At 38.1% G+C, this 57,671-nt stretch carries 55 protein-coding genes and 1 riboswitch (2 of these 56 cut by a window edge); of the genes, 43 read left to right on the top strand and 12 right to left on the bottom strand.

Translation table 11 applies throughout. The features are described from left to right. The 5 genes from MHI10_RS17035 to MHI10_RS17015 form a co-directional block, all read left to right on the top strand. Nucleotides 1-914 carry the 3' portion of a carboxylate--amine ligase gene (locus MHI10_RS17035; protein ID WP_340787472.1) on the top strand. 301 nt of this gene lie to the left of the window's left edge, so 914 of the gene's 1,215 nt are visible here — the last part of the coding sequence; its start codon lies off the left edge, out of view; it ends in the stop codon at nucleotides 912-914. Nucleotides 915-993: 79 nt separating this feature from the next. Next, complete coding sequence (locus tag MHI10_RS17030; RefSeq protein ID WP_340787470.1) at nucleotides 994-1,428, top strand: SACOL1771 family peroxiredoxin; 435 nt, start codon at nucleotides 994-996, stop codon at nucleotides 1,426-1,428. A 13-nt stretch (nucleotides 1,429-1,441) separates the two neighbouring features. Next, nucleotides 1,442-3,439, top strand: coding sequence for an ABC1 kinase family protein (locus tag MHI10_RS17025; RefSeq protein WP_340787468.1), 1,998 nt, complete (start codon nucleotides 1,442-1,444; stop codon nucleotides 3,437-3,439). Nucleotides 3,440-3,729: 290 nt separating this feature from the next. After that, entirely contained in the window at nucleotides 3,730-5,208 is a 1,479-nt protein-coding gene (gene hutH, locus MHI10_RS17020; RefSeq protein WP_340787466.1) for a histidine ammonia-lyase, read from the top strand. Between the two features lie 73 nt (nucleotides 5,209-5,281). Beyond that, the gene (locus MHI10_RS17015; protein WP_340787464.1) at nucleotides 5,282-6,157 is read left to right on the top strand and encodes a 5'-3' exonuclease; all 876 of its coding nucleotides are present in this window, start codon (nucleotides 5,282-5,284) and stop codon (nucleotides 6,155-6,157) included. Between the two features lie 37 nt (nucleotides 6,158-6,194). Here MHI10_RS17015 and MHI10_RS17010 read toward each other — a convergent pair whose 3' ends face one another. The 6 genes from MHI10_RS17010 to MHI10_RS16985 all read right to left on the bottom strand — a co-directional run bounded on the left by MHI10_RS17010 (nucleotide 6,195) and on the right by MHI10_RS16985 (nucleotide 12,593). Then, entirely contained in the window at nucleotides 6,195-7,337 is a 1,143-nt protein-coding gene (locus tag MHI10_RS17010) for a Ger(x)C family spore germination protein (RefSeq protein WP_340787461.1), read from the bottom strand. Then, nucleotides 7,334-8,770 (bottom strand): spore germination protein, encoded by a 1,437-nt coding sequence (locus tag MHI10_RS17005; protein ID WP_340787459.1) that lies wholly within the window; start codon nucleotides 8,768-8,770, stop codon nucleotides 7,334-7,336. The genes MHI10_RS17010 and MHI10_RS17005 overlap by 4 nt, the downstream gene beginning before the upstream one ends. Continuing rightward, the gene (locus MHI10_RS17000; protein WP_340787456.1) at nucleotides 8,763-9,854 is read right to left on the bottom strand and encodes an endospore germination permease; all 1,092 of its coding nucleotides are present in this window, start codon (nucleotides 9,852-9,854) and stop codon (nucleotides 8,763-8,765) included. Before MHI10_RS17000 ends, MHI10_RS17005 begins: the two co-directional genes overlap by 8 nt. A gap of 113 nt (nucleotides 9,855-9,967) precedes the next feature. After that, nucleotides 9,968-10,942: a papain-like cysteine protease family protein gene (locus tag MHI10_RS16995; RefSeq protein ID WP_340787454.1), complete on the bottom strand. Its 975-nt coding sequence runs from the start codon at nucleotides 10,940-10,942 to the stop codon at nucleotides 9,968-9,970. 193 nt (nucleotides 10,943-11,135) lie between these two features. Continuing rightward, nucleotides 11,136-11,813, bottom strand: a complete 678-nt coding sequence (locus MHI10_RS16990) for a TraR/DksA C4-type zinc finger protein (RefSeq protein WP_340787452.1) — start codon at nucleotides 11,811-11,813, stop codon at nucleotides 11,136-11,138. Between the two features lie 246 nt (nucleotides 11,814-12,059). Further along, the gene (locus tag MHI10_RS16985) at nucleotides 12,060-12,593 is read right to left on the bottom strand and encodes a C39 family peptidase (protein WP_340787450.1); all 534 of its coding nucleotides are present in this window, start codon (nucleotides 12,591-12,593) and stop codon (nucleotides 12,060-12,062) included. Between the two features lie 116 nt (nucleotides 12,594-12,709). Here MHI10_RS16985 and MHI10_RS16980 point away from each other — a divergent pair, with 116 nt between their 5' ends. Both MHI10_RS16980 and MHI10_RS16975 read left to right on the top strand, forming a co-directional pair. Further along, nucleotides 12,710-13,234, top strand: coding sequence for a sigma-70 family RNA polymerase sigma factor (locus MHI10_RS16980; RefSeq protein WP_340787447.1), 525 nt, complete (start codon nucleotides 12,710-12,712; stop codon nucleotides 13,232-13,234). Further along, a complete protein-coding gene (locus MHI10_RS16975) occupies nucleotides 13,203-14,642 on the top strand; it encodes a hypothetical protein (protein ID WP_340787444.1) in 1,440 nt (479 codons plus the stop codon). The genes MHI10_RS16980 and MHI10_RS16975 overlap by 32 nt, the downstream gene beginning before the upstream one ends. Nucleotides 14,643-14,702: 60 nt before the next feature. Here MHI10_RS16975 and MHI10_RS16970 read toward each other — a convergent pair whose 3' ends face one another. Both MHI10_RS16970 and MHI10_RS16965 read right to left on the bottom strand, forming a co-directional pair. After that, entirely contained in the window at nucleotides 14,703-15,872 is a 1,170-nt protein-coding gene (locus MHI10_RS16970) for an MFS transporter (RefSeq protein ID WP_340787441.1), read from the bottom strand. A 172-nt stretch (nucleotides 15,873-16,044) separates the two neighbouring features. Beyond that, the gene (locus MHI10_RS16965; protein WP_340787438.1) at nucleotides 16,045-16,362 is read right to left on the bottom strand and encodes a thioredoxin family protein; all 318 of its coding nucleotides are present in this window, start codon (nucleotides 16,360-16,362) and stop codon (nucleotides 16,045-16,047) included. 252 nt (nucleotides 16,363-16,614) lie between these two features. Here MHI10_RS16965 and MHI10_RS16960 point away from each other — a divergent pair, with 252 nt between their 5' ends. The 10 genes from MHI10_RS16960 to MHI10_RS16915 all read left to right on the top strand — a co-directional run bounded on the left by MHI10_RS16960 (nucleotide 16,615) and on the right by MHI10_RS16915 (nucleotide 27,104). Continuing rightward, nucleotides 16,615-18,999 carry a 3-hydroxyacyl-CoA dehydrogenase/enoyl-CoA hydratase family protein gene (locus MHI10_RS16960; protein WP_340787436.1) on the top strand — a complete coding sequence of 795 codons (2,385 nt, stop codon included), beginning with the start codon at nucleotides 16,615-16,617 and terminating at the stop codon, nucleotides 18,997-18,999. A 58-nt stretch (nucleotides 19,000-19,057) separates the two neighbouring features. Continuing rightward, a complete protein-coding gene (locus MHI10_RS16955) occupies nucleotides 19,058-20,230 on the top strand; it encodes an acetyl-CoA C-acetyltransferase (RefSeq protein WP_340787434.1) in 1,173 nt (390 codons plus the stop codon). 333 nt (nucleotides 20,231-20,563) lie between these two features. After that, entirely contained in the window at nucleotides 20,564-22,345 is a 1,782-nt protein-coding gene (locus MHI10_RS16950; RefSeq protein WP_340787431.1) for an acyl-CoA dehydrogenase family protein, read from the top strand. A 132-nt stretch (nucleotides 22,346-22,477) separates the two neighbouring features. Beyond that, complete coding sequence (locus MHI10_RS16945) at nucleotides 22,478-22,834, top strand: arsenate reductase family protein (protein WP_340787430.1); 357 nt, start codon at nucleotides 22,478-22,480, stop codon at nucleotides 22,832-22,834. A gap of 80 nt (nucleotides 22,835-22,914) precedes the next feature. Continuing rightward, nucleotides 22,915-23,295 carry a glycine cleavage system protein GcvH gene (gene gcvH / locus MHI10_RS16940; protein ID WP_340787429.1) on the top strand — a complete coding sequence of 127 codons (381 nt, stop codon included), beginning with the start codon at nucleotides 22,915-22,917 and terminating at the stop codon, nucleotides 23,293-23,295. A gap of 68 nt (nucleotides 23,296-23,363) precedes the next feature. Next, nucleotides 23,364-23,690 (top strand): toprim domain-containing protein, encoded by a 327-nt coding sequence (locus MHI10_RS16935; RefSeq protein WP_340787427.1) that lies wholly within the window; start codon nucleotides 23,364-23,366, stop codon nucleotides 23,688-23,690. Between the two features lie 7 nt (nucleotides 23,691-23,697). Beyond that, nucleotides 23,698-24,000: a thioredoxin family protein gene (locus MHI10_RS16930; RefSeq protein WP_340787425.1), complete on the top strand. Its 303-nt coding sequence runs from the start codon at nucleotides 23,698-23,700 to the stop codon at nucleotides 23,998-24,000. A gap of 60 nt (nucleotides 24,001-24,060) precedes the next feature. Continuing rightward, nucleotides 24,061-24,166: riboswitch (SAM riboswitch) on the top strand. A gap of 148 nt (nucleotides 24,167-24,314) precedes the next feature. After that, the gene (locus tag MHI10_RS16925) at nucleotides 24,315-25,343 is read left to right on the top strand and encodes a methionine ABC transporter ATP-binding protein (protein WP_340787424.1); all 1,029 of its coding nucleotides are present in this window, start codon (nucleotides 24,315-24,317) and stop codon (nucleotides 25,341-25,343) included. Further along, nucleotides 25,336-26,004, top strand: coding sequence for a methionine ABC transporter permease (locus MHI10_RS16920; protein ID WP_340787422.1), 669 nt, complete (start codon nucleotides 25,336-25,338; stop codon nucleotides 26,002-26,004). The genes MHI10_RS16925 and MHI10_RS16920 overlap by 8 nt, the downstream gene beginning before the upstream one ends. A gap of 293 nt (nucleotides 26,005-26,297) precedes the next feature. Beyond that, nucleotides 26,298-27,104 (top strand): MetQ/NlpA family ABC transporter substrate-binding protein, encoded by an 807-nt coding sequence (locus MHI10_RS16915; protein ID WP_340787420.1) that lies wholly within the window; start codon nucleotides 26,298-26,300, stop codon nucleotides 27,102-27,104. Between the two features lie 47 nt (nucleotides 27,105-27,151). On the opposite strand, the gene MHI10_RS16910 is transcribed toward MHI10_RS16915, so the two are convergent. After that, a complete protein-coding gene (locus tag MHI10_RS16910; RefSeq protein WP_340787419.1) occupies nucleotides 27,152-28,054 on the bottom strand; it encodes a LysR family transcriptional regulator in 903 nt (300 codons plus the stop codon). Nucleotides 28,055-28,411: 357 nt separating this feature from the next. On the opposite strand from MHI10_RS16910, the gene sufC reads away from it, so the two are divergent. From sufC to cysC, 12 genes are all read left to right on the top strand, one after another. Beyond that, nucleotides 28,412-29,194 carry a Fe-S cluster assembly ATPase SufC gene (sufC, locus tag MHI10_RS16905; RefSeq protein ID WP_340787418.1) on the top strand — a complete coding sequence of 261 codons (783 nt, stop codon included), beginning with the start codon at nucleotides 28,412-28,414 and terminating at the stop codon, nucleotides 29,192-29,194. Between the two features lie 18 nt (nucleotides 29,195-29,212). Next, a complete protein-coding gene (sufD, locus tag MHI10_RS16900) occupies nucleotides 29,213-30,520 on the top strand; it encodes a Fe-S cluster assembly protein SufD (RefSeq protein ID WP_340787416.1) in 1,308 nt (435 codons plus the stop codon). Further along, nucleotides 30,520-31,749: a cysteine desulfurase gene (locus tag MHI10_RS16895; RefSeq protein ID WP_340787415.1), complete on the top strand. Its 1,230-nt coding sequence runs from the start codon at nucleotides 30,520-30,522 to the stop codon at nucleotides 31,747-31,749. The genes sufD and MHI10_RS16895 overlap by 1 nt, the downstream gene beginning before the upstream one ends. Further along, complete coding sequence (gene sufU, locus MHI10_RS16890; protein ID WP_340787413.1) at nucleotides 31,739-32,179, top strand: Fe-S cluster assembly sulfur transfer protein SufU; 441 nt, start codon at nucleotides 31,739-31,741, stop codon at nucleotides 32,177-32,179. The genes MHI10_RS16895 and sufU overlap by 11 nt, the downstream gene beginning before the upstream one ends. 87 nt (nucleotides 32,180-32,266) lie before the next feature. Then, nucleotides 32,267-33,664 carry a Fe-S cluster assembly protein SufB gene (sufB, locus tag MHI10_RS16885; protein WP_340787411.1) on the top strand — a complete coding sequence of 466 codons (1,398 nt, stop codon included), beginning with the start codon at nucleotides 32,267-32,269 and terminating at the stop codon, nucleotides 33,662-33,664. Between the two features lie 313 nt (nucleotides 33,665-33,977). Beyond that, nucleotides 33,978-35,012 carry a sulfate ABC transporter substrate-binding protein gene (locus MHI10_RS16880; protein WP_340787410.1) on the top strand — a complete coding sequence of 345 codons (1,035 nt, stop codon included), beginning with the start codon at nucleotides 33,978-33,980 and terminating at the stop codon, nucleotides 35,010-35,012. A 26-nt stretch (nucleotides 35,013-35,038) separates the two neighbouring features. Next, nucleotides 35,039-35,878: a sulfate ABC transporter permease subunit CysT gene (cysT, locus tag MHI10_RS16875; protein ID WP_340787409.1), complete on the top strand. Its 840-nt coding sequence runs from the start codon at nucleotides 35,039-35,041 to the stop codon at nucleotides 35,876-35,878. 63 nt (nucleotides 35,879-35,941) lie between these two features. After that, a complete protein-coding gene (gene cysW, locus MHI10_RS16870) occupies nucleotides 35,942-36,760 on the top strand; it encodes a sulfate ABC transporter permease subunit CysW (protein WP_340789277.1) in 819 nt (272 codons plus the stop codon). A 16-nt stretch (nucleotides 36,761-36,776) separates the two neighbouring features. Then, the gene (locus tag MHI10_RS16865) at nucleotides 36,777-37,850 is read left to right on the top strand and encodes a sulfate/molybdate ABC transporter ATP-binding protein (RefSeq protein ID WP_340787408.1); all 1,074 of its coding nucleotides are present in this window, start codon (nucleotides 36,777-36,779) and stop codon (nucleotides 37,848-37,850) included. A 13-nt stretch (nucleotides 37,851-37,863) separates the two neighbouring features. Further along, nucleotides 37,864-38,565 (top strand): phosphoadenylyl-sulfate reductase, encoded by a 702-nt coding sequence (locus MHI10_RS16860; RefSeq protein WP_340787405.1) that lies wholly within the window; start codon nucleotides 37,864-37,866, stop codon nucleotides 38,563-38,565. A gap of 39 nt (nucleotides 38,566-38,604) precedes the next feature. Then, entirely contained in the window at nucleotides 38,605-39,504 is a 900-nt protein-coding gene (gene cysD, locus MHI10_RS16855) for a sulfate adenylyltransferase subunit CysD (protein WP_340787403.1), read from the top strand. 1 nt (nucleotide 39,505) lies between these two features. Further along, nucleotides 39,506-41,332, top strand: a complete 1,827-nt coding sequence (gene cysC, locus MHI10_RS16850) for an adenylyl-sulfate kinase (protein ID WP_340787401.1) — start codon at nucleotides 39,506-39,508, stop codon at nucleotides 41,330-41,332. Between the two features lie 81 nt (nucleotides 41,333-41,413). On the opposite strand, the gene cysQ is transcribed toward cysC, so the two are convergent. Next, entirely contained in the window at nucleotides 41,414-42,274 is an 861-nt protein-coding gene (gene cysQ, locus MHI10_RS16845; RefSeq protein ID WP_340787400.1) for a 3'(2'),5'-bisphosphate nucleotidase CysQ, read from the bottom strand. Between the two features lie 441 nt (nucleotides 42,275-42,715). Here cysQ and cobA point away from each other — a divergent pair, with 441 nt between their 5' ends. From cobA to MHI10_RS16790, 11 genes are all read left to right on the top strand, one after another. Beyond that, entirely contained in the window at nucleotides 42,716-43,504 is a 789-nt protein-coding gene (gene cobA / locus MHI10_RS16840) for a uroporphyrinogen-III C-methyltransferase (RefSeq protein WP_340787399.1), read from the top strand. 4 nt (nucleotides 43,505-43,508) lie between these two features. Next, the gene (locus MHI10_RS16835) at nucleotides 43,509-44,255 is read left to right on the top strand and encodes a sirohydrochlorin chelatase (protein WP_340787398.1); all 747 of its coding nucleotides are present in this window, start codon (nucleotides 43,509-43,511) and stop codon (nucleotides 44,253-44,255) included. After that, nucleotides 44,252-44,398, top strand: a complete 147-nt coding sequence (locus tag MHI10_RS16830) for a YezD family protein (protein ID WP_340787396.1) — start codon at nucleotides 44,252-44,254, stop codon at nucleotides 44,396-44,398. Before MHI10_RS16835 ends, MHI10_RS16830 begins: the two co-directional genes overlap by 4 nt. A gap of 23 nt (nucleotides 44,399-44,421) precedes the next feature. Further along, on the top strand, nucleotides 44,422-46,233 hold the full coding sequence (locus tag MHI10_RS16825) for an assimilatory sulfite reductase (NADPH) flavoprotein subunit (RefSeq protein WP_340787394.1): 1,812 nt from the start codon (nucleotides 44,422-44,424) through the stop codon (nucleotides 46,231-46,233). A 226-nt stretch (nucleotides 46,234-46,459) separates the two neighbouring features. Beyond that, nucleotides 46,460-48,178, top strand: coding sequence for an assimilatory sulfite reductase (NADPH) hemoprotein subunit (cysI, locus tag MHI10_RS16820; protein WP_340787392.1), 1,719 nt, complete (start codon nucleotides 46,460-46,462; stop codon nucleotides 48,176-48,178). A gap of 181 nt (nucleotides 48,179-48,359) precedes the next feature. Then, complete coding sequence (locus MHI10_RS16815; protein ID WP_340787390.1) at nucleotides 48,360-49,208, top strand: DUF72 domain-containing protein; 849 nt, start codon at nucleotides 48,360-48,362, stop codon at nucleotides 49,206-49,208. A 254-nt stretch (nucleotides 49,209-49,462) separates the two neighbouring features. After that, nucleotides 49,463-50,827, top strand: coding sequence for a bifunctional metallophosphatase/5'-nucleotidase (locus MHI10_RS16810; protein ID WP_340787389.1), 1,365 nt, complete (start codon nucleotides 49,463-49,465; stop codon nucleotides 50,825-50,827). 91 nt (nucleotides 50,828-50,918) lie between these two features. Then, nucleotides 50,919-52,022: an HD-GYP domain-containing protein gene (locus tag MHI10_RS16805; RefSeq protein WP_340787388.1), complete on the top strand. Its 1,104-nt coding sequence runs from the start codon at nucleotides 50,919-50,921 to the stop codon at nucleotides 52,020-52,022. Nucleotides 52,023-52,063: 41 nt separating this feature from the next. Next, a complete protein-coding gene (gene yunB / locus MHI10_RS16800; RefSeq protein WP_340787386.1) occupies nucleotides 52,064-52,834 on the top strand; it encodes a sporulation protein YunB in 771 nt (256 codons plus the stop codon). Nucleotides 52,835-52,965: 131 nt separating this feature from the next. After that, a complete protein-coding gene (gene lipA / locus MHI10_RS16795) occupies nucleotides 52,966-53,877 on the top strand; it encodes a lipoyl synthase (protein ID WP_340787384.1) in 912 nt (303 codons plus the stop codon). Nucleotides 53,878-53,982: 105 nt separating this feature from the next. Further along, the gene (locus MHI10_RS16790) at nucleotides 53,983-54,327 is read left to right on the top strand and encodes a YutD family protein (RefSeq protein ID WP_340787383.1); all 345 of its coding nucleotides are present in this window, start codon (nucleotides 53,983-53,985) and stop codon (nucleotides 54,325-54,327) included. A 63-nt stretch (nucleotides 54,328-54,390) separates the two neighbouring features. Here MHI10_RS16790 and MHI10_RS16785 read toward each other — a convergent pair whose 3' ends face one another. Next, complete coding sequence (locus tag MHI10_RS16785) at nucleotides 54,391-54,657, bottom strand: DUF3055 domain-containing protein (protein WP_340787381.1); 267 nt, start codon at nucleotides 54,655-54,657, stop codon at nucleotides 54,391-54,393. A 91-nt stretch (nucleotides 54,658-54,748) separates the two neighbouring features. Here MHI10_RS16785 and MHI10_RS16780 point away from each other — a divergent pair, with 91 nt between their 5' ends. Together MHI10_RS16780 and MHI10_RS16775 are read left to right on the top strand one after the other, a co-directional pair. Continuing rightward, entirely contained in the window at nucleotides 54,749-55,201 is a 453-nt protein-coding gene (locus MHI10_RS16780; protein ID WP_340787379.1) for a DUF86 domain-containing protein, read from the top strand. Then, nucleotides 55,198-55,965: a TIGR01457 family HAD-type hydrolase gene (locus MHI10_RS16775; protein ID WP_340787378.1), complete on the top strand. Its 768-nt coding sequence runs from the start codon at nucleotides 55,198-55,200 to the stop codon at nucleotides 55,963-55,965. The genes MHI10_RS16780 and MHI10_RS16775 overlap by 4 nt, the downstream gene beginning before the upstream one ends. Before the next feature lie 648 nt (nucleotides 55,966-56,613). Here the strand turns inward: MHI10_RS16775 and MHI10_RS16770 are convergent. Next, the gene (locus MHI10_RS16770; protein ID WP_340787376.1) at nucleotides 56,614-56,850 is read right to left on the bottom strand and encodes a YuzB family protein; all 237 of its coding nucleotides are present in this window, start codon (nucleotides 56,848-56,850) and stop codon (nucleotides 56,614-56,616) included. 180 nt (nucleotides 56,851-57,030) lie between these two features. Between MHI10_RS16770 and MHI10_RS16765 the strand changes: the two genes are divergently transcribed. Beyond that, on the top strand, nucleotides 57,031-57,671 hold the 5' portion of the coding sequence (locus tag MHI10_RS16765) for an NAD(P)/FAD-dependent oxidoreductase (RefSeq protein ID WP_340787375.1). Its footprint extends 427 nt past the window's final position; only the first 641 of its 1,068 coding nucleotides appear in the window; it begins with the start codon at nucleotides 57,031-57,033; its stop codon lies beyond the right edge, outside the window.

The following is a 57,671-nucleotide window of genomic DNA, read 5'->3' as shown; positions in this document are numbered from 1 at the left end:
TTTTGCAAGATTATTTTGTGTTTAACAATATTGATGAAGAACTAATGGAGCATTTACAACTTAAATCTAATTTTTATAAACTTTGTGAGCAGCACGGCATAGATATTCCGACGACATATTTTTATGATTGTCGCATTGACGGCGATTTTACGGGCGAGATGATGTACCCGGTCATTATTAAGCCGAGCAATGGGATTGAGTATAGTCGCCATCCTTTTGAAGGACAAGCAAAAGTATTTAAAGTAGACAGTAGCGAAGAAGTGCAAAAAGTAATTGATATGGTGAAGGCAAGTGGCTATCAAGATGAGCTCATTATACAAGATTTCATTCCTGGTGAGGATACAGCGATGTGGGACTCTGTTATTTATGTAAGCTCAAAAGGTGAAACACAGCTCGTAACATTTGCACAAGTTGCCTTGCAAGAACATACGAAAACAGCAATCGGAAACTATACTGCAGTTCTATCACGTTACAATGAAGAAGTAATGACGAAGTTACGTGGCTTTTTAGAAGCGGTTGGTTACCGAGGTTTTGCGAATTTCGACTTGAAATTTGATGAGCGAGATGGCAAGTTTAAAGTGTTTGAAGTGAATATTCGTCAAGGCCGTTCAAGCTATTATGTGACGGCAATGGGGCATAATATGGCACGCTATTTTGTAGACGATTTAATTTTCGATATACCAGCGCCATGTACTTATTTAAAAGGAGATTTATTATTTTCCGTTGTTCCAAAAATTGTCTTAAGGAAATTTGTTGAGGACCCAACTGTTCAAGCGGATATTCAACGATTGATTCGCGAGGGCAAATTGGTAAACCCATTATTTTATAAGCAGGACAAGCATTTTAAGCGTAAATTTTATTTATTTATGCGCCAAATCAATTACTATAAAAAGTATAAAGAAAACGTTTGGTAATTAGTGGCGGTTAGAACAAAATGTTCTAGCTGCTTCTTTTAAATCGAAAAAATCAAGAACAATCGATGGAGGATAAAAAATGACATTACATACATTTAGTTTAACGATTGATTGGCCCGGTGGACGCAATGAAGTGGGCAATTTAACAGCACATCGTTTAGAAACAAAAATCTCAATACCACCTGAAATGGATGGTCCGGGTATCGGCACGAATCCAGATGAAATGCTACTAGGTGCCGCTGCAACTTGTTACATAATCACACTAGCCGCGATGATGGAAAGGGGTCAAATTGATGTAAAACCTACCCTGAAGTCTGAAGGAATTGTTGAAGTGACGAATGGGGTTTTTACTTACCGTGAAATTCACCATTATATCGAGTTGCATATGGCAGAGCAGGACGAAAAGAAGCGACGCATGGCAGAACGCTATGCTTATAAAGCAGAGGAAGTTTGTATGATTAGCAAAGCGTTAAGGGGAAATGTGAAAATTGAGGTACATGTAGTAATGAAATAGGGGGGGCGAATGGATGCATGCTCTAATAATTATTTTACAATTAGTGATTGCTTCAATACTCGTATTTTTTATTAGTGGGCGTTTAATTGGCTCTCAAGTGAATTTAGGGAAGCGCATTTTTTCTGTTGCAATTAGTGTGGTTTTTACGAGCTTTATCTTTTGGTATACCTATTTACGCGGGACAAGTTTTTTTGAAGAAGGCATTATTTCTAACTTAATGAATGTTGTAACGCTTCTTTGGTTTGGCGGTATGCTGCTTATCTCAATGCTACTTTACTTGTTTTTTGAACTGTTTGACCCGATTGAAATTAATGATAATGGTGCACCAGTAGGACGCCGCTCTAGTGTGAAAACACTATTTATTTATTGGCGTCGTCAAAAACGATTAAGTGAAGTTGTCAGTATTGCGATGAAAAACGGTGTGACGCGTACAGTGAAATATGCTCGTTCGCGTGAAGATGAACGAGAATTAGCAATTGCTTTGCGCGATACACTGGAGCAATGTGGGGGGATTTTCGTCAAGTTTGGTCAAGTACTTTCAACGCGAAAAGAGCTACTGTCTCCGGTATTCATTGAGGAACTCGAAAAATTGCAGCAACATGTGCGTCCACTTTCAAAAGAGCAAGTAGACGAAATTTTGAAGAAGAATCTAAAGGACGATGTGAATCAAATCTTTTCCTATTTTAGTGAAGAACCGTTAGCATCCGCATCCATAGGTCAGGTGCATAAAGCGATTTTGCGCGCTACAAATGAACCCGTTGCAGTAAAATTATTGCGCCCAGATGTGAAAAATATTATGAATGAAGATTTAGGTATTTTAATGGAATTTGCTAGTTGGATTTCAAGTAAATCACAGTGGGCGGAGAGCTTAGGGTTTCTGGAGTTGGCAAAAGGTTTTAGCGTAGCTTTAAGTGAAGAAATCGATTTTACGATTGAAGCGCGGAATATGGAACAAATGACGACGATTGTTCAAAATGAAAAAAATGATGTGAAAATACCGAAAGTATATCATCGTTATAGCAATACGAACATTTTAGTTATGGAATATATAAAAGGCAAGTCTATAGCCATGGCTCAGGATATTTATGAAGCGAAGCATGTGGATTCCCGCCAATTTGCGCAAACATTATTATTTTCTTTTTTAGAGCAAGCACTCGTTTCAGGCATTTTCCATGCAGATCCACATCCAGGGAATATATATATTGAACAGGATACAGGCAAGCTAACGATGCTTGATTTTGGAGCAGTTGGTCGCCTTGCAGAACCACAGCAAGAAGGGTTGAAATACTTCTTAGTCGGCATTTATCAAAATGATGCACCACTTGTTGTAGACGGCGTAAGATTGCTCGTTGAAAATACAGAAGATATTAATCGTATTGAGATGGAACAGGCAATTAGTCAAATTTTACTGAAAATAAATTACGTATCACAAATATCTACAGATGTATTAATTTATTCTATTTTTTCGGTTGTCCGAGAATTTGGACTGCATTTTTATCCAGCGGTAAATGTTGCTTTACGTGCGGTTGTAACGTTAGATGGTACATTATCAATCATTGATCCCGATTTTGAAATATTTACAGAGGCAAAGGAATTTTCAAATGATTATTTAAAAACAAGCTTTACAAAACCATTTAAGGAACCCCGTGCTACAATGGCGTTTATCGAAGAAGAATTAGCCATCCTGTTACCAAATATACGCAAAATTCCAAGACGTATCGATCAGCTTGTGAAGAAGGTTGAAAGCGGAAAGATTATTTTACATCACGATATTTTTTCAGATAAGGCAAATTCCTTATTCATTAGTCAACTGTTCTCACGCTTTGTATTGTTATTAGTTGGAATTACCTTTGGAATCATTTCTGTAGCACTTTTAGCGATCTCGCAGTTTATGCAATCTAGCTTTGCAGTTTATTTAAATACGGTCGCTTATTTAGGTTTATTTTTATGCGCGATCTTATTAGTTCGACTATCTATACAAGCGATAAGGGATATGAAACGAATGAAATAAATTGAATGTAAAGGACATTTGGAGCATTTATCTAAATGTTCTTTTTTGTGATGGGAAACTTGGAACTTCACTATGCTAAAATACTAAACTATTAAATTGTTAACAGGTTAATGAATTAGATGAGGTATATAGAAAAATGATATAAAGCATGATAAATGAAGGTTTACGAGAAAACATGAAATAATTTGAGTGGAAATCGAATAAAATGCTAGAAAAGTATAACTATTTGTACAATAATGAAATAAAGCAAGTTCATTAACAAAATACGGCAATAAAAGGGGACGGAATAAATGATTCAATTAAACGGTGAAAGATTATCGATGGGGCAGCTAGAAGAAATTTTATTCAAGCATGAAAAAGTTGAAATCGGTCAGGACGCGATTGAAAAGGTTCAAAAAAGCCGACAAGCCGTTGAACGAATTGTACAGCAAGAAAAAACAGTGTACGGCATTAATACCGGTTTTGGAAAATTTAGCGACGTTAAAATAGCAGAACATGAAGTAGGCACTTTGCAATTAAACTTAATTCGCTCACATGCATGTGGTTTTGGAGAGCCGTTTCCTGAAAAAGTTTCAAGAGCGATGATGGTGCTACGTTTAAATGCATTATTAAAAGGATTATCAGGTATTCGTTTAGAAGTGTTAGAGCGTTTAGTTTGGATGATTAATGAAAAAGTGCATCCAATTATTCCGCAGCAAGGCTCATTAGGGGCATCAGGAGATTTAGCGCCATTATCCCATTTAGTGCTCGCAATTATTGGGGAAGGTGAAGTTTGGGTTGATGGTGTGATCCGTCCTTCAGATGAAGTGTTTAACGAGCATGAATTAGCGCCAATTCAATTACAAGCGAAGGAAGGGCTTGCTTTAATTAATGGTACACAGGCGATGACTGCACAAGGTGTCGTGAATTATATTGAAGCAGAAAAATTGGCGTATGCAAGTGAATGGATTGCCGCAATGACGATGGAATCTTTATACGGCATTATTGATGCATTTCATCCGGCTGTTCATGAAGCGAGAGGGATGCAAGAACAAATGGATGTTGCAAAACGTATGCGTGACTGGCTAGAAGGGAGTCAGCTCATTACACATCAAGGGGAAAAACGTGTGCAAGATCCATATTCACTGCGTTGTATTCCACAAATTCATGGAGCGAGCTGGCAAGTGCTGAATTATGTAAAGGAAAAGTTAGAGCTTGAAATGAATGCGGCTACGGATAATCCGCTTATTTTTGAAGAGGGGGAAGTCGTTATTTCAGGAGGCAATTTCCACGGTCAGCCAATTGCTTTTGCGATGGATTTTATGAAAATAGGTGTCGCAGAACTAGCGAATGTTTCTGAACGTCGCATCGAGCGTTTAGTCAACCCAACATTAAATGAAGGGTTACCAGCATTTTTAAGTGCGCAGCCAGGATTAGAGTCAGGGGCAATGATTTTACAATACAGTGCCGCAAGCTTAGTATCTGAAAATAAAACATTAGCACATCCTGCTTCTGTGGATTCAATACCTTCCTCTGCGAACCAGGAAGACCATGTGAGTATGGGAACGACGGGGGCACGTCATGCACGAATGATTATTGCGAATGTGCGCCACGTATTAGCAATTGAAGCGTTCTGTGCGGCACAAGCTGTGGAATATCGTGACGCGGAAAAAATGTCACCGAAGCTCTATCAAAAATGGCAAGAGCTTCGAGCGATTGCATCGAGCATGACAGCGGATCGTATTTTTAGTAAAGATATTAATAAAATTGCTGCGTATTTATTGCCGTAATGAGCGTCCATCACCGTATTAAAGTGAACATTTGATATACTAGGGTTTTGTAATAGAGAGAGGAAGTTTAGTTATGACAAAACCACATTTATTAATCGTTGACGGAATGGCGCTATTATTCCGTTCTTATTTTGCATCAGCAGCAATGAATCAATTTATTAGATTAGAAGACGGGACACCTTCTAATGGCGTACAAGGATTTGCCCGCCATGTGTTAACGGCGCAAAACTTAATGAAACCTACGCATTTAGCGGTTTGTTGGGATATGGGTGCACATACATTCCGCAATGATTTATTTGATGGCTATAAAGCGAATCGCCCTGCACCACCAGAAGAAATGTTGCCACAATTCGATATGGCTAAAGAAGTATCACAAATGATTGGCTGGCAAAACTTTGGTATTAAAGGGCTTGAAGCAGATGATTTAATTGGCTCGATGATTGAAAAATGGAAAGATGATGCCCAAATTACAGTTGTGAGCGGCGATAAAGATTTGTTGCAGCTATTAAGCCCAACGACAACGATTGCCTTTACGAAAAAGGGCTATTCTGAATATGACGTATATACTGAAGCCCGATTTGTTGAAGAGTATGGGATTGCGCCGAAGCAATTTGCCGAGGTGAAGGCATTTATGGGCGATTCAAGTGATGGCTACCCAGGGGTTAAGGGAATTGGTCCTAAAACCGCATTACAGCTCATTCAAAATCACGACTCAATTGATGGAGTGTTAGCAGCACTTCCAACATTAAAGCCAGGTCAAAGAAGTAAAATTAGCGAAAATGAAGAAATGCTACGTTTATCCCATCAATTGGCTACGATCCATTGTGAAGCGCCGATTGATGCAGATCTAGAAGTATTACGATTAGAAAATTATTCACTTACAACATTTGATTTACTTGAAGAAAAAGGGTATCGTCTCATCGCGAAACACGCACGTTCAATATACTAAAGCAAAAAGAGGCCAACTTATTATAAGTTGGTCTCTTTTATCGTCTTGAATTTTCAATCGTTCTTTCCCCATTTGTTTTGACAACTTCCACTTTGACCTCACGAAGCGAATCCATCGTTAAAGGGACTTTGCCATTTTCCTCGATTTTCTTCCATGTACGTATATGTTTTCGATAAACCACTTCGGATAGACGATAAACATCTGCCTCATTTTCAAGCCCCGCTTTATACGTGTTTTCGATTTCCTCTTTTACCGTTTTTTCAATTTCTTTAATTAGTTTTTTAGAAAGCGCTTTGTCGATTGTATCGTTTGTTTGTACAATTAATTTGACATGAATATCAAATTGAATCGGGCTTTCCGAAAGAATGGCGTTAATTTTGGGATCTACTTGTTCAACCACAACGGTTACGGTAGGGTCGCCAAATCCTTCGAGTGGAAATGATAACTGGCTGCGTCTCGTATCGTTTGTCATAAATTGCATTCCTTTGACATCATCTTTGTGCAGAATGCCTCTTAGCCCATCATGATTCGAAAAAATAGCAATTGCAGAAAGGTCATATGTTGGTTCCTTACCTTTTTTTATCTCCCAATTTTCAGTAGTGGTGACATAAGGTACGATTGCTTCATGACTCGGTTCATCTAAATAAAGTAATACTTCTCGAATGCTCATCGGTTCGATTAAAGAGGACTGATCATATGAATTTACTGGGTCAGATAACTTGGATAAAGTGATCGCTTTATTAAGAATCGGAGTTGTTAACATCAGTTCGCCTAACGGTTCCTTTGTCGCGTATACCCAAGCGTTATAACGTAATTCTTGATATTTGATTAAAGAATTAATAATATTCCTTACTTTGTTTTCCTTCAAGACATTATCTGTGAAAATAACATACGATAAATGACCGTAAAATAAGCGCTCATCCATTGAATTATATAAATTGAAAAATGCTTCATCAAACGTTCCACCTCGCGCAAATCCTACTTCAGTTTGTGTTGCTTCAGGGTTTGGCTGATCGGATTTTGCGATATTTGTAAAATCGATAATTAGCGCATAAACTTCATATTGTCCATCTTTAAAATCGAAACCAATTGAATGAAGATAATACATGCGCTCAGGTTGGTTTGTGTCCCAACAACCAGCTAACAGTAAAAGTGGTAACAAAATAAGGAGTTTTTTCATTTTTTCCCTTCTTTCGTTTTATCCTGTGGTTTTAGCATAGCTGGACGTTCTTTATAGGAATTTGGAGGTGGACGAAATAATGACTTTGAAATGTTTTTCCAGCTTAAGTCGGCCGTAACATCGAGATAGGGCACACCATAAATGCGAATGTTTGATAAATAAATTAATACTAAATAAATGGATATGAAAAAGCCGAACAGTCCTAATAAGGAAGTAATTAATATAAGAATGATGCGCATTAAGCTAATACTTGTAACAAGTGATTGATTGACTAATGTAAAAGTAGCAATTGTCGAAGCAGCAATCACGACAATCATTGCAGGACTTGTGACCCCGGCTCGAATGGCGGCATCTCCAATAATTAAGCCACCTACAACGCTAATTGACCCTCCAAGGACACTCGGTAAACGCAATCCAGCCTCTCGAAAAAGATCGAACATAATGACCATGATGAGCATTTCGAGCCCAGAAGGAAGGGGAAGTCCCGTATTGGACTGAACGACGGTAGCGAGCAACTGAAAAGGCAATTGCTCTTGATGAAAGGTCGTCAAGGCTAACCAAAATGCAGGCAAAAGAAGTGCAACTAATACACTGCCGAGTCGTAGTAAGCGTTCAGCAGAACTAACAATCATCGGATAATCATTATCCTCACCTGATTTTAAAAGCATTAATAAATTGGTTGGTGTAATGATGGCATAGGCAACCCCGTCCACTAGTATGATAAATCGACCTGTAATGAGGGATTGTAGTGCAAAATCAGGGCGACCAGTTGTATCATTAATTGGAATAAAATAAGAATACGTATTGAGACGCTCCATCAATAATTCTCCGCTTAAAATAACATCTGTTTGAATTGCATGAAGCTGCTGTTTTAATTTATTTAACGTATCGAGGTTCGCAATATCTTGAAAATATAAAATGGCAACTTGTGTTTTGGATCTTTTGCCAATCGTCAATTTTTCAACGCATAAAGAATCTGTCGGTACCCTTTTTCGAATTAATGCAATATTTACAGCTAAATCCTCAATAAAATTATCGCGAGGTCCTTTAATGAGCACTTCAAGACTTGTTTCTTCAGGGCTTCGGTTTGGTTTACTTTCAATATTGCTTGCTAGCAAAAGCTGTTGTGCTTCAATATAAATTAATACAAACCCACTATATACATTCGTTACCGCATCATTTGGATCTGTTATTTCTTGCAAGTCTGGAAGATATAATTTTTTTGTAATCGTTGATGGATCGAGCGGCAATTCTTTATGATCGCAAAGCGCTTGTAAACGTGGAACGATAACTTCATTTAATAAATGTTTATCTGTCATCGCTTCACAAGTAATTAAAATAACATTGCTTAATTGAAATTCATATGTTTGAAAACGGACGTCAGCACTTTTTGCGAATAGTTGTTGTAAGGAAGTTAAATCAATTTTATGCATGTTTCTCCGCCTTTTTATTCGTTTTCTTTCTTAATAAGATGTTTAAAATAAATGCCAAAATGAAAAAGAATAAAAAAGTACTTATTAAGAAATATTTACCTTTTAGTTCGATAAATATACTGTCATTCAATAGAAAAAGGGGTAAAGTGCAAAATATAAAGGCAGGTACAATGGTCTCGAAAATACTCTTTTTCTGTTGAGCCAATCCTAATAGCTCAATCGCTACGAATAATAGAAAACCAATTCGAACAAATGCACCAGTTAACCATTGATAAACGGAAAGAAAATCCAAATGCTCAATAAAACGACCGATTGTTGCTAATTTCCATTCTTCAAACGCAGGATAACGTTGCGTTGCTGCTTCTGCTGGACCAAATTCGGTAATTGCGCCAATAAGTGGTCCAATCGTTAAACTAAATAATAAGAAGAGCATAATAAGCAAATGGGAAAATTTTAATTTCCCTTTGAAATGGTGGCTAATAAAAACAAATAATAATAATTCAACAAATCCTGATGCGGGATACATGAGCGATTTTAAAATAGGTGTCATACCATGCTCGTAAATAGGGAGCAATAACGAATATTCTTTTACTTTTAAATTAACAAAAGCCACGAAAAATCCAAGAACGACGACACCAAAAAGAACAATTGTATTAACGATTGTTATGCTTTGAAGTGGAGACATCGCAAAAAGTATGCAAACGATGGCATAACTGAAAAGGAGCACCAATACAGGCGTTTCGGATAAAAATGTCACTGAAACCCACTGCACTGTTTCGCGCATCGTCATAGCAGCCATGAGCAATAAATAAAACGCAATGCAGTATAGGAGGATTTTCCCGACTTTTGGATGATTACTTAATACCACATCTCTAAAAGGTAGGTGTCCTAGCTTTTTTTGAATAAAAATTAATAGATAGAGCCATGGAATGATGAGAATTGTTGCGATGATGACTGAAATCCAAGCATCTCGACCCGTTGTACTTATTAATGAAGGAATAATCGTGACGTGGTTTTTTAAACCGATAAACGTCATAGATAATAAAATGATATGAGTAATACTAATAGAGCCACTTGTTTTCATAGCACACCTCGCTCTTTTAGTGGAAGTATCGCCAATAAATATGCGCCATATAACATTTTCAAAAAAGGGGAAGTAAAAAGACGTAGAAGCATTTGCCTCTACGCCTTTAAAAATTATTTATATTCAACTACGATGTATGGTTGTAATTGGAATGGTTTTGGTGCGATATTACGATCATTCCATTGAGCAAACCAGCGTTCAACTGGATAGAAGAAGTAGCCGTCTTGCCAATGATCAGATGTATCGTATGGATCAGCAAAAATTAACATGTCATCACCGATACCAGGTGTACCGTTATTGTCATAGCCAATAATTGATTGCCAATGTCCGTCCCAGTCTGTCCATTCAACCATAATTGGACGATCATTTTCTAAATGGTTTGTAAGCCATTTTACAAAATAGCTATCTTTTGCATCCGATACCCAAGCTTCTGTAGAATCACTATTTTCCGATGCATATAAGCTATTCCAAGTAAATGTAGCAGGTAAATTGCCAACATTATTTCCTGTTGCACCTGAATTTTCTTGTATTAAGTCCGTGTCTGAATAATTAGCACGGTAGCTTGTTTCTACGATTTCAAAGCCGTCTAAGCTTGCGAAGAAATCATGTAATTGCGAAACATCTGCACCATATTCATGGAAATTATTCGCAGAGCCAGGTAATGCACCTTCCACATCAAGGTCTGTCATTGCCTTCATTTGTTTGGCAATATCCATTTCTGTCATTTCGTTATAACCGAAATGATTTGCGACCATTAATGCAGTGGCAGGACCACAAGACCATTCTGTCGTCTGTTGCATCGTTTGGAAGTTTTCGATAATGGTAATGTTCTCATCTGATTTTAAGTTATAAAAATCAGGTGCTTTGTAATAACGAGATTCGGGATTGTCTCCAGCATTTGCGTATGCATCTGCACCGCCTGCTTCATCATAATCTTCGCCTTGAATCGGGGTTGGTTTAACTGCCACAGTAGTTTCGGCTGACGCGTTTGTATCTACTTTTGCCTCTGCCTCGTTTTTAGCTTCTTCGCCTGAGCATGCACCCAGTAATAATGCAGATGCTAAAACTGCTGTAAGGGTTTTTTTCATCTATCACTCCACCTTTTAGTATTTTTATGCTTATTTGCACAAGAATTTATTATAGCGTAATTTGCGAAGTTGGCAATCTTTTTTTATTCGATTCTTTTAGAAAAGAAATAGGGTACACACAAGTAAAAAGACATTCTGATGTTTAAATCAAAATGTCCTTTATTAAATAAACTAAAAATCTCACGTCAATTTCTCATTCCAAATAATCATACTTCCTTGCTTCGTCAGCATACTGTTGTGAAATTTGACCAGTTAATTCGTCGTTTTTTGAGACATGCAATTTTTCTAAATCGGAAAACATAGAATCCCCATCTTTGTCTTTATACAAATCATTATAATGATCATAATCACCTTCAAAGTCTGCAGGTGTATCTGAATTTCCATATTGAGCGACGATTTGGAATGAATCCTCATTATCTTGTAACTCATCATTTGCTTCTCTATTTGAGAAAGAATTATCTACAGCTGGCAAGAGGACATCTTCCTCAATAGGACGGTCGTTTGGTACGTATTTTGCTTCGGTATGCGCAATACAAAACGCGGTATACGGAATAGCGCTTAAACGGTCATAAGGTATGTCTTCGTGGCATTTTGCGCAAACGCCGTATGTCCCATTTTCTAACCTTTCAAAAGCTGCATCTATTTGTGATACGATATCTTCATTATGCACCTCAATTGCCATGTCTCTTTCGCGGTCAAATAATTCGGTTGCTAAATCTGCTGGATGATTGTCAATTGTCGATAATTCATCGGTTGCTTCACGTATGCTATAATGTGACCTTTCTTCCATATCGTCAACTGTCCTGCTTAATTCCGTTTTTTGTTCGATTAGCATCTTTTTTAATTTAGATAGTTGTTTTTCATTTAGCATAGTTATCAATTCCTTTCATTTGTAGTATGAGCGAAATGCAGAGAAATCATTTAAATAAAAGAAATTCTGAGATTAAATTAATTCATCAGACAGATAAGCTTCTTTTTGTGATGATTGGATTAGTATTACCACATTATCTAAAAGGTGTATTTTAGCCCGAAATATGTAAAATAGAATGCCGAAACATTGATTTAACAACGTTTCGGCATTTTCAAATTTAAATCATTTCTTTATAACAGGGACTTTTTAGAAAGCCCTATGATTTGGCTCAATTTTAACGAAGCTTAGTACTTTCCGGTTATCATCATAGTTGAAGGAGCGGATTTGACTGTCTCGGTTGCGCCCGCCATTATCATGAATGATTAAGTAGAGCTCGTTATTTTTAATTTCATAGCCAATTAAAGGGACCCAATGATAGGCGAACATTGGTTTCTTTTTTGAGAAAAACTGCCCGGTAAAATAAGTATCAAACTTCATGGCAACTGGGTTTCCTGCCCGTAATTGCTGAATGGCTTCCGTCAGTGTGCATTCTTCAATACACCAGTTTTCACCGAGTAGGCGTCTTAAATTACGAATCATACGCCATTTGAAAAGACCGATTTTTGTACTACCTAAAAGTGTATAAAGCTCATTAATATCTTTCGTCGATACGGCTTCAGGTTGATTTAAATAATTTAATATGACATGAGCTGTAGTCGGTCCACATGCAGAGTTTTGATACTCTGCTCGGACAGCTGAACTATACTGAGAAATCCCATTAACATTGAGTAGAACGCGCAAAATATCACCTCCTTTATAAAGATAGTATACACAATTTTTAAAATGCTGATTTTATTTGAAACTATAATTGGGAGTGCTCCGTCTAACGTTAAACCGAAATAAAGGGGGTGTCTACTATGCAGCTAGACCAATTTGTTCGAAAGCACGGAGAAGAACTGTTACGGCTTGCCTATACATATGTGAAAAACATACAAGTTGCTGAAGATATTGTACAAGATGTATTGCTAAAAGCATTTGAGCAACAGCAGCAATTTCGTGGTGAATCAACTTACCGCACTTATTTATATCGGCTGACGATAAATCGTAGTTATGATTACTTACGCAGTTGGAGCTATAAAAATACCATTTTAACGAATAAAATTAGGGAAGTTTTCCAAGGCACAAAATCAGCCGAGCAGCAGGTAATGGAACTGACTGAAAATGCGCAGCTCGGTCAAGCGATTTTACAGCTTCCTATAAAATATCGTGAAGTCATTATTTTATATTATTACAAAGAATTCAATATCGAGGAAATTGCACAGCTGTTAAATATATCAAGTAACACAGTGAAAACAAGATTAAGGCGTGGGCGGGAGAAATTAAAATTCATATTAGAGGAAGGTGAATGGGATGACGAATTCTCGCATAAAGCAAGCCATTGATGAAGCAATTGGTAAGGACCCGTTATTAAATGATACATTTGTGGAAAAGGTGTTAACAAAGAAAAAAACGCGCAAATCACTACAATGGATTCAGCCTGCAATTATACTTTGCACGATGCTTGTGCTTGGGTTTACCCTATATTTCCTGCCAGCTGAAAATATACAAACAGCGGAAGAAGTGGAGCCGAGCTTGCCGACAGAGGAGCAGCGGATCGTTGTAGAAAACTATTTTGATGCCATTTACCGAAAAGATGTGAAGGCGATTCAGAAAGTGGCGAATGTAGATGTGGAAATGGTGTTGAAAGAGTATAGTATTTTTGATTTGGAACAACCTTTTGAAATTGTAAAGACGATCGATGAGGAACAGCGAATTGTACTTTATATAAAACTGACCGCTAATGAACGCGATTTTTTAAATGAAATTCAGTATGTGAAAGCGACGGGGAAAATTGAGCTAAATGAGCAACAATTATTTTATGCCTATGATGATATTGAATTACCGCGGTCGATTGATTTGGAATTTCGGACGGTCGACAATGCGCCAAAGATGTTGAATTTTGAATTGAAGTCCAAACAACAAGCATACGAAAAAGGAATATTTGCTGATGGGACAATATTACACCAATTAAAAGATGAGGAAGGAACATTGCGTGTCATGGAAACGATGGAAGGCGAGTTTTTAGATATAGGTATTTTTAGTGATGGACCTTCTGCTACTTACACGATGAGTTCAGGTTCGGGTGGATATTTAATAATTGATGAAAAAGGAATGAATATTACATTGCTTTTTAAACAGACCACTGGAAATTATCAAATCGTTTATGGTGATTTACAAGATAGGAAGGATGCTAGGAAGGAAGGACCTTATCAAATAGACTTTCATGACGAACCAGTCTACTTTTGGGGCGGGCAAGATGCAAAAATTGTAACGGTTCGAGATGGGGAATTAGTAAGTGCCAATATTTTCGAACACGCAAAGTTAAATGGTCCGATTCCATTCTACAGTGTGGATATGAGGGGTCCAAACGTATTGCTGAAATATGATGATAATTACTTCCAAAAATCAAATTATTATTTGTTGGAGGGTTTTAATCAATTATCAACATCGGAATTACATTTTGATGCGAAGAAAAACAATCTCCAAAATAGAGTGTTTATTAATCGAGCAAATTATTATAATCAATATGAATTTTACGGCAATGATTTGAAAATTAAATTGGCTCCAAAAGACGTAGGGGCTAATGGGAAGTCAGAACAAATATATACAAATATAAAAATTCGCGTAGATGGCGAAAACTACTTTGTTACAGGTGATAGTGGGTTTGCAGTACAGTTCACACGAAAAGATGATCGAACGATTGTGGATGAACAAGGGAATGAATATTATACAGATGGTAAATTAAATTAAATGAAAAAGGCTACCCGACAAATTTAATAATCGGGTAGCTTTTCCTGTTTTCTTACAATTTTAATTGAGCTTTGCACCTTTCCACATGAATGTGAAAATAGTTGTTAAGATTAAAATAATTAAACCTGCGATAAACGGTAATAAAATTCGAATATCGTAAAGTGCACCTGCAAGTAGCGGTCCTAAAATATTGCCGATACTCATATAAGCATTGTTCATCCCCATCGCAAAACCTTGTTCATTGCCTGCTAATTTTGAAATAAGCGTTGTTAGTACAGGTCGCAAAATTGAGGTAGCAAGGAAAATCATTAATGAAATGGCAAAGAACATTTTATAAGACCCTGCAATAATTGACAGTAAAAAACCAACTGCTGTCACGATTAAAAATAGTTTCAAAACATTTAATTCGCCAATTAATTTTACAATACGGTCTACAACGAACAGCTGCATAATTACACCAACTAAACCTGTTGCGGTAATCATAAAGGCAATTTCCTGTGGTGTAGCACCGAATTGATCGTTTACATATAGGCCAAGCACCGTTTCATATGCCATTAATCCGAAACTCATAATAAGAGTAATGACTAATGGGATGAAGAACGGCTTTTTCACCGATAAAAGTACGTCTTTTATCATCGACTGATTTGATTCGTTCGATATGTCCATTTTTTCAGTTAAGCTTTCTGGCAATGTGAAGAACGACACGACAAATGCTAATAATCCAACGATTGCTGAAACAAGTAAAGGTGCTTTTAAACCGTAATCAGCTAAAAATCCGCCAATACCTGGTCCAATCACAATACCTAAAGACATTGCTGCTGAAATAAAACTATTTCCTTTTGCACGCTGGTCCATTGTTGTAATGTCAGCAACGTAAGCATAAATTGCCGGGATTAAAAGCGCACAGCCAATCCCGCCGATTGCGCGTGAAATATATAGTAAAACAATAGAATCTGCAAAGTAAAACATAAACATAGAGATAGCTAGAATAAGTAATCCAGCATTAATGAGCGGGCGACGTCCATATTTATCTGCCCATTTCCCACCAATCGGAGAAACTAAAAATTGAGCGAAAGCAAAAATGGCGATAATTAATCCTGCCGCCGTTCCACCTTGTCCAATTCCTTTTAAATAAGCGGGAATGATTGGAATAATAATCCCAAAGCTCCCGACTGCAATAAACATATTTAACATTAATAATGCTAATTTTTTTCGTTGATCTGAAGTCATATAAAATCCTTTCTTAATATAGAAATTTTCGCACAGTAACCCATTGTATTACGGATTGATGCCAATGACAAATTTAAAGATTGATAGAAAATTCCCATCTTTATGAAGGGATTTAATGCAACAAAAAAGCGGATCCAAAGGAAACCCCTTTTAGATCCACTTTTTCATTTTATTAAGCTTGTGCGTTTAAAAATTCTTCTACTTGTGCAGGTGATTTTGCGTTTGCACTGTGTAGGTGAGCTAATTTTTCACCATTTTGGAAGATTAATAATGAAGGAATCCCCATTACTTGATACTTCTCCGCTAAATCTGGGAAGTTGTCGCGGTTAATTGAATACCAGTCATATTGAGAGTACTCTTCAATAATTGGATCGATAAACATATCCATGCGTGTGCAGTCGGGGCACCAACCAGCGAAAAACTTAAGTAATACTTTTTTGTCTGTACCTGTTAGTTCGTTAAATTGTTCAATTGTTGTAATTTCTTGCATTTTAATCACGCTCCTTATGCCCATTCTACACACAATCAACAATTACGAAAAGGATTTAAACTTCAAAAAGTGTAACCTAGTAACTTTTTAGAGCAATTATTAAAGTAGAATAATAAATATTGAGAAAATTTAGAGAAATATATTGCGGAATTTACCAATATAAACTACACTAAGAACAGAAAAGCTGTTTGAAGTTTTTTTTTCATTTGAAAATGAATGATTGTTCATTCAAGGGAGAAGGGGGAAGTGCTTGTGTCTTACAAAATTCAAAAAGCAGCGGTATTAGGTTCAGGGGTAATGGGTTCAGGTATTGCAGCACATTTAGCAAATATCGGGATTCCTACATTATTATTAGACATCGCACCAAAAGAGCTAACAGACGCGGAAATTGCAAAAGGATTCACAGTAGATTCCAAAGCGGTGAAAAATCGTTTCACTAACGGAGCAATGCAAAAATTATTGAAACAAAAGCCAGCACCACTTTCAGCAAAGGGGAATTTAGCGTTAATTACACCGGGGAATTTCGAGGATGATTTAGACAAATTAAAAGATGTTGACTGGATCATCGAAGTTATTGTAGAAAACTTAGAAATTAAAAAAGGACTATTTGAAAAAATTGATGCAATTCGTAAACCAGGCACAATTATTTCATCCAATACATCAGGGGTAAGCATTAATGCGATGGCAGAAGGACGTTCAGAAGATTTCCAAGCACATTTCCTTGGCACACACTTCTTCAATCCGCCGCGTTATTTAAAATTATTAGAAGTCATCCCGTCAAACACGACGAAACCAGAAGTTGTAAGCTTTATGCAACAATTTGGAGAAGATGTCCTTGGTAAAGGGGTTGTCATTGCAAAAGATACACCGAACTTTATCGCCAATCGTATCGGTACATATGGCTTACTTGTAACGATGCAGGAAATGATTGCTCGCAATTATACAGTAAGTGAGGTTGATTCGGTAACGGGCCCAATTATCGGTCGTCCAAAATCAGCGACATTCCGTACGTTAGATGTTGTCGGGTTAGATACGTTTATCCATGTAGCAAAAAATGTTTATGACCAAACGACAGGCGAGGAACAGGCTGTTTTTGAAGAATCGCCAATTTTAAAAAGAATGGTTGAAAATGGCTGGTTAGGTGCAAAGTCGGGTCAAGGTTTCTTCAAAAAAGAAGGAAAAGAGATATTACAATTAAATTTATCGACATTGCAATATGAACCGCCGAAAAAACTTGCCGCTCCTTCATTAGAAATGGCAAAGCAAGCAAAAGGACCAGGTGGCAAATTAAAAACATTAATTTATGCCAATGACCGTGTGGGAGAACTTTTATGGAATTCATTTGCACCGACGTTAATTTACTCGGCAAAATTGACAGGCAAAATTGCAGATGACATTTTAGCGATTGATAATGCGATGAAATGGGGCTTTGGCTGGGCACAAGGACCATTCGAAATGTGGGATGCTATTGGTGTAGAAAAATCCGTTGCTAAAATGAAGGAAGAAGGACGCGAAATTCCTGCCTTTGTTACAAATTTATTAAATAACGGATTCACAACATTCTATTCGGAAATTGAAGGTGACTTAGCTTACTTCAATGGAACAGAATATGTGAAAGTCCCGGTAAATGAAAAAGCAATTGATTTAAGACGCTATAAGAAAAAACATGGGGTCATTAAATCAAATTCAGGCGCTAGTTTAATAGATTTAGGAGATGGTGTTGCATTACTAGAATTCCATTCACAATCCAATGCCATTGGTTTAGATATTATCCAAATGATCAATTTCGCCATTGATGAAGTGGAGAAAAACTATAAAGGTCTCGTAATCGGAAATCAAGGCAAAAACTTCTGTGTCGGTGCGAACCTAGGCATGATTTTAATGGAAGCACAAGATGATAATATTTTTGAACTCGACTTTGTCATCCGCGCTTTCCAGCAAGCGATGCGTCGTATTAAATACAGCGTAAAACCAGTCGTAGCAGCGCCATTCCAAATGACGCTAGGTGGCGGAGCGGAAGTATGTTTACCTGCTGCACATATTCAAGCTTCAGCAGAAACGTATATCGGCTTAGTAGAAGTTGGTGTTGGTCTAATTCCAGGTGGTGGCGGAAATATCGGGCTGTATGAGAAATTCTTGAAAGGTTTACCAAATGGCGTTGATATGGACTACCAAGCGATTGCGAATAAAGTATTTGAAACAGTTGCACTTGCGAAAGTTTCGACTTCGGGCGAGGAAGCACGTGAAAATAACTTCTTAGATTTTGCTGATGGGATTTCTGTTAATCCAGATCACTTAATTTATGATGCGAAGCAAGCAGCATTAGCACTTGCAGATGCAGGCTACACAGCACCAATTAAAAAGGCTGTGAAAGTAGTTGGGGCACCAGGTTATGCAACATTATTATTAGGTGCACAGGGGATGTATGATTCTGGATTTATTAGTGAGCATGATTTAAAAATTGCTAAAAAACTTGCGTACGTCATTGCAGGTGGCTTAGTACCATATGGAACAGAAGTTTCGGAAGACTATTTATTAAATCTTGAAAAAGAAGCATTTTTAAGTTTAGTAGCTGATCAAAAATCACAAATGCGTATGCAGCACATGCTTGTAAAAGGGAAGCCATTACGTAACTAATATTTCAGGTTAAGTGGCAATTAGAGTCACTAGCTTATAACAAGGGGGATACATCGTTATGCGTGAAGCCGTTATCGTTGCAGGAGCGAGAACACCAATAGGACGTGCAAAAAAGGGGACACTTGCCAATACACGTCCGGATGATTTTGGTGCAGTAGTAGTAAAGGAAACGTTAAAACGTGCGGGCTATGAAGGTCCGATTGATGATTTAATTATGGGCTGTGCGATGCCTGAAGCGGAGCAAGGGATGAATGTTGCACGATTAGTCGGTGCATTAGCAGGCTTGCCAGATACAACACCGGCTCTAACGGTTAACCGTTTCTGTTCATCAGGTTTACAAACAATTGCCTATGCTGCGGAAAGAATTATGCTCGGTCACTCAAAAGCGATTATCGCAGGTGGTACTGAATCGATGAGTATGATTCCAATGACAGGAAATACAGTTCGTTTAAATCCGAAGCTAGCAGAAGAAGCGCCACAATACTATATCGGGATGGGGCATACGGCGGAAGAAGTTGCTAAACGCTATAATGTGAGCCGTGAAGAGCAAGATGCTTTCGCAGTACGTTCACATGAATTAGCTGAAAAAGCGATTAAAGAAGGAAAATTCCTCGACGAAATCGTACCTGTTGAAGTAATAGAATATACAGTTGACGAGAATAATAAATTACAAGAAAAGAAAGTAGTTTTCGATACGGATGAAGGGGTACGGTCTGGTACTTCGATGGAAGGCTTAGCAAAATTACGCCCAGCTTTCCATGTGAAAGGATCTGTTACAGCGGGGAATGCTTCTCAAACATCGGATGGTGCAGCGGCAGTACTCGTAATGGACCGTGAAGAAGCTGAAAAGCAAGGTATCCAGCCACTTGCGAAGTTTTTAGGATTTGCAGTTGGGGGAGTACCACCGGAAGTAATGGGAATTGGTCCAATTGTAGCCGTTCCGAAAGCGTTAGAAATTGCTGGTTTAACACAAGATCAAATCGACCTGTGGGAAATCAATGAAGCATTCGCATCACAATCGATCCAAGTTGTACGTGAACTAGGCATTGATATCGATAAAGTGAATGTCAACGGGGGTGCCATTGCTTTAGGACACCCACTTGGCGCAACAGGTACGATTTTAACTGTGAAATTGATTAACGAATTAAAACGACGCGGCGGCAAATACGGTGTTGTAACAATGTGTATCGGCGGCGGCATGGGGGCAGCTGGGGTGTTTGAAGTATTGTAATTGTTAATTATTTGTTAGTTCAATCTCGAAATACATTTTGATCAAATAGGAAAACTTTGAAAGCGTATGGAGTGGAGGGCGGCAGACTCCTGCGGGAACAGCACCATAGGAACAAAGGCTAAAACCGTCACGTCCTGTGACAACGCCTTTGTGACCAACATCGTGTTGGCCTAAAATCCAATGTTTTCGGAATACCTTCCGAAAACATTTAGTTGGAGCCGTGCCCGCGGAAAGCGTCCGCCCGTAACGGAATATGCAAGCACACATTTTGATTCAGGGGAAATAGTTAGTAGGCTATCACCAATCACAAAGACCATAGGGGAGGAATTTATCATGGAAAAAACAACAAACATTATTAAAGGTGGCGGCTTCATAATCGAGGACGTTGAAATCGATCGTGTCATTACGCCAGAGGATTTCACAGATGAGCAAAAAATGATTGCTCAAACAACTCAGGACTATGTGGAAAACGAAGTATTACCAGTCGTTGGAAATTTAGAAAATCATGAGTTCGAGCATTCGGTACGTTTATTAAAAACAGCAGGTGACCTCGGCTTACTTGCTGCAGATGTGCCAGAAGAATATGAAGGACTTGGTTTAGATAAAATTTCTTCTGCACTTATCGCAGAAAAAATGTCGCCAGCAGGTGGTTTCTCGATTACTCATGGAGCTCACGTTGGAATCGGTTCATTACCAATTGTTTTATTCGGAAATCACGCACAAAAATCGCATTATTTACCGAAGTTAGCTTCAGGTGAGTTAATCGCTGCTTATGCGTTAACAGAGCCAGGTTCAGGTTCGGATGCATTAGGTGCGAAAACGACGGCGAAATTAAACGCAGCGGGCACACATTACATTTTAAATGGTGAAAAACAATGGATTACAAACGCAGGATTTGCAGATGTGTTCGTAGTTTATGCGAAAATTGATGGTGAAAAGTTCACGGCATTCATCGTAGAGCGTTCATATAAGGGCGTTTCGGTTGGTCCGGAAGAGAAGAAAATGGGGATTAAATCTTCTTCAACGCGTACATTAATTTTAGAGGATGCAGAAGTACCAGTAGAAAACTTATTAGGTGAAATTGGTCGTGGCCATATTATTGCCTTCAATATTTTAAACATTGGTCGCTATAAACTTGGAGTAGGTACAGTAGGTGCTTCAAAACGTGCATTTGAGCTTGCGGTAGCCTATTCAAATCAACGTCAACAATTCAAAACACCGATTTCAAGCTTTAATTTAACGAAAGAAAAATTAGCGACAATGGCATCACATATTTATGCATCAGAATCATTAAACTATCGTACAGTTGGTTACTTCGAAGATCGCTTAAACCAGCTATCAGATGAAGAGCAAAAAGATGGTATGGCAGTAGCAGGTGCGATTGCTGAGTATGCAATTGAATGTTCGATTGCAAAAGTATTCGGTTCAGAAACATTAGATTATGTGGCAGATGAAGCCGTTCAATTGCATGGTGGTTACGGCTTTATGGCTGAATATGAAGTAGAGCGTATTTACCGTGATTCTCGTATTAACCGTATTTTTGAAGGGACAAATGAAATTAACCGCATGATCGTACCAGGTACATTCATGAAGAAAGCATTAAAAGGTGAATTACCGTTATTACAAGTAGCACAAGACTTACAAAATGAATTATTAATGCTAATGCCTGAAGAAATTGGCGAAGCGGCATTAGAGCAAGAAAAATATTTAGTGAAAAACGCGAAGAAAATTGCGGTTCTTGCGGCGGGCGCGGCAGCACAACGTTTTGGTGCTAAATTAGATCAAGAGCAAGAAGTATTAGTGAACATTGCGAATATCGCCAACCAATTATACGCAATGGAATCAGCAGTCATCCGTACACAAAAAGCAATCGCACGTGATGGGGAAGAAAAAGCTGCACAAAAGATTCTGTACACGCAAATTTTCTGCCAAGAAGCATTTGCAGAAATCGAAAAAGAAGCAAAAGAAACATTGCTTGCGACAGTTGAAGGGGATGCAGGACGTATAATCTTATCGGCATTACGTAAATTAACTCGTAATAATCCTTACAACCTTATTCCGAAAAAACGTGAAGCATCAGTTAAATTAATTGAAGCGGCAAAATATGTTGTATAAGTAAGTAATGGATCCTTGGCATAATTGTGTCAGGACGCCAGATCGGATGTGGGACGCCGCATCCGATTTTTGAATTGTGTAAGTGAATCCGATATAATAGAAGAAAGTAGATTGCAAAAAAGGAGCACTTTTATGACAATTCAATTGATTCAATACCCAAAATGTACAACTTGTAAAAAAGCACAAAAATGGTTCGATGAAAATGGGATTACATATGAAATTAGAAATATCGTCGAACAAACACCTACTGTAGAGGAGTTAGCTGCAATTTATAAAGAGAGTGGCTTGCCTTTGAAGAAGTTTTTCAACACGTCAGGCATAAAGTATCGTGAGCTTGGTTTGAAAGATAAATTGGAAACAATGACTGAAGCGGAACAATTAGCATTACTAGCATCGGATGGTATGTTAATTAAACGACCACTCGTTACAGATGGTAAAAAATTAACATTAGGATTTAAGGAGTCTGACTTCTTAGAAACTTGGAAATAAACCGTGTAACATATTGAATTTCCGAACGATTTATGGCAAACTGAACATGAATATACTACATATTACTTGGAGGGGTTATCATGAACACACCAAAAGAATTGAAATATACTAAAGAGCACGAATGGGTAAAAATTGAGGACGGCAAAGCAACAATCGGTATTACGCACTTCGCACAATCTGAACTTGGTGATATCGTATTCGTTGAGCTACCAGAAGCTGGCGACGATATTACGAAAGATCAACCATTCGGTAGCGTAGAATCTGTTAAAACAGTTTCAGAATTATATGCACCGCTTTCAGGTAAAGTTGTATCAGTAAACGAAGAGTTATCTGACAACCCAGAGTTTGTTAACGAATCTCCATACGAACAAGCATGGATGGTTGTTATCGAATTAACAAATGAAGCTGAGTTAGAAGAATTACTGGATGCAGACGCTTACACTCAATTTATTGAACAGTAATAATCCTTACGCTAAAATCTGTACATACAGGTTTTAGCGTTTTTTTAGCTTAAGTAGGAGGTTTAATAATGGAGAAATGCATTATCGTAGAAGGGCGCTCAGATAAGCTTCAAATTGCCCCTTTACTTGCTGAACAAGTCTTCATACTTTGCACGAATGGTACAATAAGTGAAGATGAATTAATTGCATTATTAACGCCGTACGAGCAATATGAAATGGTAACGATGTTCGATGTTGATAAAAATGGAGAAAAATTGCGCAAGTTGATGAATCGTACTTATTCTGAAGCGCAGCATTTAATCATTCCAAAGCAATATATTGAAGTGGCAGAGACGCCAGCTTCTGTTTTAATAGAGCTTCTTAAAGATGCGAAATTTTTAGTAAAAGAAGGCTGATAGTAGTATGGAAGAATGGACGAAAGAACAATGGATAGAGCAGCTACAAAGCGGAGAGCAGTGTGCGTTTTATTTATATACACCACTATGTGGGACATGTGATGTAGCGTCAAAAATGTTAACGGTAATTGAAGAGTTACTGCCAGATTTGCCGATTGGTATGGCGAATATCAATTATTTAGGCAATTTTGCAATGGACATGCAAGTGGAAAGTGTGCCGTGTTTAATCATTGCAAACAATGGTGAAATTAGGGAAAAGGTATATGCGTTTCAATCTGTACCGTTTTTATTTGCAATATTAAAAAAATGATTGACGTTCCTAATTTAACGTGATAGAGTATCATTTATAAATAAAAACTTAATAGCGTTACTCTTATGAAGAGAGGCGGAGGGAAGTGCCCTATGAAGCCCGGCAACCAGCATTGTATGATGAAAAGGTGCCAAATCACACAAAGTTTAACTTTGAGAGATGAGAGAACGGTTCAACATAAATGTGTGAAAACCTTTCTACTTGTCGTCGTGGAAAGGTTTTTTGTATTTTCTTTACAAAATGAATCGACCCACACGAAAAAATGTGTTTTGAAAATAACGAATTAGTTATTTCAAATCGAAGGAGTTCAAAAAATGATTGATTTACAAAATATATCGAAAGTTTATAAGACAAAAAACGGTGAACTAAAAGCCGTAGACCAAGTAAATTTATCGATTAAACAAGGTGAAATCTACGGTATTATCGGTTACAGTGGTGCTGGTAAAAGTACGATGATTCGACTATTAAATGGCTTAGAAAAACCAACAGTTGGTTCGGTCATTATTAATGGCAATGATATTTCAAAGGCATCTGGGAAAAAGCTGCGAGATGCAAGACAAAAGATCAGCATGATTTTCCAACACTTCAATTTACTTTGGTCACGTACAGTGGAAGATAATATCGCCTTCCCACTTGAAATTGCGGGTGTACCAAAAGAAGAACGAGCAAAACGTGTAGAGGAACTCATTGAGCTTGTTGGACTAGCAGGACGAGGGAAAGCGTATCCATCCCAATTATCAGGTGGTCAAAAACAGCGTGTCGGCATTGCCCGTGCACTTGCCAATAATCCGGAAGTTTTATTATGTGACGAAGCAACTTCTGCACTCGACCCAGAAACGACGGATTCGATTTTAGAGTTATTACTCGATATTAATAAAAAAATCGGATTAACAATTGTACTCATTACACATGAAATGCATGTTATTCGGAAAATTTGTGACCGCGTTGCTGTAATGGAAGCAGGTAAAGTAGTGGAGCAAGGGGAGGTACTACAAGTATTCCAAAATCCGCAAGCGCCAATAACGAAAAACTTTATGGCACAAATATCTGGTGAAACGCAGGAAATGCAAGCATCACTTGAGCAAATTTTAGCGAACTATCCATCAGGGAAAATTGTGAAGCTTGGCTTTGTAGGACAAACAACAGAGCAACCGGTCATTTCACAAATCATTAAGCAATTTGATATTGTCGTGAACATTGTACATGGCAAAATTTCCAATACAACAAGTGGTCCACTCGGTACATTATTTATACATATTGAAGGTTCGAGTGATCAAATTAATGCTGCTTTAGAATTACTTGCGCAACATAAAGTTCAAACGGAGGTGATTGAACATGATTGAGCAATTATTTCCGAATGTAGATTGGGCAAAGATGCTCGCTGCAACTTATGAAACAGTTTATATGACGGCTGTCGCAACTGCTGTAACATTTGTACTTGGTTTAATTATCGGGATTGTCCTATTTTTAACGAGTGATAATCAGCTATGGGCTAATAAAATCGTCCATTTTCTAACGGGTTCAGTCGTGAATATTTTCCGTTCGATTCCATTTATCGTCTTAATTATTTTACTCATTCCATTCACAAAATTTTTACTTGGCACAATTCGTGGTGCTAATGCGGCTTTACCGGCACTTATTATTGGTGCGGCACCGTTTTATGCGCGAATGGTGTTAATCGCCTTACGTGAAATTGATAAAGGGGTAATTGAAGCGGCTCGTTCAATGGGTGCTAAAACGTCGACAATTATATGGAAAGTACTCATTCCAGAAAGTTTACCAGCATTAATTTCGGGGCTTACAGTAACAGCTGTTGCACTCGTTGGTTACACGGCAATGGCGGGGATTATTGGTGCAGGTGGACTTGGAACTTCAGCGTTTTTAGATGGCTTCCAGCGTAACCGCCAAGACGTGACATTCGTGGCAACTGTTTTAATTTTGATTGTCGTATTTATTATTCAATATATTGGTGATTTCATTACCGCAAAAGTAGATAAACGATAGTTCATGGCGTAGGCCGTAATTATATAAAATACGTTTTGCATTATTTCCGAATTTCATTCCAGGCGCGCGCTTTATAAAAGAGCCTGTCTGTAGCGATCAATTATGCCTCGGCATAATTGTGTCCAAATTCGGCTTTGTGCTAGCACAAAGAACTCCTTGCCGAATTTGTGACATCCAGCGGAGCTTCTTACTCCATTCTGAGAGGTGTTTTAACAACTCTCAGAATGGAGTGAGATGACTGAAAATAAGGAATGTTGTGTGAAGTGGAAAATAAAAAAAGGTAGGTAAAGAAAATGAAAAAATTATTATCAAGTGTTTTATTAGGAGCATCAGTATTAGCTTTAGCAGCATGTAGTTCAGATGAAGAAACATTAAAAGTGGGTGCTTCAAATACACCACACGCACTTATTTTAGAACAGGTAGCACCAATTTTAAAAGAGCAGGGCATTGAACTTGAGATTGAACCGTATACAGATTACGTTTTACCAAACAAAGACCTTGATGAAGGCAATTTAGATGCGAACTACTTCCAACACATTCCATATTTTGAAACGCAAATTGCAGATTTCGATTATGATTTTGCCAATGCTGGTGAAATTCATATCGAGCCAATCGGAGTTTATTCTAAAAAATATAAAACATTAGAAGAGCTTCCAAAAGGTGCTTTAGTATTACTATCAAACTCTGTTGCTGACCATGGACGTATGCTGTCATTACTCGAAGCAAAAGGTTTAATAACACTTAAAGATGGCGTTGATAAAACAACGGCTGAAATTAAAGATATTATAGACAACCCGAAAGACTTAGTATTTGATTACAACACAGCGCCAGAATTATTAGTGCAAATGTATGAAAATGATGAGGGTGATGCGGTATTGATCAACTCAAATCATGCAATTGATCATGGCATTAACCCACAAGAAGATTCGATTGCAATTGAATCGAGTGATGAATCACCATATATTAATATTGTTGCAGTTAAATCAGGTAATGAAAAATCAAAAGAAATTAAAGCATTAGTAGACGCTTTACACTCAAAAGAAATTCAAGACTTCATGTTAGAACAATGGGGCGGCTCAGTCGTACCGGTAGTGAAATAATCAAAAAACTTCCCGCAAATGGTAATAATAATTTGCGGGAAATTTTTTTATTGAAATCCAGAGACACGAGAATAAAATTGTGAAACGAATTCCAAAAATATTTCTTCTGAAGGTGCGAGTACCCGTGTCGTTGGTGTGATAATTCCGACATTTCGACGGATTGATGGATTGGCAATCGGCACTCTTACCGTCATTCGCGGTGTAGAATCATACAGTGAACTTTCCGGCAATAAAGATACACCTATCCCCGCAGCAACTAACCCTTTTAATGCATCCATATCTTCCCCTTCAGATGTGATCTTTGGAACAAAGCCTACAGATTTACAGGCATCCATAGCTACTTTGTGTAAAATATAGCCATCCGGGAACATGACGAAATGATCATGACGCAATTCGATTAAATTAATGCTGTCCCTTTTTGCGAGCAGATGATTTGCTGGGAGTAGTGCATGAATATTTTCACTAAAAAGTACCGTCGTATTAAGTGCCTCATCCTTTTTGGGCAATGGGCCGAGTAAAGCTAAATTTAATTCGCGATTTTTAACGGCCTCGATTAAATATTTATAAGACCCTTGGCGCAAATGAAAAGAAACATTTGGATACTCTTTTTTAAATGCGGAAATAATCGTAGGGAGTACATAGCTTGCAAGGCTTGTTGGGAAACCGACCTTAATCGTCCCTTTCGCAGGATCTAAATATTCCTCCACTTGTTTTGCTGCAAAATCAATTGCTTTGAGCGCAACAATTGTGTGTTCTAAAAAAGTTTTCCCGATCGGCGTTAACTTGACATTCCGTCCAACACGCTCGAAAAGTGGGGCGCCAAGCTCTTCTTCTAAGTTGGCAATTTGTCTACTAATGGCGGATTGAGCAACGCGCAAATGTTCCGCCGCTTCAGAAATATGCTCACGTTCTGCCACCTCAACAAAATAACGTAATTGTCTTAATTCCAAATTGATCACCTCATATATCTATAAAGTAGATGGATTCTCTTAAAACTATATATTAAATCTAAAACTTTACAATGCCCATTCATTTTAGGGGCATTGGTTTGAAGTATCCTAAGAGGATTTAACCAATGAAATCAGTTCTCATTTGCATGTTCTCTATTGAAAATGGCAAATTGAAAGATAACACTATTTTAATAGTAGAAACGACTTGGAGAAAAGAATAATTAAAGAATATGAGGGAAAGTTTAATTAAAATCATTCTAAACTGTTTGCAACCAATCGCCTTTTCAGTTAAGATTGGATGTGACAATAAATTAGCATAGGTGTAAACCGTGCAAATGAATATTTGGAGGTAATTTAATGGCAACTTTAGAGATTAAAGATCTTCACGTTGAAATCGACGGAAAAGAGATTTTAAAAGGTTTAAACTTAACAATTAACACAAATGAAGTACACGCAATTATGGGTCCAAACGGTACAGGTAAATCAACATTAGCATCAGCAATCATGGGCCATCCTAAATATGAAGTAACACAAGGTGAAGTATTAATCGATGGTGAAAACGTACTTGAAATGGAAGTAGACGAGCGTGCAAAAGCGGGTCTATTCCTAGCAATGCAATATCCATCTGAAATTCCTGGTGTTACAAACGCTGACTTCTTACGTTCTGCAATCAATGCACGTCGTGAACAAGGCAATGAAATTTCTTTAATGAAATTCATCCGCGAATTAGATAAAACAATGGACTTTTTAGAAATGCCAGAAGAAATGGCTCAACGTTATTTAAACGAAGGCTTCTCTGGTGGTGAGAAAAAACGTAACGAAATTTTACAAATGATGATGATCAAACCTACTTTCGGTATTTTAGATGAAATCGACTCAGGTTTAGATATCGACGCATTAAAAGTAGTTTCAAAAGGAATTAACGAAATGCGCGGCGAAGGTTTTGGTTGCTTAATGATCACGCACTACCAACGCCTACTTAACTACATCACACCTGACCAAGTGCACGTAATTATGCAAGGTAAAATCGTGAAATCGGGTGGCGCAGAGCTTGCACAACGTTTAGAAGCAGAAGGTTATGAGTGGATTAAACAAGAGCTAGGCATTGAAAACACGGATGCTGTAACAGAAGAAGCATAATTAAGGAGGACGAATGAGATGACGGTTGAAACAAAATTAGCGTTATCAGCACAAGAAGTACGCTCGTTCTCTGAAAAGAATAATGAACCAGCAGCATTCGCTGATTTCCGCGTAAGCGCATTAGAAAAAGCTGCAGCGCTTGAGTTACCAAAGCCAGATAGAACGAATATTAAAAAATGGGATTTCGTAGACTTTCCAGCACATACTGTAGAAAGTGCTGCCTATGCTTCACTGGAAGAATTACCGGAAGAAGTAAAGGCTGTTATTGATACAGAAGGTCAACAAAATCTTTACATTCAACGCAATAATACACCTGCATTTATTAAAGTTTCTGAAGAGCTTACAAATAAAGGCGTTATTTTTACGGATATTCAAACAGCGATCCGTGAACATGCGGACTTAGTAGAAAAATACTTCATGACAACAGCTGTAAAAGTGGACGAGCACAAGTTAACGGCTTACCATGCGGCACTTGTAAACGGCGGTATTTTCGTTTATGTGCCACGCAATGTTGTTATTGAGGAACCATTACAAGTTGTGTTTGTAAATGATGATGCAAAAGCTTCTTTATTCAATCACGTACTTGTTGTAGCGGAAGAATCTTCAGCTGTTACATATGTTGAAACATATATTTCTACATTTGAACAAGCAGAAGGTCAAGTAAACGTTGTAACAGAAGTAATCGCAAAAGATAATGCACAAGTAACATTTGGTGCGGTTGATACTTTAGCGACAGGTTTCACAGCTTACATGAACCGTCGTGGACATGCTGCGCGCGATGCAAAAATTGATTGGGCATTAGGGTTAATGAATGATGCCAACACAATTTATGAAAATACGACAGATCTAGTTGGTGATAACTCAACTTCTGATTTCAAGATGGTAACAGTTGGTCGCGGTGAGCAAAAATTAAACTTTACTACTTTAATCCGTCAATGGGGTAAAAACACGGACGGTCAAATTTTAAAACACGGCGTTATGAAAGATGCCGCTCAATCTATTTTCAACGGAATTGGTCATATTTTCCGCGGTGGTACGAAAGCTAATGCAGAGCAAGAGTCTCGCGTATTAATGCTTTCTGAAAAAGCACGTGGTGATGCCAACCCGATTCTTTTAATTGATGAAGACGATGTAACAGCAGGACACGCAGCATCTGTTGGACGTGTTGACCCGACTCAACTTTACTATTTAATGAGCCGTGGTATTTCGAAAGCAGAAGCAGAGCGCCTTGTAATTCACGGATTCCTTGCGCCAGTTGTTGCTAAACTACCAATCGAAGGTGTTAAAAAACAGCTGACGGAGGTTATCGAAAGGAAAGTTCGATAATGATACCAAAAGATATTAAAAGTTATTTTCCAATTTTAAATCAAGAAATTAATGGTCATCCTCTTGTGTATTTAGATAGCGCGGCAACTTCACAAAAGCCGATCCAAGTGATTGAAGCGTTAACAAATTACTATAATTTAGACAATTCAAATGTTCACCGCGGTGTGCATACACTTGGAAATCGTGCGACGGATTCGTATGAAGGCGCGCGTGAAAAGGTACGTAAGTTTATAAACGCTGCTTCTACGCAAGAAGTTATTTTTATGCGCGGTACGACAACAGCTTTGAATACAGTGGCTGGTGGTTATGGTCGTCAAAATATCGTTGAAGGTGATGAGATTGTCATTACGTACATGGAACATCACTCGAACATTATCCCGTGGCAACAACTTGCGAAAGAAAAAGGGGCAGTGCTGAAATACATTGAGCTTGAAGCAGATGGCACGATTTCATTAGAAAAAGCGCGTAAAGCTATTACAGCAAAAACGAAAATTGTTTCGATTATGTATGTTTCCAACGTATTAGGTGCTATCAATCCGGTAAAAGAAATTGCAAAAATTGCGCATGAAAACGGCGCAATCATGGTTGTAGATGGTGCACAAGCAGCACCGCATATGAAAATCGATGTACAAGATTTAGACTGTGATTTCTTTGCATTTTCAGGGCATAAAATGTGTGCTCCAACTGGAATTGGTGTACTATATGGGAAAAAGGCGCTACTTGAAAACATGGAACCCGTTGAATTTGGTGGGGAAATGATCGATTTCGTAGGATTACAGGAATCAACATGGAAAGAGTTACCGTGGAAATTTGAAGGCGGAACACCAATTATTGCAGGTGCTATTGGTTTAGGTGCAGCAATTGACTTCCTAGAAGAAATTGGTTTAGACAACATTGCAGCGCATGAGCATCATTTAGCAGGCTACGCGATGGATCAGCTTTCAACAATTGATGGTTTAACAATTTTCGGTCCAACTGATCCGATGAAACGATGCGGTTTAGTAACATTCAATTTAGATGATGTGCATCCACATGATGTTGCAACGGTTCTAGATATGAGTGGAATTGCTGTCCGTGCAGGTCACCACTGTGCTCAACCATTAATGAAATGGCTTCAAGTAACTGCAACAGCACGTGCAAGCTTCTACATGTACAATGATGAAGCGGATATTGATGCATTAGTTGCAGGACTGCGCTCGGCGAAGGAGTATTTTGGCGATGTCTTTTAATAACTTAGATCAACTATACCGTTCCGTAATTATGGATCACTATAAAAATCCTCGTAATAAAGGATCTTTAGATGAAAACAGTGTGACAATTGATATGAATAACCCAACTTGCGGTGACCGTATCCATTTAACGCTAAATTTGAAAGATGGCGTCGTAGAAGATGCGAAATTTGACGGCGAAGGTTGCTCAATTTCGATGTCTTCAGCTTCTATGATGACACAAATTGTTAAAGGTAAAAAATTAGACGAAGCACTTGAGCTTGCAGAAATTTTCTCGAAAATGATGCTTGGTGAAGACTTCGACGATGAAAAATATGATCTTGGGGATGTTGAAGCACTGCAAGGTGTAGCGAAATTCCCAGCACGTATTAAATGCGCTACATTGGCTTGGAAAGCGATGGAAAAAGGCGTAAACAACGAAAAGAACTAAAGTAATATAAAGCACAAGGACATTAATGACGACGCTTTAGAAATATTTATTTTAGCACTTCTCATTTTATGAACGGAGGAGAAAAACATGGCGAAAAAAATGCCTGATATCGGCGATTACAAATATGGTTTCCATGATAAGGACGTTTCAATTTTCCGTTCTGAACGTGGATTGACAGAAGAAATCGTACGTGAAATCTCAAGTATGAAAGAAGAGCCACAGTGGATGCTAGACTACCGCTTAAAAGCTCTAGAAAAATTCTATGAAATGCCAATGCCTCAATGGGGTGGCGATCTTGCGTCATTGAACTTCGATGAAATTACGTATTATGTAAAGCCATCTGAAGCAACGCAAAAATCTTGGGATGAAGTTCCTGAAGAAATCAAAGCGACTTTTGATAAATTAGGTATTCCAGAAGCAGAACAAAAATATCTTGCAGGTGTATCTGCTCAGTATGAATCTGAAGTAGTTTACCATAACATGAAGCAAGATCTTACAGATATGGGTGTTATCTTCAAAGATACAGACTCAGCATTAAAAGAAAATGAAGAAATTTTCAAAAAGCACTGGGGTACAGTAATCCCTTATACGGATAATAAATTCTCAGCATTAAACTCAGCAGTATGGTCAGGTGGTTCGTTCATCTACATGCCAAAAGGTGTTAAATTAGATACACCGCTGCAAGCTTACTTCCGTATTAACTCTGAAAACATGGGTCAATTCGAACGTACGCTAATTATCGTAGACGAAGGCGCTTCTGTACACTATGTTGAAGGATGTACGGCTCCTGTTTATACGACAAACTCACTACACTCAGCAGTAGTAGAAATTATCGTTAAAAAAGATGCATATTGCCGTTATACAACAATCCAAAACTGGGCAAACAACGTATATAACTTAGTTACAAAGCGTACTGTTGTTGAAGAAAACGGTACAATGGAATGGATCGATGGAAACATTGGTTCAAAATTAACGATGAAATACCCAGCTTGTATTCTTAAAGGTGAAGGCGCTCGTGGTATGACATTATCGATTGCCATTGCAGGTAAAGGTCAACACCAACACGCTGGTGCGAAAATGATTCACTTAGCACCAAATACGTCTTCTACAATCGTATCAAAATCGATTGCAAAACAAGGCGGTAAAGTAACGTATTTAGGCCAAGTTAAATTCGGTAAAAATGCAACAGGTGCACGTGCGAATATCGAATGTGACACATTAATTATGGATAACGAATCAACTTCTGATACAATTCCATACAACGAAATTTTAAATGATAATGTATCTTTAGAGCATGAAGCAAAAGTTTCAAAAGTATCTGAAGAGCAATTATTCTACTTAATGTCTCGTGGTATTTCTGAGCTTGAAGCGACAGAAATGATCGTAATGGGCTTCATCGAGCCATTCACAAAAGAATTACCAATGGAATACGCAGTAGAAATGAACCGTCTGATCAAGTTTGAGATGGAAGGTTCTATCGGTTAATATGGAAAAAGCTGTTTTAGACAAATAAAGTCTAAAGCAGCTTTTTTGTATAGCTTACTTTCGTGTTAACTGGACTTAATATTTATCAGAAAAATTAAAATTTAACGTTGACAAAACGGGGAGGGTGAAATATGATAATACATATCAAAATACTAAGAATTAAAGTAGCTCACTAGAAAACTAGAGGCTGCTCAATTATGCAGGGGATTCCCTTCTGTAAAATTGAGCAGCTTTTTATTTTCAATTAAAACGTACTTAACAAATAGGTTTAATTAACTTGAATTGGATATTTATAAAACTGGAGGATAAATTGATGAAAAAAAGAGGAGTAATACGGCATGCAGCACTCATTATAATGTCCTTCGCATTATTAAGCGCTTGCGGGCAGGATTCAAATGGGAAGAACGATGCAGCTACTAATTCTATAAAATTATTGAATGTTTCTTATGACCCGACGCGAGAACTATATCAGGAGTTTAATAAAGAATTTGCTTCTTATTGGGAGCAAAAAACAGGGCAAGAGGTGGCGATTAGGCAATCGCACGGCGGTTCGGGAAGTCAGGCACGCTCTGTCATTGATGGATTAGAGGCAGATGTAGCAACGCTTGCATTAGCTTACGATATTGAAGCGATTGCTGATCAACAATTAATCGATCAAAATTGGATCAATCGATTGGAAAACAACTCGGCTCCCTACACGTCAACAATCGTATTTTTAGTACGTAAAGATAATCCAAAAAACATTGAGGATTGGGATGACTTAACGAAGAAAAATGTTTCAGTTATTACACCGAATCCTAAAATATCTGGTGGCGCACGGTGGAATTACCTAGCTGCCTGGGTATATGCACTTGAAAAATATGATGGTGATGAAAAAAAGGTACAGAAATTTGTAACGAAAATATATAAAAATGTCGAGGTGTTAGATTCTGGGGCACGTGGATCTACAACAACCTTTGTTGAAAAAGGGATTGGCGATGTTTTAATTACATGGGAGAATGAAGCATTTTTGGCTTTAAAGGAACTAGGTGGAGATGAATTACAAATTGTATCACCCTCGATTAGTATTTTAGCCGAACCATCTGTTGCAGTAGTTGATCGTGTTGTAGATAAAAAAGGTACGAGAGAAGTGGCGGAAAGTTATTTGCAGTATTTATATACAGAGGTTGGTCAGGAAATCGTAGCGAAAAACTACTTTCGTCCACGTTCCAAAGAGGTAATGGAAAAATACAAAGAGCAGTTTCCAGAAATTCAGTTATTCACAATAAACGATAAATTAGGAAGCTGGAAAGAAGTGCAAGAAAAGCATTTTAACGATGGGGGTATATTCGACTCCATTTATGAATGACGGGGAAAAGTTAGGTGGTGGAGCGCATGAAGAAAAAGCATAAAAAAAAGAACGTATTGCCTGGATTTGGTCTTTCAATGGGCATTACGACGATGTATGTTAGTTTGTTTATTTTAATCCCGTTGTCCATGGTGTTTATTGAGTCCTCAAAGCTAGGCTGGTCGGAATTTTGGCAAGTTGTTACGAGTGAACGGATGATGCATGCTTATAAAATTTCATTTGCCACATCATTTGGGGCGGCATTATTGAATGGCATATTTGGCTTTATGATTGCTTGGGTATTAGTACGCTACTCGTTCCCAGGTAAAAGAATTATTGATGGACTAATTGATTTACCTTTCGCTTTACCAACAGCAGTTGCTGGGATTGCGTTGACGACATTGTATGCACAGGATGGTTGGATTGGACAATATTTTTCAGCAATCGGCATTAAAGTTTCATTTACTCCACTTGGCATTATGATTGCCTTAATGTTTATCGGCCTACCATTTGTCGTGCGGATGGTGCAGCCGGTGCTAGAAAACTTAGAGCAAGAAGTGGAAGAAGCTGCTTCAAGCTTAGGTGCAACAAAACAGCAAATTTTTATGAAAGTTATTTTTCCGGAAGTATTACCGGCTTTGTTAGCTGGTTTTTCTCTAGCATTTGCACGAGGGCTTGGTGAATATGGTTCAGTGGTTTTTATTGCAGGGAATATGCCAATGAAAACAGAAATTGCCCCTCTTATGATTATGACAAAGCTTGAACAATTTGATTATGCAGGTGCTACAGCTATTGCGGTAGTGATGTTACTCGTTTCTTTTATTTGCTTAATCATTATTAATTTACTCCAAAAGTGGAGCAGAAAGCATGAATTGCAAGATGAATAGGGAGGTGGGCTACTAATGACGATAAATGTTTCGAAATATAAGGAAAACGAAATTCAAAACGTAATGAATAAATCAAAACCAAATTGGACGAAGCAGATTTTGATTACTGTGATGTTCCTGTATTTAAGTTTATTTCTTTTAGTACCACTTGTATTCATTTTTGCGAAAGCATTCGAACAAGGAACGGCCGTTTATTTTGCGGCGATTACGGAAAGTGATGCATTATCTGCCATAAAATTAACGTTATTCGTAGCTATTATTACCGTACCACTTAATACAATTTTCGGTGTAGCGGCGGCGTGGTGTATTACGAAGTTCCAATTTAGAGGGAAGCAACTACTATTATCCCTCATTGAATTGCCGTTTGCTGTATCACCAGTTATTGCTGGTTTAGTTTTTGTATTGTTCTTTAGCCCGCGAGGTGTACTCGGCCCGCTACTTACCGATTGGGGAATTAAAGTTATTTTTTCTGTACCTGGAATTATTATTGCAACGATGTTTGTCACATTACCATTTGTGGCACGTGAGTTAATACCTTTGATGCAGGCGCAGGGAAGTGCAGAAGAAGAGGCAGCTATTTCTCTCGGGGCAAATGGATGGCAAATGTTTTTTCAAGTAACGCTACCAACAATAAAATGGGGGCTACTGTACGGCATGATTTTATGTAACGCCCGAGCAATTGGAGAATATGGAGCTGTGTCAGTTGTTTCTGGCCGAATTAGAGGAATGACAAACACAATGCCGTTACATGTAGAAATACTTTATAACGAATATCAATTTTCTGCTGCGTTTGCGTTTGCTTCATTAATGTCATTGCTAGCATTCCTTACGCTAATTGTAAAGTCTTGGATTGAATGGCGAACTGAAAAAGAACATGCATAGGAATGGGTGATGGAAAATGTCGATAGAAATAAGCAATTTAACGAAGCACTATGGCTCGTTTCAAGCATTATCAAATATTAATTTAACGATTCCTAAAGGGGAGCTCGTGGCATTACTTGGTCCTTCAGGTTCAGGAAAGACGACGCTATTACGTATCATCGCTGGGCTAGAGTCGATTGATAACGGTAGTATTTTATTTGATGGTAAAGATTTAAGTGATGTTCATGTAAATCAGCGCGATGTAGGTTTTGTGTTCCAACATTATGCATTATTTAAGCATATGACTGTATTCGAGAATGTTGCATTTGGCTTAAAAGTGCGTAAAAAAAGATTGCGTCCATCAAAAAAAGAAATTGAAATGAAAGTAAATGAACTTTTAGAACTAGTGAAATTAAGTGGTTTTGCCCATCGATATCCTACGCAGCTTTCAGGTGGTCAACGGCAGCGTGTAGCCTTGGCAAGAGCGTTAGCGGTAGAACCGAAAATATTATTGCTAGATGAGCCATTTGGTGCGCTCGATGCAAAAGTTCGGAAAGAATTACGTAGATGGTTACGAAAATTACATAATGAAATCCATGTCACGAGTGTATTTGTAACGCATGATCAAGAAGAAGCGTTAGACGTAGCGGACCGGATTGTCATTATGAATAAAGGGAAAATAGAACAACTTGGTACACCATCTGAAGTATATGATAAGCCGGCTAGCCCGTTCGTATATGACTTTTTGGGCAATGTGAATTTATTCCACGGGCGTCTTCATAAAGGGAAATTAGATTTGGGCTCAGCAAGTTTTAATGCACCAGATCATTTACATGCAAATGACAAAGAAGCTGTTGGATATGTTCGCCCGCACCATTTAATCATTGAGCGAGAAAAGCAAAGTGAAGAAGCCATAGCTGCCAAAATTTTATTTATGCATTCGGTTGGTCCGACGTGGCATATTGAAATGAAGCGTGAAGATAGCGACGCCTATATAGAGGTAGAGCTAAGCAAGGAAGACTATTTACAGCTTCAGTTGAAAGTAGGAGAAGTCGTTTATGTTAGTCCGAAAGAAGTGAAGGTATTCATTCCTGAGGACTTTGTAATATAAGGGGGAGAAACGTTTGTTAACTTACGAAGCATGGCAAAAGCCGAATATTTCATTCGACAATGATGAAACTTATAAAGGGGCTCTGCAAGTTTTACAGTGGAGCTTTAAGGAATATGGCAATGATATCGTGTATGCGTGTAGCTTTGGTATTGAAGGAATTGTATTAATCGATTTGATTGCGAAAGTACAGCCTGATGCAAAAATTGTGTTTTTAGATACAGATGTCCATTTTAAAGAAACATATGAAACGATTGAGCGTGTCCGTAAGAAGTATCCAACGCTTCAAATTGTATTAAAGAAACCAGCGCTCACTTTAGAACAGCAAGCGAAGCAATACGGCGATCAATTATGGGAAACGAATCCAAATCAATGCTGTAAAATTCGAAAGCTAGAGCCCTTAAATGATGTATTAACGGGTGCTAAAGCATGGATATCTGGTCTTCGTCATGAGCAGTCAGAAACACGAAAAAATGTTGAATTTATTAATAAAGATGACCGTTTCCAATCGATTAAAATATGTCCGCTTATTCACTGGACTTGGAAGGATGTATGGCGATATGTTTCGAAGCATGATTTAACATATAACGTCTTGCATGACCAAGGATATCCGAGCATCGGCTGTTCACATTGCACAAAGCCTGCTTTTACAGCGGAAGATTTACGCTCCGGAAGATGGCAAGGGCAAGGCAAAACAGAATGTGGCTTACACGGTTAGTGGATTGATTTCACCGAATATTGGAAGGAGATAGAGTAAATGAATGAACAGACACACCTCGATCAACTTGAGGCAGAAGCGATATATATTATTCGAGAAGTAGCCGCAGAATGTGAAAATCCTGTGATGCTTTATTCGATAGGAAAGGATAGCTCCGTTATGCTTCATTTAGCGATGAAAGCTTTCTATCCTGAGAAACCGCCATTTCCTTTTTTACACATCGACACAACGTGGAAATTTAAAGAAATGATTGAATTTAGAGATCGCCGTGCAAAGGAACTAGGAATTGAAATGTTAGTTCATAGCAATGAAGAGGGGTTATCGCAAGGGATTAATCCGTTCGATCACGGTTCGGCATATACAGATATTATGAAAACAGAAAGCTTGAAACAAGGATTAGATAAGTATGGGTTTGCGGCTGCTTTTGGTGGTGGACGACGAGATGAGGAGAAATCGCGTGCAAAGGAACGAATTTTTTCTTTCCGAAATAAAAACCACGCATGGGATCCAAAAAATCAACGACCTGAGATGTGGAAGTTATATAATACAAAAATTCATAAAGGAGAAAGTATTCGGGTATTTCCGATTTCGAACTGGACTGAGAAGGATATATGGCAATATATTCGTAGAGAAAATATCGACATCGTACCACTCTATTTTGCAAAGGAAAGACCTGTCGTGTACCGTGAAGGCAATTATGTCATGGTAGATGATCAACGTATGCGAATCGAACCGAATGAAGAAGTGCTCATGAAAAAGGTTCGTTTTCGTACATTAGGTTGTTACCCACTTACAGGCGGCATTGAATCAGATGCGGTTACGTTAGATGAAATTATTGAAGAAACATTAGGAGCAGTTACATCAGAACGTACAACGCGTGTGATTGACCAGGAAGCTGTTGGAAGTATGGAAAGACGCAAGCGGGAGGGGTATTTCTAACATGAAAAGTTTATTGAAATTTATTACATGTGGCAGTGTAGATGATGGGAAATCTACATTAATTGGTCATATGTTATACGATGCAAAATTACTGTTTACCGATCAAGAAAAAGCACTTGAATTAGATAGTAAAGTAGGGAACAGGGGAGGAGAAATAGATTATTCCCTCCTGCTTGATGGGCTATTAGCAGAAAGGGAACAAGGGATTACAATCGATGTTGCGTATCGCTATTTCACGACAAGTCATCGTTCGTTTATCGTAGCAGATACGCCGGGGCACGAAGAATATACACGGAATATGGCTGTAGGTGCATCGTTTGCAGATCTCGCCATTATTTTAGTCGACGCGACAAAAGGGGTCATTACCCAAACGAAACGCCATGCTCGTATTTGTGCATTAATGGGCGTGAAGCATATTGTGTTAGCTGTTAATAAAATGGACTTAATTGGTTTTAATCAAGCACGATTCAATGCGATACAGGAGGATTTCAAACAGCTAACAAAGGACTTACAGCTTGCAAGTGTTCAGGCGATTCCTGTTTCAGCTACAAACGGGGATAATGTGACAAAATACTCGGCACATACCCCATGGTACGACGGTCTAGCGCTACTACCTTATTTAGAAAATGTAGATGCTAGTAAAAATAATAAACAAAACGGTTTCATCATGCCTGTCCAGCGTGTTAGTAGACCTGACCATACTTTCCGTGGATTTCAAGGGCAAGTTGAAGCGGGCACAATTTCAGTAGGCGATGAAATTACGACGCTACCAAGCAATGAAAAAGCAAATGTAAAAAGTATTTTATTAACAAATAAAGAAGTGCAATCTGCTCATATAGGGCAGCCAATTGCTGTTCAATTAGATAGAGAAGTGGATGTTTCGCGCGGCTGTGTTTTAACAACAGCTCCTAGCATTGAAGTAGCCGATTTATTTAGCGCTCAAATTTTATGGATGGATGATACAAATCTCGTACCTGGCAAACAGTACTTAGTCAAAATTGGTACAAAAATCATTCCTGGTACAGTTTTATCGATTCAGCATAAAGTAGAAATTAATACGGGCGAGCATTTAATAACTGAACAAATCATAAAAAATGAATTAGCAACTTGTGAAATTTCCCTATCTGAAAAAGTAGTGTTGGATTCATTTGAACGAAATGAAACGCTCGGTAGTTTTATTTTAATTGATCGTGTTACGAATATGACATCTGCGTGTGGCGTAGTAACGAAAGCTACTGGGCAATTGACAAATGTTAGTTGGCAAAATACAGATATCACACGTGAAGTTCGTACAAAGCAAAAAGGGCAAGTTCCGATAACATTATGGTTTACGGGACTTTCTGGATCGGGAAAATCAACGCTCGCAAATGAAGTAGAAAAACGTTTAGTTTCTCTAGGCTATCATACAATGTTGCTAGATGGCGATAATGTTCGGCTTGGATTAAATAAAGATTTAGGTTTTGATGAGGCGGGACGTATAGAAAATATTCGACGTACTGCAGAAGTGGCGAAGTTGATGAATGATGCAGGATTGATTACGTTATCATCGTTTATTTCGCCATTTGAGCGGGACCGAGCTTATGCGAAAAAGATACTTGGTGAGTCCTATATTGAAATTTACGTTAGTACGCCGCTTGAAGTGTGTGAAGAACGTGATGTTAAAGGGTTATACAAAAAGGCAAGAGCAGAGGAAATACAGCATTTTACAGGAATATCAAGTCCGTATGAGGCACCAAGGAATCCGCATATTGAAATTGATACAAGTAAATATGTGTTGAAAGATGCAACGGATTATTTAGTAAAGGAAATCATTAAAATCCTATCTTAAATAATTGATTATCCTCCCTACAATTCGCAAGACATAATCATAGGTGATGTTTTAGGGAGGATGTTTCATTGCAATTCGATTCTACTTGTAAATGAATCGTGCGATAACTAAGTTGTCATTCGGCTTAGCCGTTACGATATGGAAAGGATTTTTTAAATGCTCTTTATTGTATTGCAGGGGTGATTGGGTTCCGTACTCTTCAACCTTTCCTCCGCTATACATGACAATAGCTTCTCCTGCCGCTGTATCCCATTCCATTGAATAGCTTAATCGTGGGTAAATTTGTGCAACACCTTCAGCAATAAGGCACATTTTTATTGAGCTACCTGCTTCAATAATATGTACATCGCCGACTTGTTGTTGAATTTGATCGACATAGGCTTGTGTTTCACTAGAGAAATGCGATCGACTTACAACAATACTGAATGCTTCATTCGAATAATTAATCGGTAATTGTTGGGCAGTCTTTATTAATTCGAATTCATGATGAATCGTCGGAAGAATCGCGTGGCAATTCGATAATTTATATGAACCGTGCCAGCTACTCGCAAAATACATAAGATCTTGTGCTGGTGAATAAATAACGCCCAAAATTGGTATGCCCTTTTCAACGAGCGCAATATTGACTGTGAATTCACCATTGCGTTTAATAAATTCTTTTGTACCATCTAAAGGATCAATGAACCAAGCAGTATGCCATTGTTGGCGTTGTTCATAGTTTGGCAAATCACCTTCTTCACTTATTAATGGGATGTTTGGATAGTGTTTAGATAGCTGCTGACAAATATAGTTATGTGATTTTTTATCAGCAATCGTTACTGGAGACGCATCATTTTTATATTCAACTGTTACGTTATTTGAATGATACACATCTAAAATATGTTTTCCTGCTTCCAATGCGATTTTAATAACATCCAATACTTTGATTTTATGGTTAATCATGGAACAACCTCCTAGTGGGAGTAATTCTAACATAGTATCTAGGAATACTCAAGATTGATAAATGGCAAGATGGAGATTTTCCGTAACCAATATATTTTAACTTAATTCAGCAAATGTATTTGTACCGAAAGCGACGCGGCAGGCACAGAAGTCCCCTACTTCTATAAGTGGGGAGAATGCCAAATGAGCAAATCTATTCAGTGAGGGTTCAAACTCGGCTGGATTGGGGAACAAAGGCTAAGCTCGTCACGTCCTGTGACAACGCCTTTGTGATCAACATCGTGTTGACCCAAGCTCCGGCGGATGTCACAGATTTTTAGGGCATTAAAAATTTAATACCAAGTTTTTATGTAGGTATAGTTGTATTTTATGATTATGTTGGATAATATATACAACAACGCGAATAGTTTACAATATTCAGATTGCTAGAGAGGTGTCTATATGGGGAAGGTTTATATTGTTGGAGCAGGGCCTGGAGATGTGGAACTTATAACAGTTAAAGGGCTTCGGTGTATTAAAGAAGCAGATGTTATTTTCTATGATCGTTTAATAAATAAGGAATTATTGGACTACGCTATGCCAAGTGCCAAGCTGATTTATTGTGGAAAGTTACCAAATCGTCACGCAATGATTCAAGATCACATTAATTATTCACTTGTGCAATACGCGAGCCAAGGGAAAATCGTGACACGCTTAAAGGGTGGAGACCCATTTGTTTTTGGGCGAGGTGGTGAAGAGGCGGAGGTACTTGCGGCACATCAAATCCCGTTTGAAATTGTACCTGGTATTACATCAGGTATTGCAGCACCAGCTTATGCAGGTATACCTGTAACACATAGGGATTATAGCTCAAGCTTTGCGATTGTCACAGGGCATATGCGAGAAGGAAAGGATGATTCAATAAAATGGGAAAGTTTGGCGACAGGAGTCGATACACTAGCAATTTATATGGGAGTGGGAAATTTACCGTATATATGTTCGCAGCTATTAAAGCATGGACGAAAGCCTTCAACGCCTGTTGCGCTCGTTCATATGGGGACATTTAAAGAACAACAAACTGTGACGGGTACTTTAGAAACAATTTCACAAAACGTTAGGGAAAGTAATGTTAGCAACCCGAGCATGATTATTGTTGGAGAAGTTGTATCAGTCCGAGAAAAAATCAACTGGTTTGAACAAAAATTGGAGACAGAACGGTATTTAAACGAAAGTATCGTCATAAGTAGGTGAGACAATGCAGGCGATTTTATATATTGTGCATGGCACAAGGGTAAAGAAAGGGATAGAAGAAGCTCTTCATTTCATTGAGGAAACCGTGGAGCAGGTTCAGGTTGGTATTCAACAAATTGCCTTTTTAGAGCTAGCAGAGCCGAATATATTGCAAGGTATAAAAAATTGTGTGGAGCGCGGTGCTACTCGTATTATGATTGCCCCCGTCTTGCTACTTACTGCGCAGCATGCAAAGGAGGATATTCCAGTAGAAATCGATAAGGCTAGCAAAATTTATCCGAATATACATTTTACTATAGGGCGACCATTAGGCATTCATGAAAAGTTAATTGATACCGTATATAAGCGCATTACTGAACAACGGTGTCAAATATTACCTGAAGCAGAGGTGCTATTAGTTGGCCGTGGTAGCAGTGATGACGCTGTTATACGAGATATGAGTGAAATTAGTAATCAACTGCAAAAGAAATATAAATTTCAGTCGGTTCGAGCATGTTTTTTATATGGAACAGGTCCTTCGTTTGAAGAAACAATGAACCGTTTAAAGGAACAAGATGTAAAACAACTATTTATCGTTCCTTATTTATTGTTTTCAGGTCTACTTAGTTTAGGTATTCAAAAAAAGGTGAAGGCGCTTGAGTTTGACACATCTCGAATTATTTTATGTAACAGTTTAGGGTATGGGTGTAATGTGCGCCAAGTTCTTATTGAGCGAGTATTGCAGCAGATAAATGAGGGGGATGAAATATGACAAAGCAAAAAGAAAATATTGAAGCCAGCCTAGAAAACATTAAAGAGATGCTAGCAACGATAAAATTTGGAACCATTACGCTTGTTATACAAGATGGGCTAGTTGTTCAATTAGAAAAAAACGAAAAAATTCGATTAAAGTAAAGGAAACTTGTGAGGTGGATAAATTGGCTTTAAATGTATTGAGTAGCCCATTTGATGAAGAACAACTAAAAAAAATAAATGGATTATTACCAAGTTTAACAGACTATCAAAAGATTTGGTTAACTGGGTATTTAAGTGGCGCACAAGTGATGACACAAAGTTCTGGGGTGGGTCAATCTGAATCTATGGTAGCAACACTCGAACCCATTCAAGTAGCACAACAAGTAGCGACTATTTTATATGGTTCACAAACAGGCAATTCACAGGCTATAGCAGAAAGGCTTGGAAAGAAATTAAGCGAAAACAACGTTGATGTATCCGTTTCATCGATGTCTGCATTTAAGCATAATCATTTAAAAAAACTGACTAACTTGTTTATTGTGACGAGTACTCATGGAGAGGGAGATCCACCAGATAACGCCATTAGTTTCCATGAATTTCTTTATAGTAAGCGTGCACCGAAGCTCGATCATATAAATTTCTCGGTATTAGCACTTGGGGATACTTCTTATGAATTTTTCTGTAAAACGGGTATTGATTTTGATGAACAACTAGCAAAGCTTGGTGCGCAGCGTATCGTACCGCGCGTTGACTGTGACTTAGATTTTGATGAACTGGCAGATCAATGGGTTGAACAGGTGACGGGGGAGTTGGCAGCATCAACAACACAAGTTTCATCACAAACTGAAACAAAACCAATTGAAGTAAATGACCATACACTCTATTCCAAGAAAAATCCGTTCCAAGCAGAGGTACTAGCGAATATTAATATAAACGGTCGTGGCTCAAATAAGGAAACATATCATGTAGAGCTTTCTATCGAAGGTTCGGGATTAACTTATGAACCTGGTGATAGCATTGGTATTGTACCAGAAAATGATCCAACTTTCGTAGGCTCTCTCATTTCGTCCCTTGATTTTGATGAAGACACAAAGGTGAAACTACAAGATGAAGAGTTGACGTTGAAGGAAGTATTGCAAACGAAGCTGGAAGTGACAGTATTATCCAAGCCATTATTGCAAAAAATTGCGGCTTTTACCGTCAATAAAAAATTAGCGAATATTTTAGCGGATGATAGTTTATGGAAGAATTTCGTATATGGCAGGGACTTACTAGATGCAATCGAGCAATTTGGTCCATTTACTTGGACCGCGCAAGACTTTATACAAATACTAAGAAAAATTCCAGTGCGTCTATATTCGATTGCAAGTAGTCAGAAGGCAAATGAAGAAGAGGTTCATTTAACGATTGGAAAGGTTAGTTATGAACAAGATGATCGTGCACGATTAGGTGTATGTTCTGGTCAAGTTGCAGAACGCCTTGCTGAAGGGGAAAAGCTCCCAATTTATGTGCATAAAAATCCGAACTTCAGACTGCCAAACGACCATCATACACCAATTATTATGATTGGTGCGGGTACAGGGATTGCACCGTTTCGTTCGTTTATAGAAGACCGAGCTGAAGTAGGGGTAGAAGGAAAGTCATGGTTATTTTTCGGCGATCAACATTTTGTCACAGATTTCCTCTATCAAATAGAGTGGCAAAGATGGCTAAAAGAAGGCGCTCTTACGAATTTAACGGTTGCTTTTTCTCGTGATACTGAACACAAAGTATATGTCCAACATCGCTTACGGGAAAACGCAAAAGAGATTTATAAATGGCTTGAACAAGGTGCCATTATTTATGTATGTGGTGATGAAAAAAATATGGCGGCGGATGTCGATAAAATGTTACGTACGATTATCGCAGAGCAGGGCGGAAAATCAGCTGAAGAAGCAGCGCAATATATCAATGAGTTGAAGAGCCAACAGCGTTATCAAAGAGATGTGTACTAACTCTTAATAGGGAAAGTTGAACTTAATTCAGCTGGCTGGGGTTCCAAACCCCAGCTGAATCAAGTTAAGCCCCGGCGGATGTCACAGATTTTTAAGGAGGTAGGAAGTCAGCCTAAAAACGTCACATCGTGTGACAACGGCTGACTGACCTACGTCCTGTGGGCCCTCGAAAAAATCTGGACTAAAGTTAGCCGAGGCATAATTGATATGATGGGAGAGAAGTGGAATGACCGAAAAAATAGTATTACCTACACAGCCTGGCACGCCAAGCGATGTAGAACGGATAAAAAATGAAAGTAATTATTTACGTGGAACACTTGAAAGAACAATGAATTATCCTCTTAGCTCTGGTATTCCAGAGGATGATAATCGATTAATGAAATTCCATGGAAGCTATTTACAGGATGACCGAGATGTCCGAAATGAGCGTGAAAAACAAAAGCTTGAACCTGCGTATCAATTCATGGCACGCGTTCGAACACCAGGGGGAGCAGCTACACCAACACAATGGCTTGTAATGGATGAAATGGGCGAAAAATATGGAAATGGCTCATTAAAGTTAACAACTCGCCAAGCATTTCAAGTGCACGGCATTTTAAAATGGAATGTTAAAAAGTATATGCAAGAAATTCATGAGGAACTGTTAGATTGTATTGCAGCTTGTGGAGATGTGAACCGAAATGTTATGTGTAATGTAAATCCTAATCAATCCACACTACATGATGAAGTGTATCACTGGTCGGCGAAACTAAGTGAACATCTATTACCTAAAACACGTGCATATCATGAACTTTGGCTGGATGGAGAAAAAGTTTTTGACGGTCAAGAAACAGAAGTAGAGCCCATTTACGGTGCGCTTTACTTACCAAGAAAGTTTAAAATTGGCATAGCTATCCCACCGAGTAATGATGTAGATGTATTTTCACAAGATATAGGCTTCATAGCAATTGTAGAACAGGAAGAGCTTATAGGTTTTAACGTCGCTGTAGGTGGTGGCATGGGCATGTCACATGGCGATCCTTCGACTTATCCGCAGCTAGGTCGTATTATTGGTTACATTCCAAAAGAGCGATTACTCGAAACTGCGGAGAAAATACTAACGATACAGCGTGACTTTGGAAACCGTGCTGTCCGTAAAAATGCACGCTTTAAATATACGATAGATGCGCGTGGTATTGAATGGTTTAAAGAAGAGCTTAATGATCGTCTTGGATGGGCATTAGCAGAAGCACGTCCGTATACTTTTAAGCGCACAGGTGATGAATTTGGTTGGATTAAAGGGGATGATGGAAATTGGCATTTTACCCTATTTATCCAAAATGGACGCATCCGCGATTTTGAGGACTATCAGTTAAAAACAGGGCTTCGTGAAATCGCAAAAGTCCATACGGGTTTATTCCGTTTAACACCGAATCAAAATTTATTAATAGCAAATGTAACCCCGCAGAAAAAAAATATAATTGATTCGTTGTTAAAAGAATATAATATTACAGATGGTGCGCATTATTCTGCGCTACGTCGTAATTCAATTGCATGTGTATCATTACCGACGTGTGGATTAGCAATGGCTGAAGCCGAGCGCTATTTGCCATCTCTCATTACGAAAATCGATGCGACATTGGAGGAAGTTGGATTACTCGAAACGGAAATTGGTATTCGTATGTCAGGCTGTCCAAACGGCTGCTCCCGTGCAGCAATGGGGGAAATCGGCTTCATCGGAAAAGGTCCTGGCAAGTATAATTTATATTTAGGTGGCGATTTTAAAGGCCAGCGTCTAAATAAACTTTACCGTGAAAATATAGGGGAAGACGATATTTTAGCAACGCTTCGACCGATTTTTGAACACTATGCGAAAGAGCGTGAAGAAAGCGAACACTTTGGTGACTTTGTTATTCGTAAAAATTATGTGAAAGCAGTGACAGATGGACGGGAATTCCATAATTAAAACGAATGATCCTTTTCGGAAATAATCTGTCTATATTTTTCGAACAAGACAAATGCTGTTTAAACCGTTACATTATTAATAAGAGATAATCGAGCTCGTGTTTACGTATTTAACGTAGGCGAGCTTTTTAGTTTTTCGAAAGATATGTTTGTTATGAGTAATAGAGCGGGGGGATAATATCATGATTTACATCGGTTTAACAGGATGGGGCGATCACCCTGATGTATATAGTGAAGTGACCGCAGCACGCGATAAATTATTTGATTATAGCGGTCATTTTCCGGTTGTCGAAGTGGATACATCCTTTTATGCAATACCTTCAATCGCAACCGTTGAAAAGTGGTGTAAAGATACACCAGCAAACTTTCGATTTGTTGTGAAAGCTTATCAAGGTATGACGGGACATTTACGAGATGAACTCCCGTATGAAACAAGAAATGATATGTTTAACGCGTTTCGTGAATGTGTACAAGTTTTTCAAAAGCATGGTAAACTTGCAATGATACTCGTGCAATTTCCACCTTGGTTTGATTGCCAAGGAAAAAATGTGCAATATATTCGCTATGTGAAAAAGCAGTTAGCTTCATTTCCAATTGCAATTGAATTTCGGAATCAGTCTTGGTATAGCGAAAAAATGAAAGAGAAAACCGTGCAATTTTTAAAGGAATCTGAATTGATTCATACAGTATGTGATGAACCGCAAGCGGGAAGTGGGTCTGTCCCATTTGTACCGATTGCGACACATGACAAAGTGCTTGTGAGAATTCACGGACGAAATATACATGGTTGGCGTAATATCGGGCACGCGGAAAACTGGCGGAAAGTCCGATTTTTATATGATTATAATCAAGAGGAACTTAAAGCAATGAGTGAACACTTTTTATATTTAGAACAACAAGCAAAAGAAGTGTATGTATTATTTAATAATAACTCAGGTGGGCATGCGGCAAAAAACGCGAAGATGATGCAGCAAATTCTTCAAATTCAATTTGACGGGCTAGCACCAAAACAGATGAACATGTTTGACTAGATTAAACAGGGGAACAAAGGCTAAACTCGTCACGTCCTGTGACAACGCCTTTGTGATCAACATCGTGTTGACCTAAGCCCCGGCGGATGTCACAGATTTTTAAGGAGGCCTGCGTGATGCAGGTCAGTTAGCCGTTGTCGCATGGATGCGACGAACTTAGGCTAACTTCCTTAGCCGAGCGCGCTCGAAAAAATCTGGACGAAATTACGCCGAGGCGTAATTGATTGAGTAGCAGATAAAGTGAGGGGACAAAAATGCGAGAAACCATCCATATATTTCATACAAATGATTTGCATAGTCATTTTACCTATTGGAAAAGAAGCCAATCATTTATAGAAACGCAACGACGTGTACTTGCACAGCGCGGGGAAGTAAGTTTCTTATTTGATCTAGGTGACCATTTAGATCGTTCAAATATGTATACAGAGGCGACATTAGGTAAAGGGAATATAGCGATGCTGAATGATGCGCAATATGATGTCATAACAATTGGAAATAATGAGGGGATTACATTACCGCATGATGTATTCTATCATTTATATGATGATGCAAAATTTGAAGTAGTTGTTGGGAATTTACAGTCCGATTTAGAAGGAAATCCGAAATGGTTAAAACCTTTTACGATTTTGACGACAAAATATGGAACGAAAATTGGTGTCATTGCAGCAACTGCAAGATTTGATATTTTTTATAAAGAATTAGGCTGGTGTGTAGAAGAACCGAGGGAAATATTAACTAAGTTGGCTTTACAGCTGCATGAACAAGTGGATATTATTGTTTGTTTATCGCATCTAGGTGTAACGGAAGATGAATTGTTAGCGGAAGAATGTCCGATCATTGACGTAATTTTTGGTGCACATACGCATCATATATTCCCACAAGGACAAATGGTCAACAATACATTGCTCACAGGTGGTGGGAAGTTTGGACAATTTACAGGACAGTTAACGATTCATTTCGATCACGAGTTAAAGAAAATCATCTCGAAAACCGACACTTTACATGAAAATATGCTACTGCCAGAAGCCGAAAATGAAGAAAAATGGCTCCAAAATTTGCAAAAAGAAGCGAAGGAAATATTACAACAACCTGCATTTACAAGTCAGAAAACCTTTCATAAAGAATGGTTTCATCGCTCGCAACTATCGGATTTATTTGCACAGTGTTTGTATGATTATACGAAAGCGGATTGTTTAATGTTCAATGCCGGCATTTTTGTAGAGAATATGAACAAAGGGCATATATCTCCGTATAATATTCACAAAATATTACCACATCCAATCAACATTTGTGTATTACAATTAACAGGGAATGAATTAAAAGAGATTTTCATCCAATCAGAAAATGAAGAATGGCCGCGTTTAGAGTTAAAGGGGTTAGGTTTTCGGGGAATTATTTTCGGTAAAATTTTAAATTATGGTTTGTCGATGAATAAACAACGTGAATTTTTTATTCAAGGTGAGCGGATGATACCGACGAAAGTGTATCGCCTTGCAACACTGGATTTATTTACATTTGGATTTTTCTTTCCAAGTTTTAAATATGCAAAGAAACAATATATTTTACCTGAATTTATTCGGGATATTTTTAGGGAATATTGCGAAAAAACATATAATTAGTAGTTAATTGTGATTAATTTTAGCTTTCCTCATGACAGTGCGAACTATATAATGAAAAGAATGTAACATAAGATTGGAGAATATACGTTAAATGCGATTAATATCTATTAATATTTTAATGGAAGGCATGGTTGTAGGGCGTACGATTTGGAATGAAGCGGGACACCCATTACTGCATAAAGATGTTGTCGTAACAAGTCGAATTATCGAACGACTGCATGATCTTAATATACATTACTTGTATATTGAAGATGACGTTTCAAAAGGCATTGTAGTAGAGGAAACGATTGCGCCTGCAAAACGTTTACAAGCAGTGCAAAATATTACAAAATCGTTCAATGAAGTAAAGCAAGCCAAATCTACTCAGGCATCCTATGTTTTAGACCAACAATCAAAAGTGATTGGCCACATCGTAGACGATATTATGAATTCCGTTTTAGAAAGTGAAGAAATTTTGATGGTATTAACAGATGCTTATCTTTATGATGAGTATCTTTATAACCATTCGTTTCAAGTGACGATGTATTCGATTGCGATTGCAAAAGAGCTTGGATATTCTTATGAAGATTTACGTTTAATCGGTATTGGTGCGATGCTGCATGATATTGGCAAGTTATTAGTCCCAACAGAAGTTTTAAATAAGCCTGATAAGCTCACACAAGAAGAATTCGAAGTAGTGAAAAACCATTCTCGATTCGGGTTCGATCTGTTGAGAAATTTGCACTCTGTCTCATTATTAGTTGCGCACTGTGCATTCCAGCATCACGAACGAACAGATGGCAGTGGATATCCAAGGGGCTTAGTTGACGTTGAAATTCATCCCTTTGCGAAAATTATTGCGGTTGCCGACGTTTTTGATGCATTGACTTCTACGCGTTCTTACCGAAAAAGGATGCTCCCTTCAGATGCACTGAAGATTATTGAAGAGGGCCGTGGTACACAGTATGATGAACGTGTATTCGATGCCTTTAAGCGCAGTATCGTTCATTATGCGAACGGAACGGTTGTCCAGCTAAATGACGGAAACAGAGCGATTGTTTCAAAGCAAAATATAATCGATCCATCTCGTCCATGGTTACGAATTTTTGAAAAAGAAGAGAATTTATTGCTCGCTACATATGAAATTTGCTTAATCGACTATCCATTGCTCGAAATTGTGAAAATTGAGACAGAATTTGTCGCTCATACTGAATAGGTAAGACCTCCTTATCATAGCTTAGGATAAGGAGGATTTTTTTGCACTTTCGCCGAAGAAAAAAGATGTATTTTGTAAAACGTAAACGGGGTGTAGGAAATAAGTTCGTTTTATTGTTTACTAGTATTTTAGTTATGGTTGGTATTAGTATATATGTCATTAATATGCGTTTAATGCCAATCTATTTGCAATATGCAGAGAAGCAAACGCATAAAGTTGCTTCCTATGTTGTGAATAAAGCCATTAATTCAAGAACATCTAGTGTGCTTGATGTGAATGATATTATTATAGATATACCTACAGACTCGAAAGATACGATTACAACGAAATTTAATACAGAGATAATTAATCAAGTGCGCTCGGAAACGCAAACACTTGTTAAAGAATATTTAGAACAGGCGGAAAATGGCGATTTATCTCACTTGCCAAACTTAGAAAATGTAGAATATGATGTTGGGAAAATGGAAGCTGGCGACGGAATCGTTTTTTTTGTTCCGTTAGGGCAGGCGCTTAATATTCCGATTATCGGGAATTTAGGTCCTAAAATGCCAATCCGATTTCATATTATTGGTAATGTTACGAGCGATGTAGTATCAGATATCGTTGAATTCGGCATTAATAATGCGAAAGTAGAAGTGACTGTTATAATCGAAGTGAATGTCCAAATTATCGTTCCTTTTGCAAGTAATTCAGCTACGGTTACACAAAGAATTCCAGTAGCAATTGGCTTAGTCAGGGGGTCTGTTCCAAATATTTATAGTACAGGAGGAGCGGCTCAGCCTTCCATTGAAGTACCAGTTCCATTTGAATAAGTACTTTATCTTCATTTAGCGTGCGTAATTTCGCTAAATGGAGATAAAGTGAGTTGTTGCAATTGGTGGAATATGTTACATTGACAACAGTAATATACCTACTTTTAGTTGAGTGAAAGGACGAAAAAAATATGACATCTTGTAAGCCAACTAGCAATAAAGAAGAGCATTTACGCAAGCCAGAATGGTTAAAAATTAAACTAAATACGAATGATGAGTACAAAGCGTTAAAAAAATTAATGCGTGATAATAATTTGCATACTGTTTGTGAAGAAGCACGTTGTCCGAATATTCATGAATGTTGGGGAGAAAGGCGTACTGCTACGATGATGATTTTAGGTTCAGTATGTACGCGTGCATGCCGTTTTTGTGCAGTCAAAACGGGATTACCAAATGAATTGGATTTGGCAGAGCCAGAGCGCGTTGCTGATTCAGTTGCGATTATGAACTTAAAGCATATTGTTATCACAATGGTTGCTCGTGATGATCTAAAAGATGGTGGTGCAGAAGTTCTTGCAGAAACGGTACGTGCAATCCGACGCAAAAGCCCTTTAACATCCATTGAAGTTTTACCTTCTGATCTAGGTGGTCACGAAGAAAACCTTCAATTATTGATGAACGCAAAACCAGATATTTTAAACCATAATATCGAAACCGTTCGTCGACTAACACCGAGAATTCGTGCAAAGGCTACATATGAGCGTTCACTGGAATTTTTAAGACGTGCAAAAGAAATGCAGCCATCGATTCCAACAAAATCATCGTTAATGATTGGACTTGGTGAAACGGTGGAGGAAATATATGAAGTGATGGATGACCTTCGTGCAAACAATGTGGATATTATGACAATCGGTCAATATTTACAGCCGACGAAAAAGCATGTTCCGGTGAAAAAATATTATTCACCACTGGAATTTGGTAAACTTCGTAAAATCGCGATGGAGAAGGGATTTAGCCATTGTGAAGCTGGCCCGCTTGTACGCAGTAGCTATCATGCAGATGAGCAAGTGAATGCAGCCACACAAAATAAGGTTGAAATATGATTACTCGAAATGATTAATAAATAGAACAGCCTAAAAATTATAGGTAAAATTGCACATATCTAATAATAATACGTAATATATAAGAGAAGATAGGTGGTGTTCAACGTGATTATTGCGGATGGCTATGTATATGAAGTGATTGAAGATGTGCGTGAGGGCTTTAATGAAGAAGCATTTACGGGACGTTATTCGGACATTTTATCGAAGTATGATTATATTATAGGGGACTGGGGATATGGTCAACTGCGCCTAAAAGGATTTTTCGATGATAAAAATCAAAAATCAACTTTTGATACAAAAATTAGTACGCTAGAAGATTATTTATATGAGTATTGTAACTTCGGGTGTGCTTATTTTATTGTTAAAAAAATAGGACGTGCACCTGAGCAAGCCACAGTAGCTCGTCAAAATACCGAGGATGTTTTAACAGCGGTGAATCAGGAAGTATAAGCATTAAATAATGCAAATTAAAAGCACAGCTCAGACAATTTTAATCTGAGTTGTGCTTTTTGGTTAGCTTAATAATTCTCGTAAGTATTCTCGTAAATCTTCTGTATCTACTTCACTGCGATTATACACTTGCTCTAAATAGCCTTCTTCCTCTACATCATCGGCTCCGATAATAGCAAAGCGTCCAAATTGAATATCAAGGACGAGCACTTTTCCAAAAAATCGACCGCTTTGTAGGATGGCCAAATCATAGCGTTGTGTTTTGCCAGCAAAGCTAACAAAGCGCGTTTTTGTATCTTCTACATCATCATATAAGAAAAATCGTTCCATTTTGTTTTGTACCCCTTCCATGTCTAAAGAATATGGTACTATATAAGGGAAAACACTATCAACTTTTATTGACTGAATGGAGGCTTTATCTATGTATTTCGTAGATAGAAACAAAATTACTTTAAATTTAGCACACTTAGACGAACTGTTAGCACTTTTTGAAGCGAAAAAGGACTGGCTAGCAGATGACATTAGTAAACTTGCATTACAACGCATCGGTCATAACGTAATGGAAGCGATGATGGATGTCGGAAATCTAATCATTGATGGCTTTATTATGCGTGACCCGGGGAGTTATGAAGATATTATTGATATTTTTGTCGATGAAAAGGTCATTACACCTGAAATGGATGCACCAATAAAAGCAGTAGTTGGGTTACGAAAAATGATTGTCCGTGAATTTATCGCGGTCGATAATGAAGAAATTCTTCATGTGTTAACGGAGAACTTACCAATAATGAAGCAATTTTCTGGGAAAGTACAGGATTATTTAACAAATGAATTAGGTCCTGTTTCAGCATTCTTACCAGAGGATCATCAATGAAATCGTACAAAGCGTATTGTTTTGACCTAGATGGCACGGTCTATCGAGGAAAAGAGGGCATTACATCTGCTGTAACGTTTATTCACCATTTACAGAGCCAACAGATTGAGCCATTTTACGTGACGAATAATTCTTCTAAAACACCACAACAGCTACAACAAAGCTTGCAGGATATCGGAATTACGGCACCGATTTCACATGTTTATTCAAGCTCACTTGCAACAGCAAAGTATGTAGCGAAAAATTGTCCGGATATGTTGGTTAATGTCGTTGGAGAAATCGGGCTACGTACGGCATTAGAGCAAGAAGGGCTCATTATTACCGATGCACCTTGTTCGGTACTTGTGATGGGTATTGACCGACAAATGACGTATGACAAGCTCGTACAAGCAAGCTTTGCTGTTCAAAAAGGCGCAAAACTCATTGGAACGAATGGGGACATTAAGTTTCCAACTGAAAATGGTTTCGCACCTGGGAATGGTTCTTTAGTTCATTTAGTAGCAAATGTAGCAGGCGCCTTGCCAATCTTTATTGGAAAACCTTCTCCTGTCATGCTGCAAATTATTGCACAGGAGCATGGCTATTCAAAAGAGGACATGCTTATGATTGGCGATAATTATGATACAGATATTTTATGCGGTATTAATTATGGCTGTGACACACTTCACGTGAATACCGGCGTCACACCGACACATATCGTAAAGCAACAAGCTGAACAGCCGACGTATTGTATCGAAAATATGTTGGAATTAATAACAAATTAAATGTATTCAAAGGCAAAAAATAAAGGCTCTCCAATCTTTGGAGGGCCTTTTGGTTATTTAAATGCATATAAATTATTCTAATAAAGTGCTTGCTAGTTTAGGCTGGCTAAGCACATGAGGCGCACAGCTTTGTTGCACAGATCTGTACGACTCATCTTTGTGCTTTGTGCAAGGCCAGCCTATTTCGAGTTTTGTCTACTGAAGCTTTCTGGATTTATTGCGCCGCTTGCCGTGGGAGGCGGCATCATTCTAAATAAATTTTATCCTAATGGAAAAGATCTATCCTATTTTCGCGTTAAGAAGTAAAAGCATACAACCTTTGTGTAAAATTGTACCTTTAAAGTGACGATTCGGTGTTGCAAAAATGAAATTAAACTGCATGTCTATTGGACCTACATAAAAATATTTAGTAGCTAAAACTAATTTTATACTCAAAAAAATGATTAGGATTTACAATGGGACAAAATTGAATAGAAAGAGTTGATTGGAATGAAGGGGAGGCGACTCCTGCGGGAACAGCACGACGCCTGAGACTACAGGCTCAGGCCGTGCCCGGGGAAAGCGTCCGACCCGGAATGGAAATCAACTCCCCTTTTTCAGAAAGTGTTTTTAATGATTGATATTTAAATTATTAATATGCAGAAAAAATCACCACATTGGATTTTCTTCAATATATTCATAAATGCGCTTTGTTAGCTCAGCGGGAGATTGCGCTTCAACAACCTCGCCATCCACGACTGCATAAAAAGATTGCTCGCATTTTGTGCAAAAGCTTAAGCAACCATATTCAAGTACATCGATATTCGGATCTCTTTCCAGCGCTTCGTACGTTTCCTGCGCGCCGTTTGCGAGATTACTAATGCAAAATTCTACTAATGGATTCAAAACCGTCACCTCACTCATAGCAATGCTACTTTTTTTTTGTTTATTCGTCAATTTCTATGTTTTTGTGAAAAGCTTCACAATATTGCTAATAACATATTGTGAAAGTTATCACAAAGGGTTATAATGATTTTGGAAACTTTGTGAACATAACATATAATTCATTTGATTTGAGGGAAAGCTATGCAGAAACTTGTTTTATTAGGCGGCGGTTATGGCAATATGCGAATCTTACTTCGTCTGTTACCAAACTTACCAGCGGATGTGGAAATTACTTTAGTAGATCGTACACCATACCATAGTTTAAAAACGGAATTTTACGCGTTAGCATCTGGAACATCAACAGATAAGGAAATTCGTGTTGCATTTCCAGAAAATGATCGATTAAAACGAGTATATGGAGAAATTATTCGAATTGATCGTGAAGAGAAGGCAGTATTTTTAGAAGATGGCCAAGAAATCGAATATGATCAGCTTGTGATTGGTCTAGGTTGTGTCGATAAATACCATGGTGTTCCTGGTGCAGAAGAATTCACATATAGTATTCAAACAATCGCAAAATCACGCACAACGTTTGAAAAGGTTTGTGGATTAGCTCCAGGCTCAACGGTTGCAATTATCGGTGCCGGATTATCAGGAATTGAATTAGCAAGTGAACTTCGAGAAAGTCGCGCGGATTTAAATATTAAATTATTTGACCGTTCAGCTCGTATTTTACGTGATTTCCCAGAAAAATTAAGTCATTATGTGAAATCATGGTTCGTAAAACATAATGTAGATGTCATTGCAGAATCGAATATTACACGTGTTGAAGAAGGTAAACT

It is taken from the genome of Solibacillus sp. FSL K6-1523 (assembly GCF_038005225.1).
In the GTDB taxonomy this organism is placed as follows: Bacteria; Bacillota; Bacilli; order Bacillales_A; family Planococcaceae; genus Solibacillus.
This window is presented reverse-complemented; position numbering and strand designations above follow the sequence as displayed.

Bases quoted from the DNA above. Each gene is read 5' to 3' on its own strand.
- MHI10_RS17030 (WP_340787470.1), top strand. From the start codon at position 994: ATGACATTACATACATTTAGTTTAACGATTGATTGGCCCGGTGGACGC.
- MHI10_RS17025 (WP_340787468.1), top strand. From the start codon at position 1,442: ATGCATGCTCTAATAATTATTTTACAATTAGTGATTGCTTCAATACTC.
- hutH (WP_340787466.1), top strand. From the start codon at position 3,730: ATGATTCAATTAAACGGTGAAAGATTATCGATGGGGCAGCTAGAAGAA.
- MHI10_RS17015 (WP_340787464.1), top strand. From the start codon at position 5,282: ATGACAAAACCACATTTATTAATCGTTGACGGAATGGCGCTATTATTC.
- MHI10_RS17010 (WP_340787461.1), bottom strand. From the start codon at position 7,337: ATGAAAAAACTCCTTATTTTGTTACCACTTTTACTGTTAGCTGGTTGT.
- MHI10_RS17005 (WP_340787459.1), bottom strand. From the start codon at position 8,770: ATGCATAAAATTGATTTAACTTCCTTACAACAACTATTCGCAAAAAGT.
- MHI10_RS17000 (WP_340787456.1), bottom strand. From the start codon at position 9,854: ATGAAAACAAGTGGCTCTATTAGTATTACTCATATCATTTTATTATCT.
- MHI10_RS16995 (WP_340787454.1), bottom strand. From the start codon at position 10,942: ATGAAAAAAACCCTTACAGCAGTTTTAGCATCTGCATTATTACTGGGT.
- MHI10_RS16990 (WP_340787452.1), bottom strand. From the start codon at position 11,813: ATGCTAAATGAAAAACAACTATCTAAATTAAAAAAGATGCTAATCGAA.
- MHI10_RS16980 (WP_340787447.1), top strand. From the start codon at position 12,710: ATGCAGCTAGACCAATTTGTTCGAAAGCACGGAGAAGAACTGTTACGG.
- MHI10_RS16975 (WP_340787444.1), top strand. From the start codon at position 13,203: ATGACGAATTCTCGCATAAAGCAAGCCATTGATGAAGCAATTGGTAAG.
- MHI10_RS16970 (WP_340787441.1), bottom strand. From the start codon at position 15,872: ATGACTTCAGATCAACGAAAAAAATTAGCATTATTAATGTTAAATATG.
- MHI10_RS16965 (WP_340787438.1), bottom strand. From the start codon at position 16,362: ATGCAAGAAATTACAACAATTGAACAATTTAACGAACTAACAGGTACA.
- MHI10_RS16955 (WP_340787434.1), top strand. From the start codon at position 19,058: ATGCGTGAAGCCGTTATCGTTGCAGGAGCGAGAACACCAATAGGACGT.
- MHI10_RS16950 (WP_340787431.1), top strand. From the start codon at position 20,564: ATGGAAAAAACAACAAACATTATTAAAGGTGGCGGCTTCATAATCGAG.
- MHI10_RS16945 (WP_340787430.1), top strand. From the start codon at position 22,478: ATGACAATTCAATTGATTCAATACCCAAAATGTACAACTTGTAAAAAA.
- gcvH (WP_340787429.1), top strand. From the start codon at position 22,915: ATGAACACACCAAAAGAATTGAAATATACTAAAGAGCACGAATGGGTA.
- MHI10_RS16935 (WP_340787427.1), top strand. From the start codon at position 23,364: ATGGAGAAATGCATTATCGTAGAAGGGCGCTCAGATAAGCTTCAAATT.
- MHI10_RS16930 (WP_340787425.1), top strand. From the start codon at position 23,698: ATGGAAGAATGGACGAAAGAACAATGGATAGAGCAGCTACAAAGCGGA.
- MHI10_RS16925 (WP_340787424.1), top strand. From the start codon at position 24,315: ATGATTGATTTACAAAATATATCGAAAGTTTATAAGACAAAAAACGGT.
- MHI10_RS16920 (WP_340787422.1), top strand. From the start codon at position 25,336: ATGATTGAGCAATTATTTCCGAATGTAGATTGGGCAAAGATGCTCGCT.
- MHI10_RS16915 (WP_340787420.1), top strand. From the start codon at position 26,298: ATGAAAAAATTATTATCAAGTGTTTTATTAGGAGCATCAGTATTAGCT.
- sufC (WP_340787418.1), top strand. From the start codon at position 28,412: ATGGCAACTTTAGAGATTAAAGATCTTCACGTTGAAATCGACGGAAAA.
- sufD (WP_340787416.1), top strand. From the start codon at position 29,213: ATGACGGTTGAAACAAAATTAGCGTTATCAGCACAAGAAGTACGCTCG.
- MHI10_RS16895 (WP_340787415.1), top strand. From the start codon at position 30,520: ATGATACCAAAAGATATTAAAAGTTATTTTCCAATTTTAAATCAAGAA.
- sufU (WP_340787413.1), top strand. From the start codon at position 31,739: ATGTCTTTTAATAACTTAGATCAACTATACCGTTCCGTAATTATGGAT.
- sufB (WP_340787411.1), top strand. From the start codon at position 32,267: ATGGCGAAAAAAATGCCTGATATCGGCGATTACAAATATGGTTTCCAT.
- MHI10_RS16880 (WP_340787410.1), top strand. From the start codon at position 33,978: ATGAAAAAAAGAGGAGTAATACGGCATGCAGCACTCATTATAATGTCC.
- cysT (WP_340787409.1), top strand. From the start codon at position 35,039: ATGAAGAAAAAGCATAAAAAAAAGAACGTATTGCCTGGATTTGGTCTT.
- cysW (WP_340789277.1), top strand. From the start codon at position 35,942: ATGAATAAATCAAAACCAAATTGGACGAAGCAGATTTTGATTACTGTG.
- MHI10_RS16865 (WP_340787408.1), top strand. From the start codon at position 36,777: ATGTCGATAGAAATAAGCAATTTAACGAAGCACTATGGCTCGTTTCAA.
- cysD (WP_340787403.1), top strand. From the start codon at position 38,605: ATGAATGAACAGACACACCTCGATCAACTTGAGGCAGAAGCGATATAT.
- cysC (WP_340787401.1), top strand. From the start codon at position 39,506: ATGAAAAGTTTATTGAAATTTATTACATGTGGCAGTGTAGATGATGGG.
- cysQ (WP_340787400.1), bottom strand. From the start codon at position 42,274: ATGATTAACCATAAAATCAAAGTATTGGATGTTATTAAAATCGCATTG.
- cobA (WP_340787399.1), top strand. From the start codon at position 42,716: ATGGGGAAGGTTTATATTGTTGGAGCAGGGCCTGGAGATGTGGAACTT.
- MHI10_RS16835 (WP_340787398.1), top strand. From the start codon at position 43,509: ATGCAGGCGATTTTATATATTGTGCATGGCACAAGGGTAAAGAAAGGG.
- MHI10_RS16830 (WP_340787396.1), top strand. From the start codon at position 44,252: ATGACAAAGCAAAAAGAAAATATTGAAGCCAGCCTAGAAAACATTAAA.
- cysI (WP_340787392.1), top strand. From the start codon at position 46,460: ATGACCGAAAAAATAGTATTACCTACACAGCCTGGCACGCCAAGCGAT.
- MHI10_RS16815 (WP_340787390.1), top strand. From the start codon at position 48,360: ATGATTTACATCGGTTTAACAGGATGGGGCGATCACCCTGATGTATAT.
- MHI10_RS16810 (WP_340787389.1), top strand. From the start codon at position 49,463: ATGCGAGAAACCATCCATATATTTCATACAAATGATTTGCATAGTCAT.
- MHI10_RS16805 (WP_340787388.1), top strand. From the start codon at position 50,919: ATGCGATTAATATCTATTAATATTTTAATGGAAGGCATGGTTGTAGGG.
- lipA (WP_340787384.1), top strand. From the start codon at position 52,966: ATGACATCTTGTAAGCCAACTAGCAATAAAGAAGAGCATTTACGCAAG.
- MHI10_RS16785 (WP_340787381.1), bottom strand. From the start codon at position 54,657: ATGGAACGATTTTTCTTATATGATGATGTAGAAGATACAAAAACGCGC.
- MHI10_RS16780 (WP_340787379.1), top strand. From the start codon at position 54,749: ATGTATTTCGTAGATAGAAACAAAATTACTTTAAATTTAGCACACTTA.
- MHI10_RS16775 (WP_340787378.1), top strand. From the start codon at position 55,198: ATGAAATCGTACAAAGCGTATTGTTTTGACCTAGATGGCACGGTCTAT.